The sequence below is a fragment of the Pseudaestuariivita rosea genome (genome assembly GCF_017592335.1).
GTDB classification, from domain to species: domain Bacteria; phylum Pseudomonadota; class Alphaproteobacteria; order Rhodobacterales; family Rhodobacteraceae; genus Parasulfitobacter; species Parasulfitobacter rosea.
Genome location: NZ_JACNMP010000024.1, coordinates 1 through 53,501, shown reverse-complemented (window position 1 = coordinate 53,501; position 53,501 = coordinate 1). Strand labels below are relative to the sequence as shown.

The 53,501-nt window shown below is 55.2% G+C and carries 48 protein-coding genes and 1 riboswitch; of the genes, 19 read left to right on the top strand and 29 right to left on the bottom strand.

The genetic code is table 11. The features are described from left to right. The first annotated feature begins 1,260 nt into the window (after positions 1-1,260). Together H7848_RS14700 and H7848_RS14695 are read left to right on the top strand one after the other, a co-directional pair. Positions 1,261-1,731, top strand: a complete 471-nt coding sequence (locus tag H7848_RS14700) for a GNAT family N-acetyltransferase (protein WP_208352883.1) — start codon at positions 1,261-1,263, stop codon at positions 1,729-1,731. Between the two features lie 55 nt (positions 1,732-1,786). Continuing rightward, complete coding sequence (locus H7848_RS14695) at positions 1,787-1,966, top strand: transposase domain-containing protein (RefSeq protein ID WP_237072768.1); 180 nt, start codon at positions 1,787-1,789, stop codon at positions 1,964-1,966. A 57-nt stretch (positions 1,967-2,023) separates the two neighbouring features. Here H7848_RS14695 and H7848_RS14690 read toward each other — a convergent pair whose 3' ends face one another. The 4 genes from H7848_RS14690 to H7848_RS14675 all read right to left on the bottom strand — a co-directional run bounded on the left by H7848_RS14690 (position 2,024) and on the right by H7848_RS14675 (position 15,444). Further along, positions 2,024-12,592: a calcium-binding protein gene (locus tag H7848_RS14690; protein WP_208352882.1), complete on the bottom strand. Its 10,569-nt coding sequence runs from the start codon at positions 12,590-12,592 to the stop codon at positions 2,024-2,026. A gap of 191 nt (positions 12,593-12,783) precedes the next feature. After that, positions 12,784-13,695 (bottom strand): formylglycine-generating enzyme family protein, encoded by a 912-nt coding sequence (locus H7848_RS14685; RefSeq protein WP_272874414.1) that lies wholly within the window; start codon positions 13,693-13,695, stop codon positions 12,784-12,786. 359 nt (positions 13,696-14,054) lie between these two features. Continuing rightward, positions 14,055-14,228, bottom strand: a complete 174-nt coding sequence (locus tag H7848_RS14680) for a hypothetical protein (RefSeq protein ID WP_208352878.1) — start codon at positions 14,226-14,228, stop codon at positions 14,055-14,057. A gap of 40 nt (positions 14,229-14,268) precedes the next feature. Beyond that, entirely contained in the window at positions 14,269-15,444 is a 1,176-nt protein-coding gene (locus H7848_RS14675; protein ID WP_208352876.1) for a hypothetical protein, read from the bottom strand. A 188-nt stretch (positions 15,445-15,632) separates the two neighbouring features. Here H7848_RS14675 and H7848_RS14670 point away from each other — a divergent pair, with 188 nt between their 5' ends. The 3 genes from H7848_RS14670 (at position 15,633) to H7848_RS14660 (ending at position 17,098) form a co-directional block, all read left to right on the top strand. Next, positions 15,633-16,151: a recombinase family protein gene (locus tag H7848_RS14670; RefSeq protein ID WP_237072767.1), complete on the top strand. Its 519-nt coding sequence runs from the start codon at positions 15,633-15,635 to the stop codon at positions 16,149-16,151. A 61-nt stretch (positions 16,152-16,212) separates the two neighbouring features. Continuing rightward, positions 16,213-16,548: a hypothetical protein gene (locus tag H7848_RS14665; RefSeq protein ID WP_208352873.1), complete on the top strand. Its 336-nt coding sequence runs from the start codon at positions 16,213-16,215 to the stop codon at positions 16,546-16,548. Between the two features lie 40 nt (positions 16,549-16,588). Continuing rightward, a complete protein-coding gene (locus H7848_RS14660) occupies positions 16,589-17,098 on the top strand; it encodes a hypothetical protein (RefSeq protein ID WP_208352871.1) in 510 nt (169 codons plus the stop codon). Positions 17,099-17,132: 34 nt separating this feature from the next. Here H7848_RS14660 and H7848_RS14655 read toward each other — a convergent pair whose 3' ends face one another. The 10 genes from H7848_RS14655 to H7848_RS14610 form a co-directional block, all read right to left on the bottom strand. After that, the gene (locus H7848_RS14655) at positions 17,133-17,849 is read right to left on the bottom strand and encodes a hypothetical protein (protein WP_208352870.1); all 717 of its coding nucleotides are present in this window, start codon (positions 17,847-17,849) and stop codon (positions 17,133-17,135) included. Further along, positions 17,836-19,332 carry a type IV secretory system conjugative DNA transfer family protein gene (locus H7848_RS14650; RefSeq protein WP_208352869.1) on the bottom strand — a complete coding sequence of 499 codons (1,497 nt, stop codon included), beginning with the start codon at positions 19,330-19,332 and terminating at the stop codon, positions 17,836-17,838. Before H7848_RS14650 ends, H7848_RS14655 begins: the two co-directional genes overlap by 14 nt. 40 nt (positions 19,333-19,372) lie before the next feature. After that, positions 19,373-20,623, bottom strand: a complete 1,251-nt coding sequence (locus H7848_RS14645) for a relaxase/mobilization nuclease domain-containing protein (RefSeq protein WP_208352868.1) — start codon at positions 20,621-20,623, stop codon at positions 19,373-19,375. Beyond that, positions 20,620-21,066 (bottom strand): hypothetical protein, encoded by a 447-nt coding sequence (locus H7848_RS14640; protein WP_237072766.1) that lies wholly within the window; start codon positions 21,064-21,066, stop codon positions 20,620-20,622. Before H7848_RS14640 ends, H7848_RS14645 begins: the two co-directional genes overlap by 4 nt. Before the next feature lie 148 nt (positions 21,067-21,214). Continuing rightward, positions 21,215-22,096: an MBL fold metallo-hydrolase gene (locus H7848_RS14635; protein ID WP_208352866.1), complete on the bottom strand. Its 882-nt coding sequence runs from the start codon at positions 22,094-22,096 to the stop codon at positions 21,215-21,217. Between the two features lie 13 nt (positions 22,097-22,109). Beyond that, entirely contained in the window at positions 22,110-22,547 is a 438-nt protein-coding gene (locus tag H7848_RS14630; protein ID WP_208352864.1) for a DUF6691 family protein, read from the bottom strand. 3 nt (positions 22,548-22,550) lie between these two features. Next, complete coding sequence (locus H7848_RS14625; protein ID WP_208352862.1) at positions 22,551-22,982, bottom strand: YeeE/YedE family protein; 432 nt, start codon at positions 22,980-22,982, stop codon at positions 22,551-22,553. Next, a complete protein-coding gene (locus H7848_RS14620) occupies positions 22,982-23,197 on the bottom strand; it encodes a YgaP family membrane protein (protein WP_208352860.1) in 216 nt (71 codons plus the stop codon). The genes H7848_RS14625 and H7848_RS14620 overlap by 1 nt, the downstream gene beginning before the upstream one ends. A 275-nt stretch (positions 23,198-23,472) precedes the next feature. Then, a complete protein-coding gene (locus tag H7848_RS14615) occupies positions 23,473-24,144 on the bottom strand; it encodes a Crp/Fnr family transcriptional regulator (protein WP_208352858.1) in 672 nt (223 codons plus the stop codon). A gap of 27 nt (positions 24,145-24,171) precedes the next feature. Beyond that, complete coding sequence (locus H7848_RS14610; RefSeq protein ID WP_208352856.1) at positions 24,172-24,606, bottom strand: SufE family protein; 435 nt, start codon at positions 24,604-24,606, stop codon at positions 24,172-24,174. A 141-nt stretch (positions 24,607-24,747) separates the two neighbouring features. On the opposite strand from H7848_RS14610, the gene H7848_RS14605 reads away from it, so the two are divergent. After that, positions 24,748-25,209 (top strand): hypothetical protein, encoded by a 462-nt coding sequence (locus H7848_RS14605; RefSeq protein ID WP_237072765.1) that lies wholly within the window; start codon positions 24,748-24,750, stop codon positions 25,207-25,209. Positions 25,210-25,217: 8 nt separating this feature from the next. On the opposite strand, the gene H7848_RS14600 is transcribed toward H7848_RS14605, so the two are convergent. The 6 genes from H7848_RS14600 to H7848_RS14575 all read right to left on the bottom strand — a co-directional run bounded on the left by H7848_RS14600 (position 25,218) and on the right by H7848_RS14575 (position 33,377). Further along, entirely contained in the window at positions 25,218-26,180 is a 963-nt protein-coding gene (locus tag H7848_RS14600; protein WP_208352854.1) for an MBL fold metallo-hydrolase, read from the bottom strand. A gap of 113 nt (positions 26,181-26,293) precedes the next feature. Further along, positions 26,294-27,424 carry a peptide chain release factor 2 gene (prfB, locus tag H7848_RS14595; protein ID WP_208352852.1) on the bottom strand — a complete coding sequence of 377 codons (1,131 nt, stop codon included), beginning with the start codon at positions 27,422-27,424 and terminating at the stop codon, positions 26,294-26,296. 58 nt (positions 27,425-27,482) lie between these two features. Then, on the bottom strand, positions 27,483-30,035 hold the full coding sequence (locus H7848_RS14590; protein ID WP_208352851.1) for a penicillin-binding protein 1A: 2,553 nt from the start codon (positions 30,033-30,035) through the stop codon (positions 27,483-27,485). A gap of 121 nt (positions 30,036-30,156) precedes the next feature. Next, positions 30,157-31,347, bottom strand: coding sequence for an N-acetylmuramoyl-L-alanine amidase (locus H7848_RS14585; RefSeq protein WP_237072764.1), 1,191 nt, complete (start codon positions 31,345-31,347; stop codon positions 30,157-30,159). Between the two features lie 166 nt (positions 31,348-31,513). Beyond that, positions 31,514-31,990 carry a hypothetical protein gene (locus tag H7848_RS14580; RefSeq protein WP_208352849.1) on the bottom strand — a complete coding sequence of 159 codons (477 nt, stop codon included), beginning with the start codon at positions 31,988-31,990 and terminating at the stop codon, positions 31,514-31,516. 244 nt (positions 31,991-32,234) lie between these two features. Next, positions 32,235-33,377 (bottom strand): pyridoxal phosphate-dependent aminotransferase, encoded by a 1,143-nt coding sequence (locus H7848_RS14575; RefSeq protein WP_208352846.1) that lies wholly within the window; start codon positions 33,375-33,377, stop codon positions 32,235-32,237. A 55-nt stretch (positions 33,378-33,432) separates the two neighbouring features. Here H7848_RS14575 and H7848_RS14570 point away from each other — a divergent pair, with 55 nt between their 5' ends. The 6 genes from H7848_RS14570 (at position 33,433) to H7848_RS14545 (ending at position 39,005) form a co-directional block, all read left to right on the top strand. After that, on the top strand, positions 33,433-34,773 hold the full coding sequence (locus H7848_RS14570; RefSeq protein WP_208352843.1) for a M48 family metalloprotease: 1,341 nt from the start codon (positions 33,433-33,435) through the stop codon (positions 34,771-34,773). Next, positions 34,770-35,513 (top strand): DsbA family protein, encoded by a 744-nt coding sequence (locus H7848_RS14565; RefSeq protein WP_208352840.1) that lies wholly within the window; start codon positions 34,770-34,772, stop codon positions 35,511-35,513. Before H7848_RS14570 ends, H7848_RS14565 begins: the two co-directional genes overlap by 4 nt. A gap of 256 nt (positions 35,514-35,769) precedes the next feature. Further along, positions 35,770-35,882: riboswitch (TPP riboswitch) on the top strand. Next, a complete protein-coding gene (locus H7848_RS14560; RefSeq protein ID WP_208352838.1) occupies positions 35,878-36,486 on the top strand; it encodes a YkoF family thiamine/hydroxymethylpyrimidine-binding protein in 609 nt (202 codons plus the stop codon). Its footprint overlaps the riboswitch before it by 5 nt. Before the next feature lie 4 nt (positions 36,487-36,490). After that, positions 36,491-37,279 carry an ABC transporter permease gene (locus H7848_RS14555; RefSeq protein ID WP_237072763.1) on the top strand — a complete coding sequence of 263 codons (789 nt, stop codon included), beginning with the start codon at positions 36,491-36,493 and terminating at the stop codon, positions 37,277-37,279. Beyond that, positions 37,276-38,016, top strand: a complete 741-nt coding sequence (locus H7848_RS14550) for an ABC transporter ATP-binding protein (RefSeq protein ID WP_208352836.1) — start codon at positions 37,276-37,278, stop codon at positions 38,014-38,016. The genes H7848_RS14555 and H7848_RS14550 overlap by 4 nt, the downstream gene beginning before the upstream one ends. Then, a complete protein-coding gene (locus H7848_RS14545) occupies positions 38,013-39,005 on the top strand; it encodes an ABC transporter substrate-binding protein (protein WP_208352834.1) in 993 nt (330 codons plus the stop codon). Before H7848_RS14550 ends, H7848_RS14545 begins: the two co-directional genes overlap by 4 nt. Positions 39,006-39,249: 244 nt before the next feature. Here H7848_RS14545 and H7848_RS14540 read toward each other — a convergent pair whose 3' ends face one another. After that, positions 39,250-39,615, bottom strand: a complete 366-nt coding sequence (locus H7848_RS14540; protein ID WP_208352831.1) for an NADH-quinone oxidoreductase subunit A — start codon at positions 39,613-39,615, stop codon at positions 39,250-39,252. Between the two features lie 280 nt (positions 39,616-39,895). On the opposite strand from H7848_RS14540, the gene H7848_RS14535 reads away from it, so the two are divergent. Together H7848_RS14535 and H7848_RS14530 are read left to right on the top strand one after the other, a co-directional pair. After that, the gene (locus H7848_RS14535; RefSeq protein WP_208352829.1) at positions 39,896-40,402 is read left to right on the top strand and encodes a P-loop NTPase family protein; all 507 of its coding nucleotides are present in this window, start codon (positions 39,896-39,898) and stop codon (positions 40,400-40,402) included. 66 nt (positions 40,403-40,468) lie between these two features. Next, entirely contained in the window at positions 40,469-41,341 is an 873-nt protein-coding gene (locus tag H7848_RS14530; RefSeq protein WP_208352827.1) for a polysaccharide deacetylase family protein, read from the top strand. Between the two features lie 66 nt (positions 41,342-41,407). Here the strand turns inward: H7848_RS14530 and H7848_RS14525 are convergent, their stop codons facing one another. The 8 genes from H7848_RS14525 to fabD all read right to left on the bottom strand — a co-directional run bounded on the left by H7848_RS14525 (position 41,408) and on the right by fabD (position 48,829). Next, on the bottom strand, positions 41,408-41,800 hold the full coding sequence (locus H7848_RS14525; protein WP_208352825.1) for a hypothetical protein: 393 nt from the start codon (positions 41,798-41,800) through the stop codon (positions 41,408-41,410). A gap of 294 nt (positions 41,801-42,094) precedes the next feature. Beyond that, the gene (locus tag H7848_RS14520; protein ID WP_208352823.1) at positions 42,095-42,568 is read right to left on the bottom strand and encodes a hypothetical protein; all 474 of its coding nucleotides are present in this window, start codon (positions 42,566-42,568) and stop codon (positions 42,095-42,097) included. Positions 42,569-42,624: 56 nt separating this feature from the next. Beyond that, the gene (mltG, locus tag H7848_RS14515) at positions 42,625-43,794 is read right to left on the bottom strand and encodes an endolytic transglycosylase MltG (RefSeq protein WP_208352821.1); all 1,170 of its coding nucleotides are present in this window, start codon (positions 43,792-43,794) and stop codon (positions 42,625-42,627) included. Continuing rightward, positions 43,794-45,053, bottom strand: a complete 1,260-nt coding sequence (gene fabF, locus H7848_RS14510) for a beta-ketoacyl-ACP synthase II (RefSeq protein ID WP_208352819.1) — start codon at positions 45,051-45,053, stop codon at positions 43,794-43,796. Before fabF ends, mltG begins: the two co-directional genes overlap by 1 nt. A 415-nt stretch (positions 45,054-45,468) precedes the next feature. Beyond that, positions 45,469-45,705, bottom strand: coding sequence for an acyl carrier protein (locus H7848_RS14505; RefSeq protein WP_208352817.1), 237 nt, complete (start codon positions 45,703-45,705; stop codon positions 45,469-45,471). Positions 45,706-45,917: 212 nt separating this feature from the next. Beyond that, positions 45,918-46,874: an alpha/beta fold hydrolase gene (locus H7848_RS14500; RefSeq protein ID WP_208352815.1), complete on the bottom strand. Its 957-nt coding sequence runs from the start codon at positions 46,872-46,874 to the stop codon at positions 45,918-45,920. 272 nt (positions 46,875-47,146) lie between these two features. After that, positions 47,147-47,884, bottom strand: coding sequence for a 3-oxoacyl-[acyl-carrier-protein] reductase (gene fabG / locus H7848_RS14495; protein WP_208352813.1), 738 nt, complete (start codon positions 47,882-47,884; stop codon positions 47,147-47,149). A 9-nt stretch (positions 47,885-47,893) separates the two neighbouring features. Next, positions 47,894-48,829, bottom strand: coding sequence for an ACP S-malonyltransferase (gene fabD / locus H7848_RS14490; protein WP_208352811.1), 936 nt, complete (start codon positions 48,827-48,829; stop codon positions 47,894-47,896). A 229-nt stretch (positions 48,830-49,058) separates the two neighbouring features. Between fabD and H7848_RS14485 the strand changes: the two genes are divergently transcribed. The 5 genes from H7848_RS14485 to H7848_RS14465 all read left to right on the top strand — a co-directional run bounded on the left by H7848_RS14485 (position 49,059) and on the right by H7848_RS14465 (position 53,232). Continuing rightward, the gene (locus H7848_RS14485) at positions 49,059-49,391 is read left to right on the top strand and encodes a hypothetical protein (RefSeq protein ID WP_208352808.1); all 333 of its coding nucleotides are present in this window, start codon (positions 49,059-49,061) and stop codon (positions 49,389-49,391) included. Positions 49,392-49,407: 16 nt separating this feature from the next. After that, positions 49,408-49,890 (top strand): hypothetical protein, encoded by a 483-nt coding sequence (locus H7848_RS14480; RefSeq protein WP_208352805.1) that lies wholly within the window; start codon positions 49,408-49,410, stop codon positions 49,888-49,890. Positions 49,891-50,205: 315 nt separating this feature from the next. Further along, positions 50,206-51,432 carry a cytochrome b/b6 domain-containing protein gene (locus H7848_RS14475; protein WP_208352802.1) on the top strand — a complete coding sequence of 409 codons (1,227 nt, stop codon included), beginning with the start codon at positions 50,206-50,208 and terminating at the stop codon, positions 51,430-51,432. Between the two features lie 239 nt (positions 51,433-51,671). Beyond that, positions 51,672-52,547 carry a 3-hydroxybutyryl-CoA dehydrogenase gene (locus H7848_RS14470; protein ID WP_208352800.1) on the top strand — a complete coding sequence of 292 codons (876 nt, stop codon included), beginning with the start codon at positions 51,672-51,674 and terminating at the stop codon, positions 52,545-52,547. Between the two features lie 298 nt (positions 52,548-52,845). Further along, on the top strand, positions 52,846-53,232 hold the full coding sequence (locus H7848_RS14465) for a Rid family hydrolase (RefSeq protein WP_208352798.1): 387 nt from the start codon (positions 52,846-52,848) through the stop codon (positions 53,230-53,232). The last annotated feature ends 269 nt before the right edge of the window (positions 53,233-53,501 follow it).

The window sequence follows — 53,501 nt, the reverse complement described above, 5'->3', positions numbered from 1 at the left end:
ACTCGATCGACGGACTTTCTAGCTTGCCGCCTGCCTCGGCCAGAAGCGCGCGCAACTGCCAATGCCCCACCACATCGCGGGCGAAGCGGTTGATGTCATCAATGATCACCACGCAGGTCTGGGTCTGCTTTGCCAGAAACTCGCTTATAGCTCCCATCGAGAAACTCCCCACACATCCAAGGAGCCTCTGAATCGCAGATCAAACGTCATGCCGTAAGTGTGGGGACGGCGCACCGCTTACGTCGTAGTGAGCTGAAAAAGATCGTAGAATGAGGGCAAGTGGTGGACTTTCGCTGCGATAGAAGCCCTGTTGAACTGGCTTTGACAGTAGCCAACATTCGATTTTGGTGTTTTCGCCAAATTTTCTGAAGAGAATCCGTAGGCAAATGCCTTAATTACCTGACGATTTTAGAGCTAGATACTGGGAAACTATCTCCGTCAAATATTGTCGGCTAACCCCTCAACACAATCGAAAGGACATCCCATGACACAGCATGACACCACATTGCACCCAGTTTCAGAACCCCGCCCAGCGTAACAGGCACCACCCAAGCGCAACAGGGCGGGTTCAACGGACGGGCACGATCCTCCTTGCGATTGGACCCATCATGGCCGTAGATGTGTTCGATCCAGATCATGCGCCAAGCGATCAGCTCGGCAGCTCAACTGTTGCAAAGAATTGAGCTAATAAGAACATACGCAAGATGTGTGTGGTAGTACCACACCTCTTGAGAAGGGGGCTGCTGCGCTCCCCCGTTCTATCCCCCTCAGCGAATGACGACACACAGGCATTGAGCCTGTTCATCGTCATGCAAACATATCGTTGTTTGATCCCTCGTCGGGGAGATGTCTCTCTCCCCAACACCCCATAGATCAACCCTGCGCGGATTGAATGCCGCCAACGTCTCGGCGCTGGACCCGATCAAAGGGGCAGTGCGTGCCCCCTTGCAACCCACGCGCAGGAGTTGGAAGATTTTTGCGTCTTGCCACTCTCTCTTCTAGTCTGCGAGACTGTACATTTGATATTTGGCCGGGATGGCAATGCAATCATCTCGCTCAAGATAAAGCCAACCTGTTGCTACTAAATTAGAATAGAACCCTCTCAACTAACTATGAAGTATATTGAATTGTCAGAGGGTGACGAAACGCTCACAAGTTCCCATGATAATTGATTGCCAAAGCCTGAACGCGCAGCCAAAATCGTTTTTAGCTTCTATCCATATATCAAAATTACACTAAAGCTGGAGGTTTCAATTTAGTATGTCTTTTAGGTTAGTAAACTCAGAAGCAGATTTGCCTCACATTGTAGATTTAGCCAAAGAAGCACATGAAGAAAGCAGATTTGGCTATATTCCATTTAGCCCGGAAAAAGTGCGTAAAATCGCGCTTCGGGCATTAAAAGACCAGAAACGACACGCTGTAATAATTGCCGAAAAAAATGAGCGGGCGATTGGCTTTGCCTATTGTTCAGTTGGTGAGTACCATATCGGCTCGGATATACTTTTAACGACAATTCATAACATCAATGTTTCACATGATATAAGGTCCTCTCTATCAGGTGGTAGAATTGCGCTCGGCTTATTCCGAGGTGTGCAAATATGGTCACAAGCGAGAGGGGCGAAAGAAATTCTTTTCCACGTTACATCCGATGTAAATCTCGCTCAAGCACACAAACTCGCAAAACGTATAGGATATAAATTCGTAGGGGGTAGTTATGTTAAAACTATGTAGCCTGATTTCTAAACCTACTATCGGCCTGAAACCCGGTCGCCATTAGGCGGAAACATTGGATGTTTGCAGGATCACAAGGCGGCGCAAAGCCACGGTGATCGCCTTCGCCCTGATCGAAACGGCCAAGCTCAACGATGTCGACACGCAAGCCTGGCTCACATGGTGCCTCGGCCAGATCGCAGGCTACAAGATGACACACCTCGACGAACTCCTCCCCTGGCGTTACGCTGCATAAGCAGCGTAACAGCTCATGCCTGAGCTCAAAAGGTTAGGTTCAACGGACGAGTGCGATTTATCCGTAGGAATGAAACACAGGCATGCCTTCCATTTTTTCAATGGTCAAACCTTGGAAAGTGATCGTGTCTCCACCGTCATAGGTCAGCATCGCACCATCGGTCGTTTGCGACCAGCTTTTGGTGTGATCAGTGACATTATGCAATACCACAAGATCAATGCCGATTTGGAAATCAGTAATGGCGTCGTGTCCGTCGTCCGCTGCAAAGATAAAGTGGTCTGGGTCATCATGAATGCCACCGGAAATCGTATCATTGCCAGCGCCAGACCAGATTTCGTCGCCGCCACTTTCGCCGTAGATCACGTCGTCGCCGTCACCACCTTTCAGCGTATCATGCCAGCCGCCGCCACGGATCGTGTCATTGCCAGCGCCACCTTCGATGTAATCAAGGCCGTGATTTCCAAACAATTGGTCATTGCCTTCCTCACCATACAAAAAGTCATCGTCTCGACCACCACGTAAAACGTCGTTGCCTAAACCACCATAGATTAAGTCACCGCTATTGCCACCTTCTGCAAAGTCATCACCTTCACCAAGATAGATTTTGTCCCTGCCAGCGTAGCCATACACATCATCATTGCCGTCACCGCCTGTGATCGTATCGCCAAGTCCTGTGCCTTGCAGATTGTCGTCAAACTCTGACCCTATCACACCGCGAAAGTCTCTACCGATAATCACGTCGCCTTCGGCATGTCCGCCGCTAGCTTCACCCGTTTGTAGCTTAACAAAAACACCAGCGTCAGACTCGGAATAATCAAGTGTGTCCAGACCGCCGCCGCTTTCCATGGTGTCGGCACCAGCGCCGCCGCTGATTAAGTCATCACCTTCACCACCGTTAATACTATCGTCACCAGCAAAACCAAAGATTTTATCATTTCCAGCTAAGCCGCTTATTTCATTCGCAATATTTGACCCCTCAATATAGTCACCGAGGTTGCCGCCAATGATACCTTCTATATTAATCAAAGTATGCTTTGTTGCTAGGTAGCCATCTCTTACAACGCCGCCTTCTTGATTAAGGCTGATAGACAAGCCATGTTGAGCATCGCTGTAGTCGGCATGATCGAATCCGAAGCCACCATCAATTAGATCGGCTCCGATACCGCCTCGCATTGTATCATTACCATAGCCACCAAGAATAGTATCATCACCATTCTCGCCAAAAATCAGGTCATCTCCTTCGCCACCGTAAAGTTCATCGTTTCCTGAACCGCCGCGTAGGGTATCATTGCCTCCATGACCGTAAATTGAGTCATTGCCATTTCTTGCTTCCACAACATCAGCGGTTTCCAACCCAAGAAGCAGGTTCGCACCGTTATCGCCGTCAATCGTAGGTCCGAGTAACTCATTTAGGTGTGCGGTTAATCCGCTAGAAAAGGTAACATACTCAATCGGCGAAAATCGGAAGTTTTGAAGCGTGAGTGTACCGCTACCTGCGACGTTAACGAGCAAGTCGTCGCCCAAGAAATCGAAGGTCACTTCATCGATATCGATACCAGCACCAAAGAGGAGACGATCAGAACCACCGTAGAGTCCTCCTTCAATGATTGTATCGCTGCCATCACCGTACTCATAAACATAGCGGTCGTTACCTAATCCCCCATCTATAATATCATCGCCAGTTCCACCCGTTAGAGTATCATTCGCCAAACCACCGGTCAGAGTATCGTTGCCGTTTCCTCCAAAGAGAGTGTCATTCCCATCAGCGCCATCTATGATATCATCGCCCGTATGGCCAACCAACATATTGCCACCAGATGTCCCAGTGACTGAGATCGCTCCGAAAACCGTCGGTGTTAGCCGTGTACCATCGGCGAATTCGATCGTCTCAATACGTGAGGCTACCTCGTTTCGGATCGTTATAGTTGATCCATCCGAGAGAAGGATCCGTGCATCCATACCATCGCGCTCAAACGTCAAATCCTCTGGAGTGATCCCTTCACCAAAGACAATTCGGTCGGTTCCAGACGTTTCCTCCAAGATGTCACTTCCATCTCCGAGATTATAAACGAAGCTGTCGTCTCCTGTACCGCCGCGAAGCGTATCGTTTCCAGTACCGCCGATGAGAACATCATTTCCGCCACCGCCATTAATTTGGTCATTCTCAGCTTCACCGATAATATTATCGCGATAGTCGTAACCTGAGAGAGTTTCGGCGGCTTCAGTACCCTGTAAAACAGTCTGAGCGGCGATATCGGCGCGGGTCCAAACGATACCGTCGCTGAATTGAATAGCTTCGATACCTTGATATTCATCTGCGGAATGGTTTTGATCCAAAATCTCTATGATTTCGCCGGTGTCAACAATTGTGATGCGGATGCCATCAACCCCGTTTTCCCGCCAGATCCGAACATCTGTTGAGGCAACATCGGTCAGAACAAGTGTGTCGACCTCCGTCAACGAAGTCGCAACTTCATCAATGACATCATTACCATCTCCAGTCGTCCAGATGTAGGTATCGCCACCATCACCACCGCGCAGCGTATCGTTGCCTAGACCACCAACGAGAACGTCCTGGCCAAGCCCACCATTAAGCACATCATTACCCTCAAGACCGTAGAGATTGTCCCGATAGTCCCTCCCGTTGAGCGTGTTGTTAGTTGCATTTCCGCTGACGGTTGTGTGGTCAAGTATGTCTTTGAGTGTCCAAACACTACCATCTGCGAATTCAATCCGCTCGATCCCCTCACCCGACGTGACTGACTTGAAGCGATCATCAATCCGAAGAACTTCGCCGGTTTGGAGAATGGTTATAATGAGATCGTTATTGTCAGGGGTGCGCGTTAAAACGACACCATCCGCATTCACATCCGTAAGGCGCAAGGTATCAACTTCGGTTATGGATGCCGTGGCAGTGCTTCCGCTTCCGACACGGTCATAGATCTGATCGTTACCGTCACCCGTCGCCCAGATATATATGTCATTTCCAGCCGCGCCGTGAAGCGCGTCATCACCTGTACCGCCGGTCAAAGTATCATCGCCACCATGGGAGATAATTGTATCAGAACCGGCAAAACCAAACAGGTTTTCGCCATAGCCACCACCATGGAATGTGTTGTTACCATCATTCCCCACCCTCGTGGTATTTTTGAGAATATCTTCAAGCGACCAAACGGTTCCATCACCAAATATGATCTCTTCAATTCCGATACCGTTCGCTGTTGAGGAAAACTGATTTTCGATTTTTATAATTTCACCAGTGGTATTGATGTGCACTTCCAAATGATTAGAAGTGCTCTGGCGTAATGCAATATCTGAAGAAAGAATATCCGTTAAATGAAGAGTATCTGTAACAAGAAAAGACTGATCATCTTCAAAAACTATATCGTTGCCATGCCCACTCGACCAAACATACAGGTCGCTTCCAGTGCCACCTCTTAACCAATCAGCACCGACACCACCGACTAATACATCACTTCCAGCTTCGCCTAGAAGATATGGGTAATCTAGGATATAGGAAGCAACAGCTGTATTGTCTATTATATAATCTTGTCCATTAGTACCCATATATGCAATACCAAAATCAATATCTAATATGGTTACCTGCTCAGGTTCTTCTATAATATTCACATTAGGTAACGCATAGTTCTCATGCGTATTTCCAATAGAGGCCTTCTCTACACTCATCGCAAGAGAGGCAATAAGCTGGGATTTGCTGATATGACCTTGAGTGATGTGATCCTGCCAGATTGTAAGCTCTTCGCTTGTAGGCGCGCGCCCAAGGGCATTCATAAACGCCTGTTCGACAAATGCACCGCCAGACAAGCTCCTCAGGTTAAACATCGACACCCCCTGGATTTCTCCAGAGACGCCCATTAGGCGGTCAACAATGTCTTCAAGCGTATCAGTTCCTTCAAGCAAAAGGCTCGAGAGGTAACTCAATTCTTGTTCCGTGGCAGCACGATCATAGGCAACATCTACCAGTTTTTCGATCAAAGACCGGACATAGGCTTCATCCAGACTACGCTCAAAAGCGGCCGGATTCATAATAACGTCGAAGTTGTTCGTCGCCATATGTCCGTTACCAACCATCAGATGTTCAAGAGATTCGGAAAGCGTTTGCGCCATAGTTTCACGCGTTGCGTTCCCATCATTCAAATCCGTGAGATGGGTATTCAATTCTTTAATACTGGGTGCGCGCCCGAAGGTGTTCAGATAAAGCTGAGTAACATATTCTGCATTACTCTGCTCTCCATAACGCGTAGTGAACTCGGCGGATTCCATGAGTTCTGTGATCAGCGATGAAAAATCGAGTTGACCGTCCACGACATGATCAATCAAGACTTCGATTTCGTTGAAGTCGAGGTCCCGGTCCAAGACGGTATCATAGACACGGGCCGCCTGATCAAGAAGGCGTTCTTTTGCTGCAACATCAAGACGCGTGCTGCTCGTTACAGTTTCTGTCGCACCACCGTTTGTCAGTATGACTTCAGTTTTCGTCCAGGTGTCAACACCAAGCACATCAAAGCTGTGTTCCACTACGATGTGACCCACGCCCGAAATACCATTGTTCCATGTATAGCTGCCATTATCGACTGCCGAGCGCGTAAGTGTCTGTAGATTCCCCTCACGTAGGACAGTCGTTTCAAGCCCGTCTGCGGATATGGTTGTGACGAAGGTCGTTCCTGGCATCCCTCCCTCATTAAAGGACGTCACTGTTTCAACGACTTGGCCATCCGCACGCATGACTGTCTCGGTAATTTTGTCCTCTACGCCATTTCCGTCATAATCAAAGGCCCGAGTTGTGGTTCGTCCATCAATGCTAACGGTTTCAACGAAACTGGATCGCAACTCTCCATCTGCATAACGTGTTTCGTCTATGGTTTGACGGCTGCCATCCGCATTCAGGGAGGTCTGCCAGCTGTTTGTACCGTCGATCTCTCCATCACCGTTCATATCAAATATCGTTGAACCAGACAGACCATTGGCTGCATTTGTCTCTATCTCGGAATAAGCAAGCGTTCCATTGCCGAAGGTTTCGGTAAAGGTCCTAGTTGTGCTGCCATCGACTGCAAAGCTTGTATTGGTTGCCCGGGTGATATCAATGTTTCCATCCGCATCGAGATCGAATCTGGATGATTGAGTAAGACCGTTTGCGGAGACCTCCATCGTGATCTCACTCTGGGAGGCACCATCAGCTCCAAGCTCTGAATATGCTGCAGTGACAGCACCGTTGGCATCGATCTCTTCAACCATCTGATGGTCAACATCGCCATCGCCATCCCGATCAACCGACATTTGACGGCTGCGACCATCCGCGCTGACGCTCTCGCTTTCGGAATACACGAGGCGGTTCGTCGCATCGAACTCCCGTAAGAGTGAGTCTCGGGCGCCATCAGCATAAGTGGTCTGGCTACTGGTACGATCCGAGGTTTCATCCCCGTTATAATCAATATCCAAAAGGGTTGTGAGACCATCTCCACTTGTTGTGGCCACAATCCGAGTCATCAGATCGTCAGTTCCGGTTCGGCTTGTTTGTGTTTGGATAACATCCCCATTCGTGGCAAAGGAGGTCACATCTTCCGACTGGAAATCGAAGATCCCATCGCCATCAAGGTCGACACGTGCCGAAATCGTCATACCATCATCGCTTGTTGTATACTCCTCATAACCCCGTTGAATGTTGAGATAGTCCCGATGATCAATGGTCTGGGTGACACTGCCATCCGCATTTAGCACCCTGACATCAGTAATGATGCGCTCTTCTTCGCCGTCCCCGTTTCGATCAATATGACGAAAGCGCGTCAGGCCATCGCCGCTCACCGTAATAATATCCGTTGAGATCAATGCACCGCCGATCGAATACCACGAGGTTGCTGATCTGATCGAGCCATCATCATCAATCCGTGTTTGCGAGACCATATCATTTTGGCCATTGCCGTCGGAGTCCATAGTCTCTTCGGTAAATCGTTCATCGGCGCTGACCGTTGTTGTACCAGTTGCCAAGAGAGACCCATCGGCCGCAAAAGCCTGCTCCAAAAGAGTCTCGCTGCCATCTGCATGAAGCGTCCTTGCCGCACTCAGATTCAGATCGAAGATACCATCACCATTCCAATCGGACCGACTGGTAGTGTTCAAACCATCATCGCTGATCATCTGCTCGGTCGCCAAGAATATCGAACCATCCTGACTTTGGGATGTTGATAAGGTGTATGAGGAACCGTTAGTGTTTAACGTGACGTGCTCTGTCGTGATCGTCTCGAAGTCTCCATCGCCATCCCGATCATCACGGCGAACCCTTTCCAAGCCATCATCGCTGGTTTCCATGACGCTCTGTGAGTGCAAACTGCCATCGCTGGCAAGATTTTGGCTCGTGGTTGTGATCGTTCCATCATCTGCGATGATCTGCGACACCGTCTGGTCAATCGCCCCATCGCCATCCATGTCGGCGAGCGTGGTCGTCGAGCGGCCATTGTCGCTTTGCGTTACCGTTTGCCGCTCTCGTAACTGACCAGCTGCATCTTCAAGCTTTGTCGTTGTCGTCGTACTACCATCACTGTTGAGAACGGTGTCAGTCGTCGTGATCAAATCAAATGTGCCATCTGCGTCTTGATCGAGACGAGTGACCGTATTCAATCCATCGTCCGACACCAACGTTTCTGAGTGGCTGAGGAGCTTACCGTCCTCCGCACGCTGATCGACGGACTCCGTCGTGCTTCCATCAAGGTTCAGAACGCTCGTCACGGTGGTCGTGCGTTCAAAAGAACCATCCCCATCTGCATCCGTCTGCACTATTTTGACCAGACCATCATCGCTAACATCGTTAATGGAACGATCCCGTAAGGAGCCGTCGCTGTTGCGGGTCTCGGATAGAACTGTTCTGCTGCCGTCGCTGTTAAGTGTCGTCGTTTGGCTTGTTTCTGTCTCAAAGATGCCATTGCCATCTAGATCCGAGCGGTTGACGCGACTCAATCCATTTGCGCTGGTATCCGTCCCTTCTACAGACGCAATAGATCCATCAGCGTGAAAGCCCGTGACAACCGCGTTTACGGCCCCATCGGCGGCCTCTACGCGCCGAGTGATGGCATCAACAGCACCATCCCCATTCCGATCCACGCTTGTTTCGCGCGTTCTGCGGTCTTCACTTTCGGTTGTAACCTGCTCCGAGAGTAACGTGTCGTCGCCCGAATACGATGAGACGGTTTTTATCGTGCTGCCATCGGGGTTTCGAACCAACGTATCGACAGTTCGGGTATCTATATCACCATCACCATCGGCATCCGCAATCACCGTGGTCGTCAGACCATCAGCAGACCTGGTCTCGATACGTTCTTCCCGTAGCGAGCCATCTTGGTTGTATGTGGTGACGGTACGACTAGCAGATCCGTCTGTCGTCGTTACTGTCACATCGGATATTCGCGTGTCGACATCACCGTCTCCATCCGCATCCACTTCAATTTGTTGGCTTAACCCGTCTTCGCTTGCGACGGACCGCGTGTGGCTGGCAATGCTGCCGTCGGCATTACGTGTCCAATTCTCTGTAATCCGCTCCTGCGTTGCCCCGTCGACGGTGACTGCACGCATAAGATCGGTGTTCTGGAAAACCCCGTCCTGATTAAGGTCAAGCCAGTGCTCGGATGTGACACGGTCGGCGCCAAGGTTGACCTTAGCCATATCCCGGATGGATGCATCGCCATTGGTCGTCGTGGTCGTCGTCTCTCGTGCTCCATCTGCTGCAACAACCGTCTCCTCAACGATGGTCCGGTCAACAACGCCGTCGCCATTCAGATCGGACGCCGTCGTCGTATGCAACGTGTCTTCCGATTGATCCGTTGTGACGCTATTGCGCAGCGAACCGTCGCCATTGCGTACAGTCTGAACCGAGGTGCTTGATCCGTCTGCATGCAGAGTGAAGGCCATATCGTCGGACATGTCGACATCACCATCACCATCAATGTCCAAATCTTGACGACGCGACTGGCTGTCTGCGGCAATTGTTTCCTCAGTCGAAGTCCGTTCTGTACCGTCGGCGTTTGTGATACGTGTCGTCTCAATGCGGCTACCATCGGGGTTGATCGTAATGGTATGTGTCGTGGTCGTGTCGGCCACGCCGTCGCCGTTTTCATCGAGCGCAGTCACACGCGTTAATCCGTCCGCCGAGACTGTCTCACTTTCACTACGGATCACCGTGCCATCCTGGCCAAGATCGGAGATCGTATTTGTATGGCTGCCATCGGAATGCTCAATTCGGACTTCTTCCTGATCGATCCAGCCGCCGCCAGTACTGTCCCGCTGGATGGTCACCTGGCTGCCATCGACAGTGCGGGTGGTTACCGTGCTATTGACCAAAACAGCGGTCGCAAGATCTGCACCAGTCCAATTGGTTACTGTTTCCACGCTCGTACCATCTGGTTGGTTGATGGTTACGATCTCCTGCAGCCGGTCAATTGCGCCGTCTCCAGTATCGTCATAGGCATGATGGACAAGTGCGCCATCAGGGCTGAAAACCGATGACATGGTATAGGCGATAGACCCGTCCTCATGGAAGGCCGTTGTCTCCAGGGTCCGGTTGCCATTGGCGTCCTGCCCCTCGACCTGTTGGACGCGGCGTCCTTCAGGATCGATAGCAAGCGTCATATCCGCGACGGTTCCTGTGCTGCCATCGGCGAAGGTGAATTCCGCCTCACCTGTGATCGTCGAGCCATCGGACAGCTCAATATGTGTAGCATCTCCAGTCAGATTGATTGACGTGATCCCAAGATCAGTCAGCGTTTGAGCCGTCGTCGAACCATCTGCATTCGTGACCATTACCTTGAAATCGGCAAAAGCGTCATCGTGCACATCCAAAACACCGTCACCATTGCTGTCGAAGACAGACCGGATGGCTTCCAGATCGCTCGTCGCTGTCGGATCCCATTCTGTAAATATATATTGTCGTTGCTCGACGATCTCGCCCAGATTATCTGGATCGTAGAATAAAACTCCGTCACCTTCTCCAGCCCAAGCCGTACGATTTAAAAAACCGTCGCCGGTTGCATCAACATAAATACTGGACTCCGAAAGCTTAGTAAGCTTGACACCATTACCATCAAGATCAAGCAAAATAGGATCATCGCTAATAATGCCATCAAACCTTCCATCGTCGTCTCTACCTGAGCGGCTAGAACCAGACCTATCGTTATCTCTATCATCCCTGCTGTCTCTAAAAGATCTCCCCGTTTCTCTATCACGGATGCTAAAGCCCCTGCCATTCGGACTAACCGTATAACCCTCAGGAGGGGACCAGCCATCAAGCCCCCCGAGCGTGCTGTCGACAAAACGATCATGCGCTCGTGTGCCAAAGTTTGATGGGTTGGTTGGATCAGCATATAGCTCATTCATTTCAGCACGGAAGTCAGCTGAAGAGGAACGGATATTGTCTATAAACGTGCCGTCTCGAATCTGCTGAACTGTGTTTCCAATACCGCTCCAGGCCGTTTGAAACGCTTCGCCGATGCCTGTGACAATCGCTGTTCCGAACTCCTGTAAACCAACTGCAAGAGTGCCAATAGCATGGAGCGGCGATGTAATGACATCGCCAAATTGATCCCAGAAGCCCCCTTTGTTCCCGAAAATGGCATCATCGATGGCATTTGCCAATTCACCAATTATACCAGATTGGTTATGAACGCGAATGCCACCAGCAACATAGGTGTGCAAGTCCTCAACTTCAAAGTTGTAAGTGACCCAGGCTTCAGCAGGTTCTGACTTTAGTGCGGTATTCCCAACCTGTGCTGCTACCTCAGCACGTTCAAACAAATCTGCAGTTTCTGCGCTGTAGACAATTCTTTCGGCTGTAACTTCTGTCAACTCGCCCGAGGCAAGAACGACAGTCGCATGACCATCGCGAAGCATATTCTCAACCGTTGGGAAGTCACCAAACTGATCCAGAAAATGGTGACCGGGGGTTGAGATCAACTCTTTCTGTTCACCGTTTTCTGTCCAGCTAAGCTTAAGCCATTCCGTTGTGACATTATGATAAAGCCGCACAATCTTGCGTGGCACCAAACCACTGCGCCCAAGGTCAACTGCAGGATCAAAGGCAAGAACTGTATCACCAGGTTTAAGGGAAGAAATCTGGGAAACTTCCCCTTCATTTGTCAGAATCGGAGTATAAGCTGGAAAACATCTAGGTTGTTGAAAGTTAGATTTAGGAAGAGCAGGATTTAACGCTTGAGCAGCATCATATAGAAGTTGTAGCTGATAATTCCGTGCATATTCCTCAAGCTCAGCCATGCTTGCTTCAATTTCTTCAGCTAAGACCTCAACGAAATCATCAACAAACAAATCTACAGTTGGCCCGACAATACCAAGATCTCTTAGTTCTTGTAAAGCATCATTGAACAAATCATCTAATTGTTCCTCTACCCTATTACGATCAAGAGTAACTGATTGCCTTCCCACAGTTACGGTAAATACATCTCCGGTTATTTCGATTGTCGCACCAAGGTTAACCGCATCAGGTATCTCAAAATCTGTTTCAATAATGTCTTGAATTGTGACACTCGCAGATAAAGAAGCAGCTTCGCTGTGAACGTTACCTTGCCGATCAACGTAACCCCTGCCAGTTACTTCAAAAATTCCCACTCTATCTGAAGTTGTTGATATTAACTCAGATTCCCCACCCATTATCGACGCGTTTCTCAGAGTAACTTCATGGTTTACTCCACCAAACCCAACAGGAACGGTTATATCAGTTCCACTCCAACTCCATGCCCCTGTAATAAATTCATTCCTAGTCGTAGTATTGTGTCCAGCCACTATATCAGCCCTTTATTTTAGTCTAATTCTTTCACGACCCTGAAGCCGTAGAAATTTGTTGCATATGTTTCGTCACGGCCTATGCGCCTTGCCACCCGTGCAGCATCCATATCGAAAATGTAATTCCCGCCGCGCATTACTCTTTCGCAACTGTCTCGAACGCTTTTTTCAAGCCATTCACTGGTCGTTGACCAACCTTGATACCGTCGTGTGTAGCAAGACAGCGTCATCTCACCGATGTTTCCTGACATGTGTCGCAATCCCCATGGGTTTGCAGCATCCAGTTCATCAACCAGCACCGGATAACCACGGGTGCGCAGATCAGGACGGTTTTCCTGCAATTCATATTCAGTGGCTTCGCCATTGAAATTTGCCTGATCAGATGTGATCTCATCGCCTTGCGCAAACCGCGTTGTCGTGCCTGCGCGTGCTGCATATTCCCATTCTGCTTCAGTGGGCAGGCGATAGGCATCAGTGTCCAGCTTTTGGTTCAGCCAATCGGTATAAGCTTTTGCATCCAAAACTGAGACATACATGACCGGATATCTGCCACTTAGTGGCAGTCTTCTGCGATTTTGAAGAGCTTTGGCGATATTCTCTTCAGAAGCGAACCGGCTTAAAGTTGGATCATTCAATGATCGCAAGACTTCTTCGATCTTACCAGCCCCAAGCGTATATTGCTGAGGGACAACACCCCCACATCCGCCATCATCAACGCAAGCCATCCATTCGTCATAGGTGACTTCGTTGCGGCCCATCGCGATAGGAATGTCGACTTTGACCTTGTGCTGAGGACCTTCCCCAGGTGTGTTTCTAATACGCTCTTCCGGCTCTACGGGAACAAGTTTCCCACCTCTCCAACCGACCTTTGACCGTAATTCATCCTCATACGCCCCCATGATAAAGTCGCCCATGGGCAGTTCGATCATCTCGGGGCAGACATCGCAGTCGCGGAAGGCGTCCAATGACTCAGACTTGATTGGCACTGCAAGGAATACCACAAGTATAGTCATTATATTTAAACGAAGATGCACTAGCTGTCTTCTGTATTGTATTTATATATCAAGAGCATAGGAAATTCTCAGCTCCACAAAGCGTAGATCAACTTTCTGTTACCTTGAGATACCATGGGTTGAAAACTGTCAATGTCTGAAGGTTAACAAATATTTAATTATGCCGTTCGCGCCTGACCGCATCTTTCCTGCAACACACCTACTAGGTTCGATTACTTAACAAGAAAAGACCGTCACAAAGCACACGCAACGATCTTCCGATGTTAGACGCTAGATCAACTCTTATTCTGATTATACGCATTCATCCGTGTCTGATATGAGATAGCACTTTCCCCGGGTTGTTGCGGGGAGGGTTGCCAGCCTTTCTGGGCCTCATCGCGGCCCTGATTGGTGGAGCCCGCGTGGGTGTTCTGGCCGTTGGTTTTGTAAGGATCGTTCGTATTGGTCATCGTGAGCACTCCTTTCTGTTTGGCTCGGTGGGGTTGAGGCTTAGAGTTCCGGTGTGGTTGTGGCGGCCGCGTTGAGACGGGCCAGTGCGCGCGTGATATCATCCTGAAGGTCTTCACGGACGTCTGACCACATTTCTGTGGCCAGTGCCTGGTGGTCAAAGAAGATCGCTTGGGCGTTTTCCAGGCTGCCATCGGCGCGAGCTAGGATGGTATAACTCAGAGAATACCCACAGCCATGGCGGGGCTGTAAGATCGGTGTGAAGGCCCCGCTGCCCGCGCGGGCGCGGCCACTGCTGAGAAACTCCAGCGCACTAAAGCGCATGGCCACCATGCGCCGTGGGCCACTGCTTTTGACACGCCGTTGACAGCGCTCCAGAACAGCACCTGTGGCAAGTTGCCCTTCTAGGTCAAAGTGCCAGTCATAGGATTTCCGGCGGCTGCTTGTGTCTTGATTAGCGGGGGTGCCATAGGTGGTGATCAGCGCCGTGGTAAAAGCCTCTGCGGTTGGGGCATTCAGCGGTGACGGCGCATAAAACCGCGTGATCACCATCACACCTGTATTGGCATCGCCGGGCACATGATATAACCCCAGATTGTCTTGGCTGTAATCGCGGAACTCACTCTCGCTATAGGGCACGGTGATCTGACGGTAGCGCCCGTCAAGTTGCCGTGCGCCACGGACCACACGGCGGGAGGATTTGGCAATACTGATGCTTGCACCCTCAGGCACGAACTGGTCCAGATCCCCCAAGGGCGTGCCCAGGGTCACCCCGCGAATAGCTGGGTCCGGAAAGACCCGGGACCCATGGGATGGACCGTTGACCTGGGTCAGCTGCCCCTTTGTGCCTTGCCATTGGTCCACCAGTTCCAGGGTGAGACCAGCCTCTGTTGTCTGCAATACCATCTGATCATTGCGACAATTGCCATTGCGGTCCTGAATGACGAAGGCCTGGAACTGTCCTGCTTCTGATCCCCCAGGGGCGATCACATAGTCACAGTTGACGGTCAGGCGTTTGACATTGAGCAGCGCGCCTTGATCTGTGACCTGCAAGCTCAGATCCAGATGCCCGCCGATGCCACTGGTCTTCACACGGCCCTCCCAGTGCCCCTCAATCTGATCAAGCGTTTGAACGGGCCGTTCTGCCTCCGCCAGACCAAGCATCATGGCAAGGCTGAGGGCACTCAGGGCGGGGGTGAGAACGGGATGTGCAAGCATCAAGGGGGTCCTTTTTGAGCGGTGGCGCGGGCTTCAAAAGGGATCCCTTTTGATAGGGCTAGCATATCCGCTTCGCTTTTGTCCCCGGTGCCTGGTTTTCCACAGTTTTTTCGGCGGAGTTGGGCCGTTCAACACCCCACTCACGGCGGTTTCAAAAGGGATCCCTTTTGGAAAGAGGAAAATGCGCCATGATTAAAGATTGCGTGATGTATGAATCGGTTCAGACTTTGAGAATGGGCAAACGAAAGCCAGCAGGTCGAAAGATTGGGTATGTGCGTGTTTCAGACGCGGATCAGTCAGAAGATTTGCAGATTGATGCGCTGAAAGCGGCACAGTGTGATCTGATCTTCAAAGACCATGGCCTTTCGGGGGCACTGACTGTACGGGCGGGGTTGGATCGGTTGATGGCAGAACTGCGCGCTGGAGACACATTGGTGGTCTGGAAACTGGACCGCTTGGGTCGTTCAACGATCCATCTGTTACAAATCCTGGAAACGCTGCAAACCCGTGGCATTCACTTCACCGCCCTGACGCAAGGCATCGATACCAGCACCGCGGTGGGCCGGATGATCTTTGGCCAACTCGCGGTCTTTGCAGAATATGAACGCAGCCTGATTTCAGAACGCACCAAGGCAGGTATGAGAGCGGCCAAAGCTAGGGGTGTGCGTGTTGGGAGACCATGTCGTAAAGGGCACAGACTTCGATGACGCTCTGTGTTTAAGTGTTTAAAAATATGGAATTAAATGAGTTTTTACGATATAATACACTATGCGTTCTGATAATTGGTGGATGTACAACGAAGAAGACCCTTTCGAGGAAATGGCCCGACAATTCGTCGACTCAATGGGGGCACCCTTTACGGTGACGATGGAACATTTTTATTGGGCTTATGTTGATTGGTTGGACGAAGAAACTAATTGGCCAACAGCTGAATGGATGTTGGAATGCGAAAAACTGTATGTTCCGAGCGAGCAGAAGTCTTTTGACAACATGTTCAAGCGTGCTGTCTTCTCAAGGTTCATTCGCAGAGAAAAGCGTGGTCAAACAAGGCCCCCATGGATACTACCTGCTACGCCAGAACAGTTGCAACAGGCTGACGTGTGAGCTATCTCTAGAATACAACCAGTCAGAGAAAAGATTTTGCATGTCAGAAGATGATGACGAAAATGATTATTCCCGCAAAGGCAATACTTCACCCGAATACAAACCGAGGCGAGCAAAACGCAATGGTCTGACGCCAAGGGGGATTGGAAGCGAGAAAATTATCATTGAGTTTGAACCTGATGATGAATTCTGGGCCGCGTCACCTGAGGAAGATGATATGTCAAATGACCGGAGAAGGCATGATGACGATAGACCGCTCGCGATTAGGACAGGTGACCCTGAGGTTGACGCCGACTCTGAAGCCAAAGGCTATAGGCTCGTCACAGAAAGCGAGTTGAAGGGGCCCGTCGATGCTAGCGTCGAGAAGATGAACGACCCTGACACCCGGACAAATGAGACCTTCATTAAAACTGGGGACCCTGAAGTTGATGCATATTTTAGCCAGTTTGGTGAAATGATCTCGCAAGAGGACTGGGAAAAGGCCAAAGCTGATGAAATAGCTAAAGCGCGCCAACAATCAAGGGACAAAGACCGTGGAAAAGGGCGTTAGCAGTTCTGTGATGAGTTCGGTGGGTTTGCCCCAGCTAAAAAAGCTGTTCGCGGTGCCCTCTCTGGACCGTCTCATCAATGATGTCTGACATTTTGGCGTTTGCAATCAAACCATTTAACCACATAACATACTCGGCGCCATGGTACTTGTTCACCATGTAGGGTAGATCTTCTCCCCAGGGGCCATAGGACATCCGAAGTCCGGCAAAAACCATTTGTCTATTTTTGAACATAAGCGGCGTCTCACCGTCGCACTGCACAGAATACCCCAGGCGCATCCCGCCAGTATGCTTTCGATCGAAGCAATATCTCCCGATTGTGATTACCTCAGAGGTAATTATTATCCGCGTTCGCGGATTGAGCAGCCAATACAGCAGAAAAAGCAAACCAGAAAAAACGATGATTAAGGTGATCATTGGCTGGAAAGTGAAATAGGCTTCATTATAGACGCTTCTACCAAAATTATCTTGTGTCCAGCTGTCTTCGACAATGCCCCAAATTCCACCAAGGACAATGGCGATGTAGAGCAAAAATGGAGCCAGCACGTAAGGCAGAATCCACCATGTTCGGATATGTGTTGGCAGTGAAACCTCGATTGTTTCATCACTACCATTCTGGGCAGCGTGTATTTTAGCGCCGTTCGGCATTTCACGCGGTTTCACATCGACCTTATCAAACGATAGCGGTGTGTTGCTTATTGTTTCCAGCCCTACAGTCTTAGCCGAGGACGTGTTTGTTTCAGTGTTGGTCATCATGCTTTCTCATATGTTCGAAAAATGGGTCGGTGTATGGAAGGCGCTTCATGAAAACTGGGTCAGCACCAGGGTAGATGATCAGTTGATTTCCGGATTGCCTGGAGAAGAAATACGCAATTTCTTCCGGTGCTAACAACGCGTTCGCCTGAAGCGACTTCGACTGTCCACTGAAACCAGTTGCGGCTTGTTCGGTTGACTGTTCACCTTGGGAAATCGAAAGGGTTGAACTCGTTCCCAAGCGCTCTGACACATATTTCAATGATGTCATGTCATTGAGGCCGAATGTTTGGAATACAGACGCGTTGCCCAGAAACGTTTCCCATCGATCACCGTATATGTGTTTGAGTTGAGACAGGTCTTGCCAGATTGACCAAATTCGTACACCATAGCCTGCAATAAGCCCTGCGGCGGTTTCCAACGCTTTCATGTACCCAAGGACATGCATTTCATCGAGGATCATCAGCGCCGGGATGTCAGGCACATCTTGGTTCCTCTCAATGGCACCCAAAAGCCGGTTAATAAATAATCTAAAAAATCGGAAATGCCGGTGGAGCCGCGCCGCAGGCAGGCAAAGATAGACAGAGCATCGACCGTTCTTCCAATTCTTCAGGTCCAAAGATCGCTGCCCTCCTCTTAGAATACCGGCCATTGGAGGCGACGACAGAAATGCAATGTGCTGTCTGATAGTGGAAAGGACACCGCTCAACTCTCTATCACTCATCCCAGCGAGGGCAGACGCAGCTTCAAAGGGAACGCCATGAGCGGGTAAGGTTTCCTCATCATTCCCAGCTCGCATCATGCGGGCAAGCTGCAGGTCAAAGGGACCAGCTTCTCCATCAATACCCATTGGCAGGAATAGCAGCCGCTGCACCTCAAGCAAGGTTCGGGTTTCAGGGGCATCTGAGATCGCTACCCATGCAATGAATCCTCGAAGAATCAATCGTGCTGACGATATCCAGTGATCGTTTTCCTTGCCCGGTTCTGGAACCACCAATGCATCGGCAATAGCGTCGCATTCATCAATGAAGTCATCACTTTTTGGGTCTAGTCCGTCTATCGGATTGAAACCGGCACGATAGTCTTCAGCAACATTGGCAATTCCAAAGGCGTCGATGACAAAGACATCCTGCCCTATACCACCACTGGGTACACCATACCCATGGCCGCGCCGATCAGCCGACAAGGTTGCGTTCTCGCCTTTAGGGTCGATTACCAGGACTGAGCCCTCATACAACAATAGATTTGGAATAATGGCCGATGTACCTTTGCCAGTTCTTGATCCCGCTATCGTCAAAAGATGCCGGTTGTCCTTGATACCTACAGCTTGATCGTCCACCGTTCCGAGGAATATCTTGCTGGTATCGAAAGCCCAAAACTCTTCTCTTTTCAGAATCTGGGGATCCAACCACAATGCGCGAGGTGCTGTACCCGTTTCGGCAATGGTACCTGGGCGTCCCCTTGGTAGGTTTTCAAATCTCATTCGTCCTCCACTTTGCTGATGGTTGGTGACTGCTCATGTCTCAGATTTCCAATCCCTTTACGCGCGCACGGGAACGGCGGTGCGCAATGCCCTGCGCTTGCTTCCTCAGTGTTTCGAATTCCGCCCGATCTTGCCGCTGGCGTGCCTTGAGGTCTTTAAAGCGCCTTTGTAACTCACGCCGCTCGCTCATCTGCGCGATGACGAGCCTGTCACGTTGTTTCTGATCTCGCCGCGCGCATTGCAGGGCTTCCACTTCATTGCGCTTTTGCATCGCTTTGTGGGTGCCCGTTATCCGGTCAAACAAACCCCGAAGTCCTTTGTTCAAGCGATCTGACCTGGTTTTGGTTTCTTCGACCCATCGCTTGTCCTGACCGTCTTTGAAACGTTGGCGTTCCGCGCGGTGGGCTTTGGTCATGGCCCGATGTTCAGCCCGCAGCGGCTCAAGATCACGGTCATGGCGATCTTTGATTTGATTGATGTACCCCCGTATCTGATCGGTGACTTTGGATCGAATAGTGGATTTGGTGTCATCAACCGATGGCAGATTGTCGGGTGATCCAAGTTTGGCTTTGACCTCTTTGGCCTTCAGGCCTGTCCATTTGGCGATGGCGTAGACATTACCATCGACATCCAGGGCGACGAAGCCGCGCCGGTCGCCTTTGGCGAGGAAATACCCGCGCTCTTCCAAGGCATTCTTAAAGCCGATCTGTCTGTCACAGCGCTCCCAAGCCCGTTGGAAGGTCTGTTTGATCTCTCGGGGATCAATGCCTTGTCGTTTGGCCTGCTGCCATTCCTCCAGGGTGAAGTTGAGCGGTGATTTGTTGCCATAGGTCGCCAACCCATCAGGCAGTGCCCAGCCATGATCGAGGAACAGATCACGGGACAAATCCCGTAGCTTGGTCTTGAAATGCGGCAGGTTGATCGCTTTCAGCTCATCCGCATCAATGCGCGACCACACCACATGGGCATGACGTCTGCCGTCCTTCTCATGAACGATGATGGCACGGGGCTGACCACCCAGGCCCAGTTTCTCTTCAGCACGGTCTGCAGCGTTCAGGAAATCCTGTTCCGAGGCAGTATGGTTTTGCGGTGGATTAAGGCTGAGCGAAAACATGAATTGCTGACAACGGGTGGCTTTCGAAATGGCATGGGTTTCCAACAAAGCACCGTGTAAGTGATCCGAGACGAATCCTCTCAACTCTAGGATGTTAACATGATCATTGTCACGTGTATTCGTCAGGTGATCGGCCAATTGTTTGGCCCCACCGCGTTGCGACCCTTTGAGGATCATGATCTGTCCTCCAAGTCCGCACCAGCAACATCCGTTGTTTTCATTCCGAACGCCTGCATCAGCGTCACCCGCATCCACGCCACCTCAGCAATCGCGACGGTCAGGGCTTCCTTGGTTGCGTCATCCAACAACAAGGTTCCATCCTGCGCGGCTTGCGCGATCTGCTGCAAGCTGCGGTGGGTGTCATTCGCCCCCAGTCGCGCCAGGATATGTGCCAGCAGCTGTTGATCTGCCTCAGGACCTCTGCGCCGTTTACGATAGGTTGGCGCTTCCTCAGCTAACACCACCGACTTCACATAGGCTGCCAGAGGCAAAGACCCCGCCTTCCGCTCCAGGACCGTCCGTTCGTCTTCCGTCAGGCGCAGCGAAAACGGCGCAGGACGTTTCTTGCGGTTGGAACTAGGTGCGTTGTTTTGACCGGGTTCATGAGTGTGCGATCTCATGGTTTCGGCCCCCGCAATAGTTCATCCCGAAACGGCGCCAATTGATCATTCCAGTCGGACAATTCCTCAAACAAAGTGTTCGAACTTAATGGCGCTATGTCCGCCAGACAGTTACAACTGCTGTTTGCGCCACTTAGGTTGATCTAAGCTACAACCCGTTCACAGGGACTTTCAGCATCGGGCGGCCGTCCTTGTCCTTGGGCACTTCGCCGGCGCGCATGTTGACTTGCAGGGACGGGATGATCAGTTTGGGCATCGCCAGGGTCGCGTCGCGTTCGGTGCGGAACTTGACGAAGTCTTCCTTGGTCTTCCCGCCGCCCACGTGGATGTTGTTGGCTTTCTCGTCGGCGACCGTCGTTTCCCACTGAATATCCCGCCCGTTCGGGCCATAATCATGGCACATGAACAGCCGCATGTCATCGGGCAGCGCCAGCACCTTCTGGATGCTGTCGTAAAGCTGCCCCGCATCGCCACCGGGAAAATCCGCGCGGGCCGAGCCACCGTCAGGCATGAACAGCGTATCGCCGACAAAGGCTGCATCGCCCATCACATGCACCATGCAGGCGGGGGTGTGGCCGGGCGTGTAGATGGCGAAAGCCTGCATCGTGCCGATCTGATAGGTATCGCCGTCCTCAAACAGCTGATCGAATTGGGACCCATCCCGCTGAAACTCGGTGCCTTCGTTGAAGACCTTGCCGAAGGTGTCCTGCACGACCATGATCTTCGCGCCGATACCGATCCTGCCGCCCAGTCTGTCCTGAATATAGGGCGCGGCCGACAGGTGGTCGGCGTGTACGTGGGTTTCGATGATCCAATCCAGCGTCAGGCCGCGATCCCTGGTTTCGGCAATCAGGGCATCGGCGTGATCATAGGTGATGCGCCCCGCCGCATAATCGATGTCCATCACGCTGTCGATAATAGCGCAATGGGGGCTGGAGGGATCCTTGACGATGTAGCTGATCGTGTTCGTGGCTTCGTCAAAATGGCCCGACACATCCGGCCGCACAGTCATATCGATGGGATAGGTCATGGCGTTGTCCTCCTTATGCGGGGGTCTGTCGGCGGGCGGCCAGCGCCGCCTGAAGTATCTTGGCCGCAATGATCCCTGCCAGTAAAGCCCCGACGAAGATAAAGACCTCAGAGCGACCCGTGCCCAAAGCAGGCAAGGCGCCGCCAGGGCAGAACCCGGCGATGCCCCAACCGACACCGAATATCGCAGATCCTGCGATCAGCGGCAGATCCAGATCACGGCGCGTCGGCAGTTGAAAGCCGGATGCCAGCAATGGTGACGGGCGTCTTAGCACAAAGCGATACCCCACGAATGTCACCGCCAGCGCACCACCCATGACAAAGGCCAGGCTGGGGTCCCATGTTCCGGCGATATCAAAGAAATTCAACACCTTGGCCGGGTTCGCCATGCCGGAAATCGATATGCCGACACCAAAGATCAAACCGATGACATAAGACAGGATCAGGCGCATGGGTTATCCTCCGATCAGATGGCGGATCACGAAGACGGTGATACCGGTTGTCAGCATAAATGTCACTGTGGCCACAATGGACCTTGGCGAAAGACGCGCCATTCCGCAGACGCCGTGACCCGATGTGCAACCAGACCCGAACGTCACGCCTAGCCCCACAATAAAGCCACCGACCAGCAGCATAGGCGTCGAGACAGGCACCTGAACGGCGGGCAACTGCCCCGTTACGAACATAATGGCGACGGGGCCACTGATCATCCCAGCCAAAACAGCGGCACGCCACGACCAGTCAGACAAATTGGCGGGTTGCAGCAGGCCCGCCACAATACCCGTCGCCCCCATAATGCGCCCCAGGGTGGCCATCAGCAAAACAGCGGCCGCGCCGATCAACGCACCACCGGCCAGGGATTGAAGCGGAGTAAAGACCGTTTCCATCACGACACCTTGCACGTTCGAATACCGAATAGAAGATAAAGCGGGCAAAACCGCAGGGCCCAGGTTGCAACCAGAATGATCCCCGCAGCAACCGAAATCACTGTCGCCGCCATCGATGAATAAAGCGTCAAACCACTGACGAACGGCATCACCAGCAAGACGGCCCCCAGGATAAACCGGAATACCCGGTCCAATGTACCAACATTTACAGTCATATCGCAGCCCCTTCGTTTTTCAACAGACCAAACATAGCGGGCCCGGCCGTAATCTTCGGTGACATAGTCACCAAAGGCAGTGAACTGTAGTAGCAAACACTTATTCAGAACTATGAAATCAGTATCGCAGGGTAGCGCCGGCCCGAGGGCGGCGCAATCGCGCCGCGTCGTGATGGAAGCACGCCTTTGGCGTGACGGGGCGGGTCGGCGCGGCCCGGTGGTGCCCACCGGGCGGATTTGTTTACCGCTTTCATTCAGCACTTTAGTTCGAAACTTTAGCCATGATGATCAGCCAAACGTTGCAGTTGCACGCGGTCCAGCAGCGTTATGCTGCCCCTGCCCTGCTGGACCCAACCGCGTCTTTGAAATTCCTGCAACTGGCGCGAGACAACTTCGCGCGCGGTGCCCAGTTCGACGGACAGCATCTGATGGGTCGTCTTGATGACCCCGTCGGCATCGGCCAGCTTGATCAGTTTATCCGCCAGGCGCACGTCCATCCTTTGAAAGGCCACCTCATCAATCACCAAAAACAGATCGGTGATACGCTTGGAAAACGCGGCAAACACAAAATCACGGAAGGACTTCGACTGCGCCACCAGATCGTCAAACACCGCGCGGGGCACGGCCGCGGCCTTGACCGGCGTCTCGGCAATGCCTTCGGCTGAATAATCATCATAGGCCAGCAGACAGGCCGTCGTCAGAACACAGCTCTGACCGGCTTCGATCCGATACAGCACAATTTCATGCCCCGTGTCAGACACCTGCTGCACCCGCACGGTGCCCTCAAGCAAAAACAGCATGTTTTCGGGCGAATGACCGGGGCCGAAAATCATCGTGCCCTGCGGCACGTCGATCATCTTGCTTTCGGTCAGCAGCAACTCTTTTACCTGCGGCTCAAGCCGCGACAGCCCCGGAAAACGCTCAACCCATTGATCTGGCGTTTCCATGCCCGGTTGCCCCATCAGACTGCCCGTTCAGGCGCGTTGGTGCAGTTCGGTGGCGGCCACGGTTCTGATCCGTTCAATCATCGCCCGCAGCCCATTCGACCGCTGCGCCGACAGATGATCATTCAGGCCCAACCGGGCCAGCTCTGCGGCTGCATCGACCTTGGGCACCTCGGACAATGGCAATCCGCTGTAAAGCGCCCGCAGAATGGCGATCAGGCCGCGCACGATCATCGCATCGCTGTCACCGCGAAAGGCGAAAACCTGCCCGCCGTCGGCATCGGTGATCTCGGGCACCAGCCAGACCTGACTGGCACAGCCTTCAACCTTGGTGGCGGGGACACGGAATGCGTCCTCAAGCGGGTCCATCGCCTTGCCCAGTTCGATCACATGGCGATAGCGATCTTCCCAATCATCCAGAAAGTCAAAGGTTTCAGCGATGTCTTCAAAGGCTTCAGCGGCCATTGGTCGTGCTCCTGTTCATCTGGATGACAGTTAGGCCCCCCTGCCGCAAAGGTCCAGTGCAACGACCTGTTCAGAACATCTTTTCAATGCCGAACGGATAGGATACGCCACCCGTGCACAAGTATTTCGATCGGAGGTTTCATGCGCGCTTCAGTCTTTGCCATCCTGAGTCTTTCACTGGTTCTGGCGGGCTGCGCAACGGTCCGCGAAAGTCGCATCAATCCCATGAATTGGTTCGGCAATACGCAGGACGAAACCATGGACCAGACAGCCCAGGCCGAGGTGCCGCAGGACCCCCGCCCCTTGGTCAATCAGATCGTATCGCTGCAGGTTGACCGCGCCCCCGGCGGCGCTGTAATCCGTGCCGTTGGCCTGCCCCCGACCCAGGGTTATTTCGCCGGTGAACTGATCCCGCGGCAGACCATTCAGGATGGCGTTCTGACCTATGATTTCCGCGTCGTTCCCCCGATTGAGCGCGCGGCGGTTGGCACCCAAGCCTCACGTGAGGTTGTCGTGGGTCGTTTTGTCACCGACCAGCGGCTTGCAGGCGTCCGCGTGATCCGCGTGGTCGGCCAGCAAAACGCCCAAACTGCCCGGCGTTAGAGTATTACCTAAAAATACTGCCATCCGGCCGGCACCCAACGATACCCCTCGCCCGCCGTCTCAATGTACCCGATACCGGGAAACGGCAGATGCATCCCCGCGATCATCTGCCCGGTGTCTGCGACCCGGCCGAACAAATCCATCCGGCTGGCCCGTGCCGCATCCTGATTGACGTCAAAAGCGATAGTGACATCGGGCCGGGCAAGCTGAATGGCGGGGACATGCAGGATATCGCCCACCACCAACAGGCTTTCGCCCGCGCTTTCCAGCATAAAGCCCATATGCCCTGGCGTGTGCCCCGGCAGCGGGACCGAGGTGACACCACTGACCAAATCGGCCTCGCCCTCAAAAACCTGCGTCCGGTCCTGATAAAGGCCCACGGCTGCCATTGCCAGATCAAAGAACCCCCTTATCCCCTCGGGCGACTGATCACGGATCGTTGTGTCGGTCCAAAAGGCGCGGTCAGCTTCGGCCACATGCAAAACCGCATTGGGAAACAGCGCCGCACCATCGGCAACAGCCCCGCCAATATGGTCGGGATGCAGATGCGTGGCCAGAATGCGCGTCACCTGATCAGGGGTATAGCCTGCAGCGGCCAGGTTAACCGGCAGCACGCCAAGGGTTTCAAAGATACCCACACCGGTGCCAACATCGATCAGCCACAGCTCATCCCCTGTTTCCACGGCAAAGGCGTTCACGGCCCCCAGATAATTGGCCGGATCGCGATAGGCCTGCTGCACAAGGTCATTAAAGCCCGCCGCATCAATGCCTTGCAGCAGATCCGGTCCAAATTGCAGATAGCCGTCGGATAGGGCCGTGATCATCATTTCACCCAACCGAAACCGTTGGGCGGCGGTCACTTGTGTCACGCCACCGGCGGTCTGCGCGCGCAGAATGGATGGCGCGGCCCCAAGGGTCAGTGTTCCAGCAGTGAATGCAGGTGCAGTTATCAGAAAATCACGACGTTTCATGGGGGTGCTCCTTCGGCAGGCGAATGATGACATTCGGGCAGATTGCGACCAGATGGCACAAATGTTCTGCCAGTCCGTCGGAAATGTCCAGAGCGCGCCGCGCAACGGCCCCCTTACAGGTCTTCTTCCGCCGCCTCGGCCCGGCTTTTGCCCGCGACATCCATCGCCAGAGTTGCTGCCATGAACTGGTCCAGATCACCATCCAGAACGCCGGACGTGTCCGAGGTTTCAACCTTAGTCCGCAGGTCCTTCACCATCTGATAGGGCTGCAGCACGTAAGACCTGATCTGATTGCCCCAGCCCGCATCGCCCTTGTTTTCATGGGCTTCCTGAATGCTGGCGTTACGGCGGTCCAGCTCCATCTGATACAGGCGCGATTTCAGGGCCTTCATCGCGATATCGCGGTTCTGGTGCTGGGATTTTTCCGAACTGGTCACGACGATACCTGTGGGCACATGGGTGATCCGCACGGCCGAGTCGGTGGTGTTCACATGCTGACCGCCCGCGCCCGAGGACCGGTAGGTATCAACGCGGATATCGGCGGGGTTCACCTCAATCTCGATATTGTCATCGACCACCGGATAGACCCAGACCGAGCTAAACGACGTGTGCCGCTTGGCGTTGCTGTCAAAGGGCGAAATCCGCACCAGCCGGTGCACGCCGCTTTCGGATTTCAGCCAGCCATAGGCGTTGGTGCCGCTGATCTTATAGGCCACAGATTTGATCCCGGCCTCTTCGCCCGGTGTCTCGGACTGCAACTCGACGCTATAGCCCTTTTTCTCGGCCCAACGGACATACATCCGCGCCAGCATATTGGCCCAGTCACAGCTTTCGGTGCCGCCCGCGCCTGCGTTGATCTCAAGGAACGTGTCGTTCCCATCAGCCTCGCCATCCAGCAGCGCTTCCAGCTCTTTTTCGGCGGCTTTGTCTTTCAGTTTGCGGATGGCATCCTCGGCCTCGGCCACGACGTCGGCGTCACCTTCCATCTCGCCCAGTTCGATCAGTTCGACATTGTCCGACAAATCACGCGAGATGCTTTCATAGGTGTCCAGCGCATCGACCAGCATCTGGCGTTCCCGCATCAGCTTTTGCGCCTTGGTGGGGTCATTCCACAAATCGGGGTCTTCGGTGCGCGCATTGAATTCTTCAAGCCGGTGCTGAGCGGTGTCATAATCCATCCGCTGGCGCAGCAGCTCTAACGATTTTTCAATTTCACTGACGGTGTTCTGGACCTCGGCCCGCATCAAACGCTCCTACCATGATCAGGGGCGTCTGATACCGCAGGCCGAAACGGTCGACAAGTTAATAAAGGCCGCCGGATTGCAAGGCACCTGCACTGGCATTGGGTGTCACAATCGCTGTGCCGCCGGTGGCCGTCGTCACCTGCTGACGCGATCCAGTGTCTTCCTGAACCATCGGCAGATCGCTTCCCATCGCAAAGCCGCCGTCGAAGATCACGTTAAAGACAGGCTCTTCCCCGTCACGGAAGTATTCGGCCACAACATTATCGCCATAGGCACTGTCGGGCAGGCGTGCACCGGTGAACCGGTCAATCTTGATAAAGCGGCCGCCGGGGGGCACCTGAAATTCACTGCCGCCATATTTCTCGACAGCCTTCAACATAAAGTCGTTAAAGACGGGGCCACACATTGATCCGCCCCCGGCCTCTTCGCCCAGGGGCTGCGGACGATCATATCCGATATAGCAGCCTGCCACGATATTTGAGGTAAAGCCGACAAACCAGACATCCCTGGCATCATTCGTCGTGCCCGTTTTGCCCGCTGTGGGCACAGGCAGGTTCACGGTGCGGCTGGCCGTCCCGCGCTGAACGACACCTTCCATCATCGAGGTCAGCTGATAGGCCGTGATCGCATCAATCACCTGTCTGCGGTTCGAATAGATGTGCGGCGCATATCCCGGCGTCAAAGAGGCCACATCGCAGTCTTCGCAGGTCCGCTGATCATGGCGATAAATCGTGCGCCCGTAACGGTCCTGCACCCGGTCAACCAGCGTTGGATGCACGCGTTCGCCGCCATTGGCAAACATGGCATAGGCCGCCACCATGCGGAATAATGTCGTTTCATCCGCACCCAGCGAATTCGACAGGAACCGGTCCATATTGTCATAAACACCAAAGCGTTCGGCATAATAGGACACCGTGTCCATCGTGACCTCTTCAGCCAGGCGGATGGTCATCAGGTTACGCGACCATTCGATCCCGGTACGCAGAGGCGTCGGCCCATAAAAACGACTGGTTGAGTTCTTGGGCCGCCAGAGGCCTTCTGGCGTGTCGATTTCGATCGGGGCATCCACCACGATCGTCGCGGGTGTATAGCCACTGTCCAGCGCCGCCGCATACACAAAGGGCTTGAAGGCCGAACCGGGTTGGCGCAGCGCCTGCGTGGCGCGGTTAAAGACCGAATGCTGATAAGAAAATCCACCCTGCATCGCAATCACACGGCCGGTATGCACATCCATGGCCATAAAGCCGCCCTGCACCTCGGGCACCTGACGCAGCGACCAGCGGACAAAGCTGCCATCGTCATCGCGCGTGATCTGACGGACGTGAACAATATCACCCACCTCAAGCAGATCACCGGCCACACGTGCCTGACGGGCAAGCGACCCGTCTTCGCGTTGTTTGCGCGCCCACTGCACATCTTTCGCGGGAATCCAGTGGCCGTCCTCATCATCGGGGACGCCTTCGATCCCGATACGGGCATCATTATTGCCAACCCGCAACACAACGGCTGGATACCAGGGATGCACCAGTTCGACGTCACGGGCGATCTCTACCTCGGCCAGGGCCTCGCGCCATTTCTGTTCGTCGTCCAGCAATGCAACATCCAGCGTTTTGCCGGACCCGCGCCAGACGCCCTGGTCGCGATCGTATTTCTCAAGCGCCGTACGCAAGGCACGCGCCGCTTCAAGCTGCATCTCAGGCTCAACGGTGGCACGGACGCTCAGACCACCGGAAAAGAATTCTTCTTCCCCGAAATCCTGGCTCAGCTGACGCCGAATTTCATCAGTGAAATAATCCCGTGGCGGCAGGCTGGCCTTGAAAGGCTCGAAGTCACCGTTCTGGACGGTCTTCAACGGTGCGGCCAGCGCCACTTGGTATTCTTCATCGGTGATATGCCCGTTTTCGTTCATCTCACGCAGAACGAAATTGCGTCGTGCAACGGCCCGGTCCATTTGACGGACCGGATGATACCGCGACGGCGCCTTTGGCAGCACGGCCAGATAGGCGGCTTCCTCAATCGTCAGGTCACGCAGGGGCTTATTGAAATAGGTCTGCGCCGCAGCCGCAACACCATAGGAATTCTGGCCCAGGAAAATCTCATTCAGATAGATTTCCAGAACCTCTTCCTTCTCAAGCGCCTGATCAATCCGATTGGCCAGGATCAGTTCCTTGATCTTACGCTCGGCCGTGCGGTCGCTGGACAAAAGGATATTCTTGGTCACCTGCTGCGTGATCGTCGACGCACCGCGCAGGTTTTCACCGCGCGATTTCACCGCATCGACAAAGGCCGCCGCCATACCGCGGGTGTCGTAACCTGAATGGGTGTAGAAATTCTTGTCCTCAGCCGAAATAAAGGCCTGTTTGACCAGTTCAGGGATTTCTTCCGAAGATGCAAACAAACGCCGCTCATTGGCGAATTCGTCGATGATCCGACCTTCGCCCGAATAAATCCGGCTGATCGTCTTGGGTGTGTACTGCGCCAGACTTTCGTGGCTGGGCAGATCATGGCTGTAAATCCAGAACACGCCACCGATGGCCAGCGCGACAAAAACCGCACCAAGCGTCAGCATCGTAAATATCGCGCCGAGGAATGAAGTTATAAATCTAAGCACGGGGTCAAGTCTCCGGATTTTGCCTGTTCTATATACGCGGCTTGCGCTTCGGGGTCAAAAGGCAGCTCAAGCTATTTTTCGCCGAACGCACCTGTTTTCGGCAAACCCGCAACACCTTTCATCAGTTCCGCACAAGACGCGCGCGCGCCTGATCGCCATGCTGCCACAGCAGGATCGCCTCGGTTATACCACGTGCGGCCTTGGCGCGCCATTCGGGCGATTGCAGGCGCTTGCGGTCGGTTGCGTCGGACATGAAGCCCAGTTCGATCAACACAGACGGGATATCGGCCGCTTTCAGCACGTTGAACCCCGCCTGACGATGCGGCCGCGAATTGATGGGCCCTGCGTGTTTGTCCAACCCCTTGACCAGCGTTTGCGCCAGATGCACCGACCGCGGGTCCGTTTCCAGCCGGGCGATATCCATCAGCACCATGGCGATCTGATCGTCCTGCGCGCTAAGGTCTACACCCGCGATCAAATCTGCGCGATCATGGCGCTGCGCCAACAGGGCCGATGCGGTATCTGACGCCGTTTTGGCCAGCGTATAGACCGTAGCCCCCCGCGCCTGGCCTTCGGGCAGAACATCGGCGTGGAGCGAGATAAACAGATCCGCCCGCGCCCGATGCGCCGCTGAAATCCGTGCGCCCAGCGGCACAAACACATCCGCATCGCGCGTCAACACCACATCGACCTGTCCTGTCTGGGTCAACATGGCGCGCAGTTCGCGGGCAAATTCCAGCATAAGATCGGCCTCAACCAAACCGCCCACCATGGCACCGGGATCAATACCGCCGTGCCCTGGATCCAACATGACGATCAACCGGTTGTCATCGGACACCACGGTCCGAAGCGGTGCATCGATCTGCCAATCCAAGCCCTCAGGCACGTTCGAGGCCAGGGCAAACGTCGCCTGATCCACAGCTTTCAGATCAACGTCCAGAAGCCCCCCACGCAGGGTCGCGTGGTCCACGACCATCGGTTGCGCCAAATCAAGGATCATCCGCGACCAGCCATCGCCAATCCGACCAAAGCGCAGATTGCGGGCGTTATCAGCGTTCAACACCACCGCCGGACGAACCCCCGTCCAGTCCAGCGACCGAAAATCCAACACCAGCCGTCGCGGATCGTCCAGTGTAAAGGCGCGATACGGCACCGCGCGGTCCAGATGCAACGCTACATTCAGCCCATCGCGGGTGTCGGAAATACTGCTTCTGGCCACATCGACCCGCGCCGTCTGCGGCACATCCTGCGCCCAGGCGGCACTGGCAACACCTAGACAGGCTACAAAAGCCAGAAAAACCTGCTTGATCATTCCACTGCTCTTTTTTTGATTGGATACACCAAAACCAACCGACATAAAACCGGAATTCATCACAGGTTCGTCACGCGCAAAGCCGTAACGTCGCACTGTCATACCTGCCCCATTGGCCTGTTTTCTTTTGTTTTGGCCGCGCAAAACGGATCAGGCGGCGCTGGTGTCAGGCTCCGAAAATGCGGGACAGAAAGCCCTTCTTTTTCGGAGCAGTCAGTACAAGAAACTGGTCCACATCGCCCTCTTCCAGATATTCCTCATGTCTGAAACCGATATCCAAAGCGGCCAGGTTCAGGGGAATATCAAAGATGTGATCAACATTTTCGACGTCGGCATCCTGAAGCGCAAAATGCTTTTTCCTGATCTGCTTATAGCCGTCAGGCAGGGTACCCGTTTCACTTAAATTCCGACGGTCAGAGTCGCTTCCATCATGCGACATCTTCCAGATTTGTTCGCCCCGATGCCAGAATTCAGCGGAACTGTGCATGACGGTTTCATTGACCTCGCAGATATAGGTCTGAAAATCATATAGCTGCTCTGCGATCTTATCTGACGACGCTTGACCAAACCCCTGATCTTCCGACCATAAAACGGTCCAGCCGCTTTTGGTCAGCCGCGCGACCCACCAATTGTCGACTGGCATTTCGTCAGCTGATCCCTCAATCTCTAGTCCAAGTGCATGAACCAACTGTTTCGGTTCGGCCCTGCTGGCCAAATAGCAAATTCTGAACCCCAAATTCCTGTCCCCCTGTGGCTGCCCCTGGACGCACCAAGTCAGGACCTTGCTCATAAAGGCAAGCGCCCCCAACATGTTGCCATGGGCCCTGTCGCCGAAAAGTGACAATATGGGCAGATTTATGCTGTAGTCGCAATCTTAGAAAAGATATTCAGCGTGCGTGCATGAACGCACGCAACCGGCTCAATCCCTCACGCATATCCTCGGTCGATCCGGCGTAGGAAAACCGCAGAGTCTGACCGCCGCGCACCGGGTCGAAATCCAGGCCGGGGGTCACGGCAACACCGGCCTGTTCCAAAATCTCGGCGGCGAAACCCAGACTGTCATCGGTCATCGCGCTGACATCGGCATAGACGTAAAACGCCCCATCGGGTGGGGCGATCTTGTCGAAGCCGATCTTTGGCAGCTCGTCCAGCAACAATCGCCGGTTTTCGGCATAAACCGCCAGATTGGCCTGCAATTCATCCTGCGCGTCCATCGCGGCCAGGGCGGCCAGTTGCGACACGTGCGGCGCACAGATGAACATGTTCTGGGCCAGCCGTTCCACCTGACGAACGTGATCCGGCGGCACCACCATCCAGCCCACACGCCAGCCGGTCATGCTGAAATACTTGGAAAACGAATTGATTACATAGACGTCATCGCTGATTTCCAGCGCGCTGACGGCTTTGCGATTATATTGGATGCCATGGTAAATCTCATCACTGATGAAACTGGTCCCCTGCGCCTGACAGACCTGGATCAGCCCGGTCAGATCACCTGATGACAACATTGTCCCCGACGGATTAGCCGGTGAGGCCACCATCAACCCCGCCAGATCCTGCCCCCTGATCTGATCCGGCACCGGCTGATAGCGGTTTTCTGCCGAACATTGCAGGCCCACGGGCACCAGGCTCATCGCCTTCAAAATCTGCCGATAGGACGGATAACCGGGTTCGCCCACCCCAACACGATCGCCTGCATCAAACAGCGCCGAAAACGCCAGAATGAACGCACCCGACGATCCGGGCGTCACGATAATGCGCGCAGGGTCGACCGTAACCCCATACCAGTCCTGATAAATCTGCGCGATCCGGTCCCGCAGCACCGGCAACCCAAGCGCCACGGTATAGCCCATCGCGCCCTGCCCCATCGCGGCCTCAACCGCCTGCACCGCCGCCTTGGGCGCGCCTGTGCCGGGCTGGCCGACCTCCATATGAATAATATGGCGCCCCGCGGCCTCGGCCCTTGCCGCGGCCTGCATGACATCCATCACAATAAAGGCATCGACATCGCCACGGGTTGAGTTTCTCATGCGTCACCTCTTAAACTGGGTCTACAGCTTCAAGCAGCAGGGTACGGCAACGTCAATGCACAGATTTTTCATCATTCTCTTTTTGATATTCACAACGCTGGCCACCACCGCCATGGCGCGCAGCGTCACCTTCCTGCGCGATGCCGAGGTCGAGCGGGGCCTGGATGAACTGGCCCGCCCCATTCTGCTGGCCGCCGGTCTGAACCCCAGCAGCGTCAAGATCGTGCTGATTGATGATGAAAGCCTGAACGCCTTTGTCATCGACGGACGCGCGATCTTTCTGCACAGCGGTCTTGTGATGCGCCTGGAACGGCCCGAGGAACTGCAGGCCGTCATCGCACATGAGGCCGCCCATATCGCCAACGGCCACCTGACCCGCCGCGTACAGAACTTTCGCAATTCCCGCATGATCTCGGCCGCGGCCCTTGGCCTGGCGGTGGCCGCCGGTGCAGCAGGGGCCGACCCCGATGCGGCAGGTGGTTTTGCCGTCGGGGCCAGTTCCAGCGCAAACCGTGTCTTTCTGGCCCATACCCGGAACGAAGAAAGCTCGGCCGATCGCGCGGGCATCCGTTACATGGTGGCCGCCGGCATCGATCCGACCGCCAATATCAGCCTGTTGGAAATTTTTCGCGGGCAAGAAGCCCTAAGCGCAGGCCGTCAGGACCCCTATTCGCGCACACACCCGCTGAACAGCGCCCGAATTCGCGATGTCAAAGCCGCCGTCGCCGCCTATGAAGGGCGGTTCGAAACAACCCGCGAGGCACAATATTGGTTCAACGTCGTCCAGGGCAAACTGTCTGCCTTCAAACGGTCGTCCAGATGGACCCTGCGCAAGGTGCGCAACCAGACCGATAACGTGTCGACCATGCGCCGCGCCGTGGCCTATCACCTGCAACCCGATGCCCGCCGCGCCGTGGCCGAAATTGACAAGCTGATCGCGAAAAACCCGCGTAATCCTTACGCCCACGAACTGAAAGGCCTGATCCTGCACGATAATCGTCAGTTCAACGCCGCCGCGCAATCCTATCGCCGCGCCGTCGATCTGTCGCCCAACCAGCCGCTGATCCTGGCGGGCTATGGCCGCACCCTGCTGGCCATTGACACCCGCGACAGCGTGCGCAATGCCCTGTCCGTGCTGGAAAAATCCCGCTCACGCGATCCCTATAATGCCCGTGTGCTGCGCGATCTGGCCGTGGCCTATGCCAAAACCGGACAAAACGGCATGGCGTCGCTGGCCACCGCTGAACGCTATGCCCTGCAAGGCCGGATGCGTGATGCCAGCGTGCACGCCAAGCGCGCCTCGGACCTGTTGCCCAATGGATCTGCCTCTTGGCAACGCGCGATGGATGTGCTTCGTGCCGCCAGTGCCGCCGAAAAACAAAGGAACCGCGGATGAGATACCTTTACGCCCCCCTGACCGCCCTGACGCTGGCCCTGCCCGCCCAGGCGCTGGACCTCGACAACATGACCGACGCCGAACGCGATGCCTTCGGTCAGGCGGTCCGCAGCTATCTGCTGGAAAACCCCGAGGTGCTGTCCGAAGTCGTGCAGGAACTGGAAAACCGCCAGGCCATCGCCCAGGCCGCCCAGGATCAGGAAATGATCAGCGCCAACGCCGAGGCGATCTTTGGCGACGACCATTCCTGGGTCGGCGGCAACCCCGAAGGTGACGTGACCATGGTCGAATTCATCGACTACCGCTGCGGCTTCTGCCGCCGCGCCCACAGCGAGGTCACCGAACTGGTCGAAACCGACGGCAACATCCGCCTGGTGATCAAGGAATTCCCGATCCTGGGCGAACAGTCCGAAATCTCATCCCGCTTCGCCATCGCCACCCTGCAACTGGGCGGGCCCGAGGCGTATAAGCAGGCCCACGACACCCTGATCACCATGCGCAACGACCTGACCGCGGCGTCGATCACCCGTCTGGCGCAGGAACTGAACCTTGACCCGATGGCCGTGACCGAACGGATGGGCAGTGATCAGGTCACGCAGGTCATCGCCGAAAACCGCGCCCTGGCCCAGACCATGGGCATCAGCGGCACACCCACGTTCATCGTCGAAGACGAAATGCTGCGCGGCTACCTGCCCCTGGAAGACATGCGAAACATCGTCCAGGACGTCCGCGCAAACTAACATCCCACCATCTGAGCAGTCCCGGACCCGATCCGGGACCTCCACCGCTAAACACCCAAACACACACGCCCAGTCTGTAAGCCTTAATAGATGTGTCTACTGTGCGGATTTTTCGGACATTTGTGGGCGGACCACAAATGGCTGCTTTGAAAACAACGGTACAAAGATAAGCCGTCGCATGTGTTTGGAGGATCAGTCCAAAGACGCAATGGCATTCATATTTCGCTTGTACCCGTCCACACCTGCTGCGATACGTGCCCAACCACAGGGGAGCTGCGTAATGTCGCGGCTGAGATGCGGGCGCAAGCCTTCGGACCCTCAAAGCTGATCTGGATAATGCCAGCGTAGCAAGGAGGACATATATATGTTTGCAGGCGCACAAGTATCACTTTACCCGATGACGGACGGGTTCGTTGACGTGATTTTATCATCCCTCGGCGCGCTTGATCCGTGGCGTGATAAGTTACGGATTGAGACCGACGACATTTCGACCCTGATCGTTGGCCCGCCCGAGGTCCTATTTCCCGCATTGCGTGATCTTTACGCAAGCGCCGCTGCAACAGGCGTCCATGTCGTGCTGCGCGCGACGCTGTCACGCGGCTGTCCCGGTGAACCGGATGACCAGATTTGCCAGACAGGGGCTTTGGCGAACCCGTCAGAGCCGCTTTCCTCTCGCCAAGAAAACGCCCTTGCCGCGATTGTTGCGGCACCAGACAAAGGCCAAACCACAGACGCCCAATTCTCGCTTTATGTAATGGGCGCGGGCGATCATATGGCCGAGATTATGGGCTGCATCGACTTTCTTAAGCAAAGCGGCACCTTTGATCGGTCCAAGAATTTTTGCACCCGGCTGACCGGCGATGCAGGTCCTGTTTTTGCTACTCTGCAACAGGCGTTTTGCCAGTTTGGCCCGCCCGATGGTCATGTAACGGTTGATTTGACGGTCTCTGCCAACAGCCCATCCAAGCGCTGATCTGATGCACCGCCCCGTACCTCGCCGTTCCGGCAGAGGTCTGACCCGCGGCATTCCTGCCGTCCTCAGCGTGGTCAGTGCCTTTGTTATCTGGGAAATCTATGTCCGCGTGTCGGGCATTTCGCCGCTCATGCTGCCTGCGCCGTCGCGTGTGTTGGACCAGATGGTGCAGAACCGCGTCTTGCTGTGGAACAACACCTTGCCCACGCTGACGGCCACGTTCGCAGGATTTGCCCTGTCATTGGCCGTAGCCTTTGGTCTCTCGATCATACTGGATTTCATGCCGCGCGTACGCCATGCCCTGTTCCCGATCTTTGTGGTCAGCCAAACGTTGCCCTTGGTCGCCATCGCACCCCTCGTGGTGCTGTGGTTCGGGTTCGACCTGTCACCCAAAGTGCTGTTGGTCGCCTTGGTCACATTCTTTCCGATGCTGGTCGCTTTGGTAGACGGATACGCATCGACCGATCCGGAAATCGAAGATCTTATGGGGTCTATGGGGGCGACGCGCGGCCAAATCTTTCGCGCTGCGCGTTTCCCCTCTGCCATGCCGTATTTCTTCGCAGGCCTCCGCATTTCGATCACCTATGCGGTCGTCGCGGCGATCTTTGCCGAATACGTTGGTGCACGTGCGGGGCTGGGGATCGTCATCCTGAACGCCAAAAACAGCTTTCGCCCCGACATCGTTCTGGCTGCGGTTGTGATCAGTTCACTCCTTACACTTGTCCTGTTTGCCGCCACCGCCCTGCTGCAAAGGACCGTGCTGCGTTGGCGCGATGTGGAGGGGCATCGATGACCGCCCTTTCCCTCAATGATGTCAGCGTCACGTTTGGCGGCATACCTGTTTTGGATCGCATTAACTTGCATGTGGAACAGGGTGAATTCGTCTCAATCCTTGGCCCCTCAGGCGCTGGAAAATCAACGATCTTTCGACTGCTGACCGGGGCGCAGCCCCAGCAAACCGGAACGATTTCGTGTGCCGGCCGCGAAAACGGCTTTGCCTTCATGCCTCAACGCGACGCGCTGATGCCGTGGCGCAGGATCATCGACAACCTGACGCTTGGCTTGGAGGTGCAGGGCATCCCCCGCAAAGATGCCCGCGCAAAAGTTGCACCGTTACTCGGTGATTTTGGATTGGCCGATTTCACCGCCCATTATCCCGCCCAGCTCTCTGGCGGCATGCGCCAACGCGCAGCGCTTTTACGCACAATCGTACAAGGACGCAGCATCCAACTCCTCGACGAACCCTTCGGCGCGCTTGACGCCCTGACCCGCACCCAAATGCAAACCTGGTTCGAGCATCGCTGGCGTACCGCGCGCTGGACAACCTTGCTGGTCACCCACGATGTGCGCGAGGCCGTGGCGCTATCGGACCGCATCTATGTCCTGTCACGTCGGCCCGCCCGCGTGATCGCCGAAATCAACGTGCCCATCCCGCGTCCAAGACTGGGTCGCCCGCCTAGCGCCCAAGCCTACGAAATCGAAACCCAGCTTCTTGAAACCCTACTTCAACAAACCGGAGAGACATCATGAAATACATCATCACCGCGGCCTTTGTCGCTTTGGCGCTGCCCGCCACGGCACAGGAAAAGCTGAGCGTGGCGCTGGACTGGACACCCAACACCAATCACGTCGGCCTTTACGTGGCACAAGCCAAAGGATGGTTCGAGGACGCGGGGTTAGAGGTCGATATCCTGCCCTACACCGACACATCATCAGGAACGCTGGTCGCGGCGGGCGTGGCCGAGTTCGGCATCCTCAGTGCTGTGGGCTTTCACACGCAGCGCGCGACCGGGGCCGATATGACAGTCGTCATGGCCGTGGTGCAGCATGAAACCGGGCGTCTGGTCTTTAACGGCGAACGCGACGACATCCAGCGCCCGGCCGATCTGGATGGCATGATCTACGCGGGCTTTGGCAGCGCGTGGGAAAATGCGCTGATCTCGACGATCATTCGCAACGATGGCGGCACTGGTGAATTTGATACGATCACCTTGGGCACGTCGGCCTACGAGGCGCTTGCCAATGGCAGTGTTGATTTCACGCTAGAGGTCAGCACATGGGAAGGGGTGAATTCGGTCCTGCTGGATCGTCCGCAACGTGCGTTCCGCTATGCCGATTACGGTGTCCCGGACCAGCAAACGACGTTTCTGGGCGGCAACGGTACATGGCTTGCGGCAAACCCGAAAACAGCTATGGCTTTTGTGCAGGCAGCACAGCGTGGATACGCGTTTGCTGCTGCTCGGCCGCAAGAGGCAGCAGAAATTTTGATTGCCGAAACGGCCGGGATGTTGACGAACCCTGATCTGGTGCGCGCATCCATGGACGCACTGGTCGAAGGTGGATATCTTCAAGATCCGGGCGAGCCGGTTGGCGCAATCGATGACGCGATGTTCGCCAATATCACCAACTTTCTCTTTGATGCTGGGATCATGCTGAACGGAGACGGCGCACCGATTGAAGAGATGCCTGATATCTCCACCTGGTACTCGAACGACTACCTTTTGCAAGTAGAGTGGTGACGCTCTTGTAAGGGATGGGTGGCATATACGTGCACCCATTCCTTATATTAAGCCTGCGCAAGCGCTCTGCAAAAATCCAATCAAGGGGTTAGGTTAAAACACCAAGAGCAGACAAGACATCCGCTACGACTCAGAATATCTGCAAAAAGGGCTCTTTGCCGACATCTGCAGCACAACTAATCAGCCGAAATTGCGCAATAGAAATGACTTGGCGACGCAGATCGGAATACGCCCCCCAAACCCGCTATTCCCACTCAAGCGCGCCTTTTTTCCACTCGTAGGCGAAACCGATCGTCAGGATGGCCAGAAACACCATCATTGACCAGAACCCGACCAGCCCCACATCCTGGAACGCAACAGCCCAGGGGAACAGAAAGGCAACCTCAAGATCGAAGATGATGAACAGGATCGACACCAGATAGAACCGTACATCGAACTTCATCCGCGCATCGTCAAAGGCGTTGAACCCGCATTCATAGGCGCTGACTTTTTCAGGGTCAGGGTTGCGCACGGCAACGACCGCCGCCGCCAGGATCAGAACCAGCCCCAGACCGATGGCCAGGCCCAGAAAAATTATGATCGGCAGATACTGTGCGGCAAGCGTTTCCATGTGCACTTAATCCTTTGCATGCAACTGCCCGACCTTTAGCGCCGGTGGGCGGTCGGGTCAACCAACGGTGATGCATTGTACTCAAGGAATACGGAATACTTAGGGCAGCGCCCGCCCTGGGGGGCGGGTCGGGCGCTGCCCGGTGGTGCCCACCGGGCGGGTTGGTTGTACGGAAGGTTCAGACTTTCAAAACATCACTCTACAATGCTTGAATGACATCTTGTTCCCGGCAGGTTAATCATCCATGAACGCCTTTTCCCACAGTCAAGGACCACAAGACATGCAACGCGTGATGATCCTGGGGCAGCCGGGGGCTGGCAAATCGACACTGGCGCGCAGGTTGGGGGATCTGACCGGGCTGCCTGTCTTTCACATCGATCTGATCCACTGGAAACCAGGGTGGGTTGAGCGCAGCCAGGCCGAAAAGGGCCAGCTTTGCGCACAGGTGCACGCCCAGGACCGATGGATCTTCGAAGGCGGTCATTCCCGCTCATGGCCCGAACGATTGGCCCGCTGCGATACACTAATCTGGCTGGACATACCGCTATACATCCGCCTTCCGCGGGTGATCCGGCGCAGCCTGAAACACTACGGCCAACCCCGCCCCGACTTGCCCGAAAACTGCCCCGAACGGCTGGACCCCGAATTCTGGAAATACATCTGGATCACCCGTCGAACCAGCCGGATGAAAATGGCAGAACTCTATGCCAAGGCCCCGCCCGATAAGGCAAAATACCGACTGCAGAACCGCCACCAGGTCGACCGTTTTCTGGATGATATTCATTGACAGCTAAGAACAGCGGTCGACCATATGCTGAGGTAGCATTGCCACATCGCGCCTATGGAGACGCAAATGATACCCCAATCCTTTTCTGTAATCGTCAGTATGATTATCGCGGCTGTCGTTGCCCAGTCGGTCAACGCACGCGAGATTGCGATTACACTGGATGACCTGCCCTATGTGCAACCGTCCCGCACCTCGCCAAGTGAAGGTTTGGCACAGGTCCAAGCGGTAAATACTGCTTTGGCGGCACATGATATTATTGCCACAGGCTTCGCAATTGGCGTGCAGATTGACCGAGAGTCACGTCAAGCAATGAACGCTTTCGCCAAGGCTGGACACACAGTCGGCAACCACAGCTGGTCCCATCCGGATTACGGCACACTCACACCTGAGGCATTTCATGAAGAGACCCAGCGCGCCGACGAAATTTTATCGCAATGGATGGGCGAGAACCGCTTCTACCGTTTCCCTTTCTTACGTGAGGGTGAAACTGAAGAGGCGAAGCTTGCCGCTGACGCTGTGCTTGCTGAGTTGGGTTACTTGAACGTACCTGTCACGATCGACACGGATGATTGGCGCTTTAACCAGGATTATCTTAAAGCCTTGGATATAGGGAATAAAGCGGCTGCCTCTGAGATTGCAATGGCGTATGTTGCGCATATTCAAGAGCGTACTCGACACTTTGAAGCCTTGGCGCAGGAAGCCGTGGGACGAAAAGTACCCCATATTCTGCTATTACATATGAACCGTCTTAACGCGGATCATCTTGATACGCTGCTCGACTGGTATGCGGCGGAAGGATGGACGTTTGTCACCGTTGAGAAGGCGCTGTCCGACCCCTTATATACTATGCCCGATCTCTATAGCGGACCCCGCGGGCTATCACAGATCGAGCGGGTGATAGGGCGACAAAGCGAGCAGCCGGTACCTTTGGCAGATTAACCTTTCATGGTTGGCATTGCTGAGATGGTACGCCAATAACCGGACCAGACGATGGCGACTTGGTTGTCAAGTAGGCTCAACCGCGTCGTAGAACATGCACTGATAGCGCGCTTCGGTCAGATCGACGACCTGCTCGGCCCAGTCTTCGGACTGCCGGCTTAGCCTGACGGCGGCCACAACCTCATTTTCACCGTTATCAACAGCTTGCTTCATGCGTTCGGCAAAGCGCTGCGCAAAGGCATCCATCTGGCTGTCAAAGTAGCGGTGCGCCGCCGTCGCACGGCGCCTGGTTTCGCTTTCCGTCTCGCCGCGTTCGCAGGCGTATTTCAGGATATCTTCGGTATGCGCCGACTGAAACGCAAAGCGCATCCGATCAGGATAAGCCCGATCCATCATCGCCTGCCTTGAACACCCGGCAAGCAGTGCAGTCGCCAGAATTCCGAATACAATAAGCCTCATACTATCCCCCATAAGCTGCCCTAACGTCAGCTTAGTGCGAAATTGGATAATTATGTGTCTAACCGATGGCTTTTGAGTGGCTAGCATGCAGGCTTCTGCCCTTCATAAATATCTAAAGCACCGTCCTAAAAACCAGTAATGTATTGATGGAGTGTTAAGGGCAGCGACCGGCCCGAGGGTGGGGGCTGAAAGCGCCCGCCCTGGGGGGCGGGTCGGGCGCTGCCCGGTGGTGCCCACCGGGTGGAATGAGCGGATAAAGCGTTGCAGGTTTTTAGCACCATGCTTTAATTGATGCTAAACTAATTGTTCCTCAAAATAGGCAACCAACCTTTCGGGCGGTGTGCCGTTACCGCCCAGCATCTTTGCCCGCCAGGCGTCGGTTTCAAACCGCACGATATCCATTTCCCAAAGGCAGCCCACGACCTGATCCACACCATCACCAAAGACCGTCGGGGCCTCCCACCGGGCGCGTATCTGGGGGGCCTTTGCCAGAACACTGCCCCACTGCCAGTAAAAGGTCGGCGAAACGACTGCAATTTCAGCAAAATGGATGATCTGAAACCCAACGCCATGATTACCAGCGCCATCCAACAGATCGCCCGCTCTTGGCAGTCTGTCCAACGCCGCAGCACTGGCCGCATCTGCGATATCGTCATCGAAAACACGCCCGTCTGCCAGAATCGCGTATCGCTTCAGATGCCAGTCCCGCCCTTTGATGACAGACAAGGGCAAAACGGGACGGGGGCGAAAGGGTTGAAGGTGGTCCATGACAATTCGTTCAATGCGACAGTCAATAAAAGACCCGCCGAAGCGGGTCTGTCAGATCAGTTATTGCTGGGCTGCTGATTGGCGCGTTCGGCCTCGATCTGGCGCCAGCGGGCGACGTTGCGGTTGTGTTCGTCCAGTGTCTGGGCAAAGGCATGACCGCCCGTGCCATCTGCCACGAAAAAGATGTAATCCGTGCTGTCAGGGTTCACCGCAGCGCGAATGCTGGCCTCGCCCGGGTTGGCGATCGGTGTCGGCGGCAGGGCGGGAATGACGTAGGTGTTATAGGGCGTCGGTTCCCGCAATTCACTGCGGCGCAATCCGCGTCCCAGCACGCTGCGCCCTTCGGTAATACCATAAATCACCGTCGGGTCCGTCTGCAGCCGCATCCCCACATTCAGCCGGTTCACAAAGACTGACGCCACCTGACGCCGCTCATCCGCGACACCGGTTTCCTTTTCGATTATCGAGGCCAGAATCAGCACCTCTTCGGGGTTTTCCAGCGGCAGATCATCGACACGTTCGCTCCAGGCGGCCTGCAGACGTTCCTGCTGCAAGGCCTGCATCTGGGCGATCAGCGTCCCCCGATCCTGTTCAAGGCGAACTTCATAAAGCTCGGGCGCCAGACTGCCTTCGGGGGGAATGGTCTCAATCTCACCGGTTAACAAATCCACCTGACGCAGGGCTTCAACCACACCCCAGGTCGTCGTGCCCTCGGCCACAGTGATCTGAAACCGTGTTCCGGCGGCCGCCTTGGCACGGTCATAGCTTTCGGGTACCTCTTCGGCCCCCAGATCAAAGCGCGCCAGTTCCTCATACCGTTGCGTTTCGGTGTTCAACTCATTCACCTGAACACTGCTTGAAGCCACGCCGATCCGGTAATTCACCACCGTCCCGCATGTGCTGCGCCCGCTTTCGGTGATCAGCGACAGAACCTGATCCATCGAGGCCTGCTGCGGCACCAAAAAGCTGCCGGCCTTGATCTGCGTGGTCTTGCCTTCGTAATCCGCACCGATGCGGAAAATCGTGGCGTCAGAAATCGCGCCGCGTTCTTCCAGACTTTCGGATACCGCCGACATCGACGATCCCGACGGGATCTCCAGGCAAATCGGCTGCGCCAGCGGCCCGGGGCTGGTGTAAATCCGCGTCCCCCACAAAATCGCGCCGCCCACGACAAACAACAGCACGATCAGCAATGTCATCCCATTCGCCGCCACATGACGCCACATCAGTCGACCTTTCCGAACAGAAGCGAGGCATTCGTGCCGCCGAACCCGAATGAATTCGACAGGGCCACGTTAATCTCGCGCTCATGCTTTTTGTTAGGCGCCAGATAGATTTTGCTATCGACGGCGGGGGTGTCCAGATTGATGGTGGGCGGGGCCACCTGATCGCGGATCGCCAGGATCGAGAAAATCGACTCAACCGCACCGGCCGCGCCCAGAAGGTGCCCGATCGACGATTTGGTTGAACTCATCGTGGCCTTGCCCGCCGCATCGCCCATCATCCGTTCAACCGCACCCAGTTCGATGGTATCGGCCATGGTCGAGGTGCCGTGGGCGTTGATGTAATCGATATCTTTCGGCTCAAGTTTGGCGTGGCGCAGGGCTGACCGCATCGACCGTTCGCCGCCTTCGCCATCCTCGGACGGGGCGGTGATGTGATAGGCATCGCCTGACAGACCGTATCCGATGACCTCGGCGTAAATCTTGGCGCCACGCGCCTTGGCGTGTTCGTATTCTTCCAACACGACAACGCCCGCGCCCTCACCCATGACAAAGCCATCCCGGTCCGCGTCATAGGGGCGCGAGGCCGCCTCGGGCGCATTTCCGCGCTTGGTCGACAGCGCCTTGCAGGCGTTGAACCCGGCAATCCCCAATTCGCTGATCGGGCTTTCGGCACCACCGGCCAGCATGACGTCGGCATCGTCCAGCATGATCAGCCGCGCCGCATCCCCAATGGCATGCGCACCCGTGGAACAAGCCGTCACAACCGCGTGGTTTGGCCCCTTGAACCCATAACGGATACTGACCTGACCACTGATCAGGTTGATCAAAGCCGCAGGGATAAAGAACGGCGACACGCGCCGCGGCCCCTTTTCCTTGATCAGCAGCGCCGTACTGGCGATCGTGTTCAAACCACCGATCCCAGACCCGATCATGACACCGGTCCGAATACGGCTTTCCTCATCCTCGGGTGTCCAGCCCGCATCAGCTACGGCCTGCGTGGCGGCGGTCATGCCGTAAAGGATAAAATCATCGACCTTTCGCCGCTCTTTCGGCTCCATCCAGTCGTCGGCATTGAATGTGCCATCGCTGCCATCCCCGAACGGAATTTCGCAGGCATATGTCGTTGCCAGATGCGACGCATCGAACCGGCTGATCGTGCCTGCGCCAGATTCACCATCCAAAAGCCGCTTCCACGTCGGCTCAACTCCACACCCCAAAGGCGAGACCATCCCCAGGCCCGTGACCACCACTCGACGCATATTGTCTCCCATCTCTCCGTCAGGTTTTAACTGTGATACCGCGCGTTGCCGCCCAAGGGCAAGTCCAGAGCGCACAGATTAAGCAATGCCCTGCCATGACCTTGCGGCGTTTGACGTCAGATTTGCTGCAAACTGCGGTGGCTTAGGGCGTCAACCTGACCAAAGTACCGTCCAAATTCTGGAAGCCTGATGATCACGATCATTGATCGACCAAGGACGATTTTGGCCGCAAGACGAACGCATTGAAACCCCTGACTAAAGACCAATCAAGGCGTTACTTGTAACGGCCAAACCTATCGGCCTGATTTGCCCTACTGCGCAGTCCCGGACTTGATCCGGGACCTCGGACCAACATCCCAAAGAAAAACGGCGCCGCAAGCGGGCGCCGTTCTATTACTGGGCTGCGGCCTGAAAATCAGGCGGCGGCCTCGTCGATGAACTTTACTGCATCGCCAAATGTCTGAATGGTTTCAGCAGCGTCATCGGGAATTTCGATACCGAACTCTTCTTCGAACGCCATCACCAGCTCGACCGTGTCAAGACTGTCGGCGCCAAGATCATCAATGAAAGAAGCACTGTCCGTGACTTTATCTTCTTCGACACCAAGATGCTCTACAACGATTTTTTTTACGCGATCTGCGACGTCGCTCATATCAAGTCCTCATTATTTTATGGGGTCCGTGCCCCAACTTTCGCTTTACCCGGGATTCGGGCCTCTCCTACGGTCCGTGCCGGACCCACCGTCCATCGCGTTTGCGACCCTGCGGCCAATCTGCGCCGCCTATAGCACAACATATCGTCAAGGCAAACGCTTTCGCTTAAACCGCTTAACTGGGCAAGACATGCCCACTGTACGTCCTGTTTTCAAGCGTCAAACCTGTGTGCAGACAGGTCTTCAACCAGTCCGGCAATGCTTTTCCCGGCGGTAACTTGCTGCACAGGAAGATAAGGATCAGGCTGCAACACCCAGACAATAAAGCTTTTTTCAAAAAGGGCGCGTGCTTCAATCATCGGCAGATGTCCGCTGTCAAGGATGACCGCCGTGGCATTGGGCAGCGCTTTGACGATCTGCAACTGATGCAAGGGGGGCACAACGGCGTCCTTGTTTCCGATCACCACACAAACCGGCGCGCATACCTGATCAAGCCGGGCCAGCACGTCCTGCGACGCCACCCATTCGGCCAGGCGCCGCATGGTGTCGTAATTCGACTGCCGCAGGTCCGCCAGCATCTGCAGCGGGATATCGACAACGGGCACTTCGGGCGATCCGACAACGGTTTTCAGACCGGCCTGAAACCAGGCTTCGTCCCAATGCCACCACTCCATCATCTTGCGAAAGGACCATGGCCCGATCCAGGGGTTCAGCGTGATCCGCGCCAGCAGGCTTTGCTGATTGTCCAGCCGCCCCGACCACAGCGCGCCGATGGGCATCACGGCCTGCACCAGATCAGGATAAAGCCGCGCGATTTCCAGCGCGATCATGCCGCCCGTGGAATGCCCCACCAGCCGCACCGCGCGCCCAGGGTAACACTGGCGGATCATATCGGCATACTGCGCAAAAAGGTGGTCATCCTGCAAAAGGGTCTCGACCTGATCGGGGCCAATGGCCCAGGGAAAATGCCCCGGCAAAGGCAGCGCGATAGCAGGTATCTGATGCTGTTCCAGCAAAGACACCAGAAACGTCCAGATCGATGGCGTTTCGAGCAACCCGTGGATAAAGACAACAGGGGCAGCGTCCGACTGAACGTCAGTCAGCCGCACCACCGGATGATCGGCCGCAACCCGCGGCTCCCGCATTGCATTCGCATCAGTGACGACCATCACATCCCTCAATTCACAAGCACTATACTTATTACCTATATACCCCGCATAAAGTTGCATCCCGCCACGGTGGTTTTCCGCCGGTGTACCATCAGTAGAGCACTACTGCGCACAATGGTCCGGCTGAGCCATCGGATTTGAGTATTTGGGGAACAATAAAGGTCTATTGTGTTTTTATTGTTCCAAAAATACTCATGACCCCGCCGTTGGCAGCCCCGAACGGTGCCAGCATAACGCGCCGTCCCGGACGTGATCCGGGACCTCGCTGGCTATCACAACATCGCCATACCGCCGTTCACGTGCAGTGTTGTGCCGGTGACATAGGCCGCCTCGGGGCTGGCCAGATACAGCACAGCCGACGCGATTTCGCCCGCATCACCCATGCGGCCCGCGGGGACCTGTTTCAGGATGGCGTCTTTCTGATCGTCGGTCAGCTTATCGGTCATCGCCGTGGTGATGAAACCGGGGGCCACGCAGTTCACGGTGATGCCACGGCTTGCGACCTCATAGGCCAGCGACTTTGACATACCCACCATGCCCGCCTTGGACGCGGCATAGTTGCCCTGCCCCGGATTGCCCGTGGCGCCCACGACCGAGCTGATGTTCACAATCCGGCCCCAGCGTGCCTTCATCATGCCGCGCAGGACGCCCTTGCACAGCTTCATCGTGGCCGTCAGGTTCACGTCGATCACGCTTTGCCATTCGTCATCCGACATCCGCATGAACAGGTTATCGCGGGTGATGCCGGCGTTGTTGACCAGAATATCGACCGACCCCATCGCCTCAACCGCCTGTTTCGGCAGCGCCTCGACCGCCTCGGGATCGCTGAGATTGCAGGGCAGAACATGGACCCTGTCGCCCAGATCATCGGCCAGTGCCTGCAGCGGCTCGACCCGCGTGCCAGAAATCCCAACTGTCGCACCTGCGCCATGCAGCATCCGCGCAATTTCGCCACCAATTCCACCCGATGCGCCTGTGATCAGCGCATTTTTCCCTGTCAGATCAAACATTTCTGCCCCCTAGTTCAAAGTATTTGCAGCAGCTCTGGCGTCTTCGGGTGCGCCAATAGCCCGTGTTTCAATCGACCGGTCAATGCGTCGGATCATGCCCGACAGCGCTTTGCCAGAGCCAATTTCCCAAACTTCGCTCACGCCCTGCGCCGCCATCCAGCCCACGGATTCGCGCCAGCGGACCGACCCTGTGACCTGTTCGACCAGCAACGACCGGATCGTCGCTGGATCAGTCACGTCATGGGCCAGCACATTGGCCACCAGCGGCACCTTTGGTGCGCTGATTTCCACATCGTCCAGCGCCTGGGCCATGACCTTGGCGGCCGGTTCCATCAAGGCGCAATGGAAGGGCGCGCTGACCGGCAACAAAACCGCGCGCTTGGCGCCTTTGTCCTTGGCAATCGTCACGGCGCGTTCCACCGCCGCCTTATGCCCGGAAACGACGACCTGCCCCGGATCATTGTCATTGGCGGCCTGGCAGACATCGCCCTCAGCCGCCTCCTCCGCCACGGCCTGCGCGGTTTCAAAATCCAACCCCAACAGCGCGGCCATGGCGCCGACGCCAACTGGCACGGCCTCTTGCATCGCTTTACCACGCGTGCGCAGCAGCCGCGCGGTGTCGGCCACGCCAATCGCGCCAGCCGCGGCCAGCGCGGAATATTCGCCCAGGGAATGCCCGGCCACATAAGCCGCGGCGTCCACTTCGACCCCTTCTGCCTCAAGCGCGCGCATCGCGGCCAGCGATGTAGCCATCAAGGCAGGTTGCGCGTTCTGCGTCAAAGTCAGTGCGTTCTGATCGCCGGTCCAGATCAACGTGCTGAGCTTTTCGCCCAAAGCATCATCAACCTCTTCGAAAATCGCGGCCGCTGCCGGATAGGCCTCGGCCAGAGCCAACCCCATTCCGATGGTCTGCGCCCCCTGCCCCGGAAAAACAAATGCTTTCATCGCGCACCTCCTGTTCGGGGCGGTCTAGCAACTGCGTCCCCTGCGGGCAATGGCGAATGCAATTTGGAGCTGAGCCGATTCTGTGATATTATTAACTATTATTTATTTCAGAAATTCATTTTTAAGAGATGAGGTTAACGTGAAACGCCTATTGATTTTATGCTTTCTTCTGTTCGCGCAGATTGCGTCCGCAGACGGGGCTTTGCCTTCACCCACGGGAACAACCCTGATGCCAAAGAAAAATGTGGTGCTGTATTCAGCGCCACCGAATGCCGTTTTTACCCAGTCAGCGACCGCCAAAGGTGTGCTGGGGGTGCGCGGCGGGACGGTCGCGCTTTATCCGCTGAGCCCGTCCCAGAAAAACACGCGTGATTTTGTTCTGCAGAAACCAACCGCGCAACTGCCCCGCGGCGTTCAGGTCAGCAACTATGTCGACATCTGGCAGGGCAAGCAGATGGTCCGATGGGTTGAGCTGAAAAACCCCCAAGCCAACACAATTCTGGGCTGGGCGAAATGGGGCAACGCAACGCGCCCCAGTTCCGTCTTCACCCAGACGCGCTAAGACAAAGGGAACGGTTATGGCATTTGAAACTGACGAACTGGCGCCTGGGACACATATCAGCGCCGACGAATTGAACCTGGATCAGATGATGCAAAGCATTGTCAGCGTCGCAGGCCTTGAGATGAGCCGTGAGGCCGCCGTGACATCGCTGGCCGGGCTGATGTTCATGTTTGGCGTGGTGGTGGCGTGTATCCTGAAATGGAACGGCGGGACGCATTGGTCGAAGGTCGGTGTGGCCTCGGTCATCATGTTCTTTCTGTCCAGTCCGGTGTGGTCCTTTACCCTGTCGGGCGATTGGGGCAGCAGCCCCGTGCCGCTGCTGGACCAGATCCTGGCCTATTCCGAAGGCGCCGCCCCCCTGCCGCGCAAAATGTTCGCGCTTGGGCTGGTAATGCTGATGGGGTCGCTGTCGTGGCCGGTGTTCAATCTGATCCGAACCGTGCTGATGGGGTTGCTAAAGGCCAAAAGCAGCAACGGCGGCGCGCCCACGGCTTTGTGACGTATACGTCAGACAATAGCATCGTCCAAAAGCTTCGGAATACGAGTTAATGACGAAGGGCAGCGACCGTCCGCGGGTGGGCGCTGCCCGGTGGTGCCCACCGGGCGTATATGGTTGCGCAGAGTGTTTCTGGTCACAAACCATCGATCTCTCAACTTTGCCGTCCCGGACCTGATCCGGGACCTCGGCGCGCTCCCTCCTGACGACCAAAAGACCCCTTTCAGTGATTTGCCGCACAAACCCTGTGCGTAACTTCCATTGGACGATCCGGCGCCGCCGGTCTACCTATGGCGCAGGTTAAAACAGGGTAAAGCGATGGCACTGCAGAACACCGACACAAGCTATGGCGGCCTGGCCAAGGTCTTTCACTGGGCCACGGTCCTGCTGATCCTGACCGTCATCCCCCTGGGGATCATCGCCCATAACATGGCGCATCAGATCGAAGATCCCGCCGTTTCGACCACGCCAGAGTTCGTGTCACAAACCGCTTTCCTGTTTTCGCTGCACAAAACCATCGGGCTGACGATCTTTTTCCTGGCCCTGCTGCGGATCATCTGGGCCATTGCGCAGCCCAAACCCCTGCCACTGGCCAGCCACAACCGCATCGAACAATTCGCCGCCGCCACGGTACATTGGCTGCTCTATGCGTCACTGATCATTGTGCCGCTGACGGGTTGGATTCATCACGCCGCCACCGCCGGTTTCGCGCCGATCTGGTGGCCCTTTGGTCAAAGCCTGCCCTTCGTGCCCAAGGACGATAACGTCGCCCACATCTTTGCCAGCCTGCACATCATCTTTGAACGCGTGTTGGTGCTGGCCTTTGTCCTGCATGTGGCCGGCGCGCTGAAGCATCACTTCTTTGACCGCGACAGCACCCTGCGCCGGATGCTGCCGGGTCAGGCCCAACGCAGTGCGACGGGGCCGGAACATGGCGTGGCACTGCCGCTGATCGCGGCACTAGCGGTCTACATCACCGCCTTGGGTACGGGCACCGCCTTGGGCCTGTTCGCCCTGCCCGAAGATCAGGCGACTGTGGCTGAACTGGAACAGGCCGAAACAGGCTGGCAGGTGGATCAGGGCACTTTGGGCCTGACCATCACCCAATTCGGCAGTCAGGTGCAGGGCAGTTTCGCCGACTGGACCGCCGCCATCAATTTTGAGGAAAGCGATGACCTGGGCCCCGTCGGTGACGTCGAGGTGACGATCGCCATCGGGTCGCTGACCCTTGGGTCGGTGACGGGCCAGGCCCTGGGCGCCGATTTCTTCAATGCCGCCGAATTCCCAACCGCTGTTTTCGACGCAGATCTGATTCTGGGGGATGATGAGGTCTATACCGCCCGGGGCACCCTGACACTCAAAGGCCAAACAGTGCCGGTTGAACTGCCCTTTACCATGACAATCGACGGCGACACGGCCCAAATGACCGGTCGCACAACACTGAACCGTATGAATTTCAACATCGGGGAAAGCATGGTCGACGAAAGCAGCCTGGCCTTTGACGTGCTGGTCAACATCGAACTGACCGCCACGCAGGTAGATTAGCACATCACCCTCAAATTCATCTGTAGCTTCAACACATAAAGGGCAGCGCCGGCCCGTGGGTGGCGCAAATGCGCCGCCCTGGGGGGCGGGTCGGCGCGGCCCGGTGGTACCCACCGGGCGATTTAGTTGACCGGAGCATTTCGGATATTCGTAGCGATCCTCTAAGACAGCTATTCAGACTTGCAGCCGGGCGCAGGCTGGGCATAGTGTCCCGCGACAACAGGTGATTTGAGGACACGATGGATATCCAAAAGGTCGGCGTGATCGGTGCAGGGCAGATGGGCAATGGGATCGCACATGTTCTGGCGCTGGCGGGGTATGACATACTGCTGAACGACATCAGCCAGGATGCTCTGGACAAGGGCAAAACGCTGATTGCGAAAAACCTGGAACGGCAGGTCAGCCGCGACAAGATCAGCGCCGCCGACATGGACGCAGCACTGGATCGCATCTCAACCACGCTGAAACTGCCGGACCTGGGCGCGACCGACCTGGTGATTGAGGCCGCGACAGAACGTGAAACCGTCAAAACCGCGATTTTCGAGGACCTGCAACCGCACCTGCAATCCCATACGATCCTGACCTCCAATACCTCGTCCATATCGATCACCCGCCTGGCCAGCCGCACGGATCGGCCTGAAAAATTCATGGGCTTTCACTTCATGAACCCTGTGCCTGTGATGCAGCTGGTCGAATTGATTCGCGGGATCGCAACCGATGAGGAAACCTTTAAATCCTGTTTGGCCGTCGTCGAAAAACTGGGCAAAACCGCCGCCACGGCCGAAGATTTCCCGGCCTTCATCGTCAACCGCATCCTGATGCCGATGATAAATGAGGCGATCTATACCCTTTACGAAGGCGTGGGGTCGGTCAGATCCATCGACACCTCGATGAAACTGGGCGCCAACCACCCGATGGGCCCACTGGAACTGGCCGATTTCATCGGTCTGGACACCTGCCTGGCGATCATGAACGTGCTGCACGACGGCCTGGCTGACACCAAATACCGCCCCTGCCCCCTGCTGACGAAATACGTCGAGGCCGGTTGGCTGGGCCGCAAAACGGACCGAGGCTTCTACGACTATCGCGGGGATGAACCGGTTCCAACGCGGTAAACCGGCGACATCCGCGCGGGCTGCGATTTCGGGTTTTTGAGTATTTGTGGAACAATAAAGGTGATGCTGTCGGAGGCAGATCATTGCCGCTCAAAACCATAGGAAAAATAGAAATGCGTTTATGGAAGATGCATTGAATTCATAAAGGCAGCCCGGTCCAACACATGCTTTATCATATGTGCGCGCCCTGAATGCGGGATAAAGCATCAATTCGCTGTTTAGAAACCAAGGTCTGCTTCCTTGCATACCGGTTAGGTGCTATCTGTTCTTGGCAACGCGAATTCAGGGAAGCTTTAATATGCCGAAGGCAATTGTTCCAACTGATTTGGCTGACTATGTGAGCGATTGGAAAATGTCCCCTGGCTTGGAACATGAAGGGTTTATCTTCATGACTGGTTTCACTGGAGCTTCTAAAGATGGGCAATACTCCGACGATCCTGCCGAGCAAATTGAAGCTGTTTTCACAAAAATACGCGCGGTTCTTGAGCAAGCTGGATTAGGCTTCCAGCACCTCGTCGAGATGACAAGTTACCACATCGGATTGCGTCACCATCTCGATCAGTTTAAGAGTATTCGAGCCAAGTACGTTCAAGAGCCCTTTCCCGCGTGGACGGCAATCGAGGTTGCAGGCTTTGTTCGAGAAGGTGCGGTCGTAGAAATCAAGTGCATTGCACGGAAAACATAGCTGACGTTTGTGCCTTGTGCAGCAACCGGTCAGTTAGGCTCAGAGCTGACCTTTGTTTATAACCCTATAGCAGTTCCAACTTGCGCCAGACACACCCATCATTGTTCCATAAATACTCATAATCCGACCGTCACAACTGCGCTAGAGCGTGATGAAATCGACCTGAATCAAGGGGGATTCACATAGGCTTATTTTGCTGATTCACTGTCGCCGACCACAAGATGGAGGGCGAGCAGTGGGTAAGGCACTTTCGATGGACCTTCGGGAGA

Excerpts from the sequence above, each read along its gene's own strand:
- H7848_RS14700 (WP_208352883.1), top strand. The coding sequence starts at position 1,261 with ATGTCTTTTAGGTTAGTAAACTCAGAAGCAGATTTGCCTCACATTGTA.
- H7848_RS14685 (WP_272874414.1), bottom strand. The coding sequence starts at position 13,695 with ATGATCGAACTGCCCATGGGCGACTTTATCATGGGGGCGTATGAGGAT.
- H7848_RS14680 (WP_208352878.1), bottom strand. The coding sequence starts at position 14,228 with ATGACCAATACGAACGATCCTTACAAAACCAACGGCCAGAACACCCAC.
- H7848_RS14675 (WP_208352876.1), bottom strand. The coding sequence starts at position 15,444 with ATGCTTGCACATCCCGTTCTCACCCCCGCCCTGAGTGCCCTCAGCCTT.
- H7848_RS14670 (WP_237072767.1), top strand. The coding sequence starts at position 15,633 with ATGATTAAAGATTGCGTGATGTATGAATCGGTTCAGACTTTGAGAATG.
- H7848_RS14665 (WP_208352873.1), top strand. The coding sequence starts at position 16,213 with ATGCGTTCTGATAATTGGTGGATGTACAACGAAGAAGACCCTTTCGAG.
- H7848_RS14660 (WP_208352871.1), top strand. The coding sequence starts at position 16,589 with ATGTCAGAAGATGATGACGAAAATGATTATTCCCGCAAAGGCAATACT.
- H7848_RS14655 (WP_208352870.1), bottom strand. The coding sequence starts at position 17,849 with ATGACCAACACTGAAACAAACACGTCCTCGGCTAAGACTGTAGGGCTG.
- H7848_RS14650 (WP_208352869.1), bottom strand. The coding sequence starts at position 19,332 with ATGAGATTTGAAAACCTACCAAGGGGACGCCCAGGTACCATTGCCGAA.
- H7848_RS14645 (WP_208352868.1), bottom strand. The coding sequence starts at position 20,623 with ATGATCCTCAAAGGGTCGCAACGCGGTGGGGCCAAACAATTGGCCGAT.
- H7848_RS14640 (WP_237072766.1), bottom strand. The coding sequence starts at position 21,066 with ATGAGATCGCACACTCATGAACCCGGTCAAAACAACGCACCTAGTTCC.
- H7848_RS14635 (WP_208352866.1), bottom strand. The coding sequence starts at position 22,096 with ATGACCTATCCCATCGATATGACTGTGCGGCCGGATGTGTCGGGCCAT.
- H7848_RS14630 (WP_208352864.1), bottom strand. The coding sequence starts at position 22,547 with ATGCGCCTGATCCTGTCTTATGTCATCGGTTTGATCTTTGGTGTCGGC.
- H7848_RS14625 (WP_208352862.1), bottom strand. The coding sequence starts at position 22,982 with ATGGAAACGGTCTTTACTCCGCTTCAATCCCTGGCCGGTGGTGCGTTG.
- H7848_RS14620 (WP_208352860.1), bottom strand. The coding sequence starts at position 23,197 with ATGACTGTAAATGTTGGTACATTGGACCGGGTATTCCGGTTTATCCTG.
- H7848_RS14615 (WP_208352858.1), bottom strand. The coding sequence starts at position 24,144 with ATGGAAACGCCAGATCAATGGGTTGAGCGTTTTCCGGGGCTGTCGCGG.
- H7848_RS14610 (WP_208352856.1), bottom strand. The coding sequence starts at position 24,606 with ATGGCCGCTGAAGCCTTTGAAGACATCGCTGAAACCTTTGACTTTCTG.
- H7848_RS14605 (WP_237072765.1), top strand. The coding sequence starts at position 24,748 with ATGCGCGCTTCAGTCTTTGCCATCCTGAGTCTTTCACTGGTTCTGGCG.
- H7848_RS14600 (WP_208352854.1), bottom strand. The coding sequence starts at position 26,180 with ATGAAACGTCGTGATTTTCTGATAACTGCACCTGCATTCACTGCTGGA.
- prfB (WP_208352852.1), bottom strand. The coding sequence starts at position 27,424 with ATGCGGGCCGAGGTCCAGAACACCGTCAGTGAAATTGAAAAATCGTTA.
- H7848_RS14585 (WP_237072764.1), bottom strand. The coding sequence starts at position 31,347 with ATGATCAAGCAGGTTTTTCTGGCTTTTGTAGCCTGTCTAGGTGTTGCC.
- H7848_RS14580 (WP_208352849.1), bottom strand. The coding sequence starts at position 31,990 with ATGCCAGTCGACAATTGGTGGGTCGCGCGGCTGACCAAAAGCGGCTGG.
- H7848_RS14575 (WP_208352846.1), bottom strand. The coding sequence starts at position 33,377 with ATGAGAAACTCAACCCGTGGCGATGTCGATGCCTTTATTGTGATGGAT.
- H7848_RS14570 (WP_208352843.1), top strand. The coding sequence starts at position 33,433 with ATGCACAGATTTTTCATCATTCTCTTTTTGATATTCACAACGCTGGCC.
- H7848_RS14565 (WP_208352840.1), top strand. The coding sequence starts at position 34,770 with ATGAGATACCTTTACGCCCCCCTGACCGCCCTGACGCTGGCCCTGCCC.
- H7848_RS14560 (WP_208352838.1), top strand. The coding sequence starts at position 35,878 with ATGTTTGCAGGCGCACAAGTATCACTTTACCCGATGACGGACGGGTTC.
- H7848_RS14555 (WP_237072763.1), top strand. The coding sequence starts at position 36,491 with ATGCACCGCCCCGTACCTCGCCGTTCCGGCAGAGGTCTGACCCGCGGC.
- H7848_RS14550 (WP_208352836.1), top strand. The coding sequence starts at position 37,276 with ATGACCGCCCTTTCCCTCAATGATGTCAGCGTCACGTTTGGCGGCATA.
- H7848_RS14545 (WP_208352834.1), top strand. The coding sequence starts at position 38,013 with ATGAAATACATCATCACCGCGGCCTTTGTCGCTTTGGCGCTGCCCGCC.
- H7848_RS14540 (WP_208352831.1), bottom strand. The coding sequence starts at position 39,615 with ATGGAAACGCTTGCCGCACAGTATCTGCCGATCATAATTTTTCTGGGC.
- H7848_RS14535 (WP_208352829.1), top strand. The coding sequence starts at position 39,896 with ATGCAACGCGTGATGATCCTGGGGCAGCCGGGGGCTGGCAAATCGACA.
- H7848_RS14530 (WP_208352827.1), top strand. The coding sequence starts at position 40,469 with ATGATACCCCAATCCTTTTCTGTAATCGTCAGTATGATTATCGCGGCT.
- H7848_RS14525 (WP_208352825.1), bottom strand. The coding sequence starts at position 41,800 with ATGAGGCTTATTGTATTCGGAATTCTGGCGACTGCACTGCTTGCCGGG.
- H7848_RS14520 (WP_208352823.1), bottom strand. The coding sequence starts at position 42,568 with ATGGACCACCTTCAACCCTTTCGCCCCCGTCCCGTTTTGCCCTTGTCT.
- mltG (WP_208352821.1), bottom strand. The coding sequence starts at position 43,794 with ATGTGGCGTCATGTGGCGGCGAATGGGATGACATTGCTGATCGTGCTG.
- fabF (WP_208352819.1), bottom strand. The coding sequence starts at position 45,053 with ATGCGTCGAGTGGTGGTCACGGGCCTGGGGATGGTCTCGCCTTTGGGG.
- H7848_RS14505 (WP_208352817.1), bottom strand. The coding sequence starts at position 45,705 with ATGAGCGACGTCGCAGATCGCGTAAAAAAAATCGTTGTAGAGCATCTT.
- H7848_RS14500 (WP_208352815.1), bottom strand. The coding sequence starts at position 46,874 with ATGGTCGTCACTGATGCGAATGCAATGCGGGAGCCGCGGGTTGCGGCC.
- fabG (WP_208352813.1), bottom strand. The coding sequence starts at position 47,884 with ATGTTTGATCTGACAGGGAAAAATGCGCTGATCACAGGCGCATCGGGT.
- fabD (WP_208352811.1), bottom strand. The coding sequence starts at position 48,829 with ATGAAAGCATTTGTTTTTCCGGGGCAGGGGGCGCAGACCATCGGAATG.
- H7848_RS14485 (WP_208352808.1), top strand. The coding sequence starts at position 49,059 with ATGCCAAAGAAAAATGTGGTGCTGTATTCAGCGCCACCGAATGCCGTT.
- H7848_RS14480 (WP_208352805.1), top strand. The coding sequence starts at position 49,408 with ATGGCATTTGAAACTGACGAACTGGCGCCTGGGACACATATCAGCGCC.
- H7848_RS14475 (WP_208352802.1), top strand. The coding sequence starts at position 50,206 with ATGGCACTGCAGAACACCGACACAAGCTATGGCGGCCTGGCCAAGGTC.
- H7848_RS14470 (WP_208352800.1), top strand. The coding sequence starts at position 51,672 with ATGGATATCCAAAAGGTCGGCGTGATCGGTGCAGGGCAGATGGGCAAT.
- H7848_RS14465 (WP_208352798.1), top strand. The coding sequence starts at position 52,846 with ATGCCGAAGGCAATTGTTCCAACTGATTTGGCTGACTATGTGAGCGAT.